The following is a 57,671-nucleotide window of genomic DNA, read 5'->3' as shown; positions in this document are numbered from 1 at the left end:
CCACACCCCTATGCTGGCTGTATGTTGGTGACCAGGATGATGATGGATATGCCCATGCTCAACCCCTGTGGATAACAAAGCAAGAATCTGTTGGATAAAAAAGCCCAATAATATGTACAAGCCCATCTGGGTTGCATTATGAGATTCAACAAATAATTCAGGCAAAATATGGAGCACGGTTATCGCAAACAGATAAGATCCTGCAAATACCAGCACTAATTTAAAATACCTTTCTTCCCATTTAGGAATAAAATATGCAAGTCCTCCGGCCAACATGGCCGTGATAAAGAGGAGGGTGAAATTTAATATCATTTAATTATTAATTTTTTAACCAGTTACTCCTACTCTTGAACAAATGAAAGAAATGGGATGATCCCTTCACTTGCATAGGATTTTAAATGTCCATTTTCATCATTATAAATTAAAAATATTTCAAAATCAGGGTTTTTCTTTTGCAGTTCAATGGCTTTTTCTGTTCCCATTACCATGATTGCAGTGGCCAGAGCATCTGCCCTCATGCAATCATTGGCAATTACCGTGGCACTTAAAAGCCCATGTCTCACTGGTCTGCCAGTAGCAGGGTCAATGGTATGGGATATTTTCATTCCCCCAGCTTCATAATAATTCCTGTAATTCCCTGAAGTGGCCATGGCCCTATTGCTGAGTGCGATAATGGAATACAATTCATCCGGTTTGGAAATTTCCTCGGGTTTATTTACCCCAACCCGCCACAATTCACCATTCTCATTGGTACCTTTTGCAACCAATTCCCCCCCAATTTCCACTAACATATTATCAATCCCCTTATCTTGAAGGAATCCGGCTACAATGTCCACTCCATAACCCTTTGCAATAGCACTGAAATCCAGGTACATTTTTGGTTTCAGCTTTTTGACTTGAACGCTGTCAAATTCAATGGAATTAAAATCCACCAATGCAAGCATGGTATTGATATTTACACTGTCTTTTAATTGTGGGCCTCCCGGACCAAATCCCCAAAGATTGACCAAAGGACCCACTGTTGGATCAAAGGCCCCCTGCGTTAGCATATGAACTTCTTTACTTGACTTCAATACTGGCAACAAAAAAGGCAATTCAAATTGTAGTGAATCACTTTGATTAAAACGGCTCAGTTCTGAATCAGCAATGTAGGTCGATAGCGATTGATTAAAGACCATTAACAACGAATCCACTGATTCCTGAAAGTCCCGGTTAAGGTCATCCAGATAAACTATCCTATAGGTGGTCCCCATAGTATTACCTGATAAAACCAATTTATTGGTAAAGTCTTGTTTAATTTCCTGAATATTTTGCTTTTGGTTTTGCCGGTACAGGTACACAATAGCCACCATCAGCAAGAGCACAATGGAATAAATAATGTTTTTATTGGCATTACTTCGCATAGAACCTTCTATTTTGGCGAAAGTTACGGCTATTTATCCAATTATTCTTCCAATTCTGAATTAAAACGCAACAAAATTGCAAAATAGACCTGGAGGAATTTATCTGTTTTGCCATGGTCTAAATTCCTATATTTGTAAATGCCGATCTGACAATTATGAGAGAAGATTATTTAAGTGGAGAAAAGGATAAATTGAATTCCTCTGATAAAGAAATTGAAAGGGCATTAAGGCCCCTGAATTTTGATGATTTTACAGGACAATTTAAAATCGTAGAAAACCTTAAAATCTTTGTGCTAGCAGCAAAAAGAAGAAATGAACCTTTGGACCATGTTCTATTACATGGACCTCCCGGATTAGGAAAAACCACACTAAGCCATATCATTGCCAATGAGCTGGAAGCAGGAATTAAAATAACTTCCGGGCCTGTATTGGATAAACCTTCTGACCTGGCCGGTTTGTTGACAAACCTGGAAGAGGGAGATGTGCTATTCATTGATGAAATTCACAGATTAAATCCGGTGGTCGAGGAATATCTTTATTCAGCCATGGAAGATTTTAGGATAGATATCATGTTGGACTCCGGTCCTAATGCCCGCTCAGTTCAAATTTCCCTGAATCCTTTTACATTGATTGGTGCAACCACAAGGTCAGGTTTATTGACCTCGCCCTTAAGAGCTAGATTTGGGATCAATTCCAGGCTAGAATATTACGACGCCAAATTGCTCACCGATATTGTCGGCAGATCTGCGGGGATATTGCAGACCCCCATAGATGAAGTCGCTGCCTATGAAATTGCCAGAAGAAGCAGGGGGACACCAAGAATTGCCAATATGCTTTTAAGGAGAACAAGGGATTTTGCAGAAATCAAAGGCACTGGTAAAATAACCTTAGATATTGCAAAAATTGCCCTCAATTCACTTGATGTAGATGAAAATGGATTGGATGAAATGGACAACCGCATCTTGATGACAATTATTGAAAAATATAAGGGTGGGCCAGTTGGATTAAGCACTATTGCCACCGCATGTGGGGAAGAAGCTGAAACGATAGAGGAAGTATACGAACCTTTTTTAATCCAGGAAGGATATCTCAAAAGGACAGCAAGGGGCCGAATGGCGACAGATCTTGCTTATAAACATCTGAAAATAAAACCTAATCTTAAGGGTGAAACAGGGAACCTATTCGGCTAGGTTTTTCCCATCCCTGAATAAATATGTCGAAAACCCCCATAAAATATGCTCAGATCATCAAAACTGAGGCAAAAAAACTCGGATTTGATTTCTGCGGTATAGCCAAAGCGGAATTTCTTGAAGAAGAAGCCCCCAAACTTGAGGCATGGCTCAACAAACATTTCCATGGACAGATGTCCTATATGTCCAACCATTTTGACAAGAGATTAGATCCCACAAAATTGGTGGAAGGAGCTAAATCAGTAATTAGTTTAATTTATAATTATTACCCCCCAAAAAAGCTATCCGAAAAACCTGAGGATTTTAAAATCGCAAAATATGCTTATGGCCAAGATTATCATTTTGTTATAAAAGATAAACTGAAAACATTACTATTATTACTTCAGGAGCAAATCGGGGATTTTGAAGGCAGGGCCTTTGTAGACTCTGCCCCTATCATGGAAAGACAATGGGCCAGAAAATCAGGTTTGGGATGGCTGGGCAAAAATAGTCTATTATTAAACAGACAGATGGGAAGTTTTTTCTTTTTGGCAGAATTGATAGTTGATCTGGAAGTAGCCCCTGATCCTCCAATTGTTAAAGATTATTGTGGAACATGCACCCGATGCATTGAAGCATGTCCTACTGATGCCATAATTCAGCCAGGTGTAGTGGACGGATCAAAATGCATTTCTTATTTTACAATTGAACTCAAAGAACAAATTCCTACAGAAGTAAAGGGTAAATTTGAAAATTGGATTTTTGGCTGCGACATCTGTCAGGACGTCTGTCCCTGGAACCGATTTTCAAAAGCGCATCAGGAACCTGCATTCCATCCTCATCCTGACCTTGAAGAAATGAACAAAAAAGATTGGGAAGAAATTACAGAGGAAACATTCAATAAGGTATTTAAAAAATCCGCCATCAAAAGGACCAAATTATCCGGTCTAAAAAGGAACATATTTTTCCAGAGTCAATAGTTCCAATTAATTTTTTATTAATTTTAATTTAAACCCAGCAAAATTATGAGTCTTTTAATGGTCACTTCAAAACAGGATGAAGCAGATTTCCTAAAGGTCCATCTAAACATTAACCAGTCTAATCCCAACTGGATCAGGCCCTTGGACCAGGATGTGCTGGCAGTTTTTGATCCGAAAAAAAATAAATTTTTAAAACAGGGAGAAATTGTCAGATGGGTGTTGAAAGACACAGAGCAAAAACCCATTGGAAGGATCGCTGCCTTTGTGAATAGGAAATACAAAAACAAAGGAGATAAATTTCCAGTAGGGGGAATTGGATTTTTTGACTGTATTGATGATCAAATTTCTGCTAACACCTTGTTTGACACAGCCAAAGAATGGCTTTCGGAAAAAGGCATGGAGGCCATGGACGGACCGATAAATTTTGGAGACCGGGATAAATGGTGGGGACTATTGGTAGAGGGGTTTCACCAGCCCATATATAATATGAATTACAATCCTCCTTACTACCAAAAGCTTTTCGAAACATACGGGTTTGAACCTTTCTATAATCAGATTTGCTTTTACCTTGAAGTGGCATCAGAATCTAAACAGCTTGATCCCAAATTTTATATCAGTCACGAGAAGTATTCCCAACTCCCTGAATTTAAGGTCAGTCATTTAAGAAAAAATGACCTTACAAAATTTGCGAATGACTTCAGTACTGTTTACAATAAAGCATGGGCGACCCATGATGGGAACAAAGAGATAGCTCCGGCACATGCTTTGAAATTATTCAATTCGATAAAGCCCGTCATGGATGAGAAACTGATCTGGTTTACCTATTATAAAGACGAACCTATTGCCATGTGGGTCAATTTACCGGATATCAACCAAATCATTAAGAATTTTAACGGTAAGCTTGGCCTTTGGGAAAAATTGAAATTTTTCTTCCTGAAGACTTTTGGGAAAAACAGCAATTTCGTAGGCTTAGTATTTGGAATTGTCCCTGAATTCCAAGGAAAAGGGATTGATTATTTCATGATTGTCGAAGCAGAAAAAGTAATTAAAAAATCCACAGCTTATAAGACATTAGAGCTCTTTTGGCAAGGGGATTTTAATCCAAAAATTTTAAATATTTCAAAAAACCTTGGAGGAAAACAAAGTAGAAGATTAATAACCTACAGGTATTTATTTGACAGATCCAGAAAATTTGAAAGGCATCCTATCCTATAAAAAAAGCTCCTTTCGGAGCTTTTTTCTTTATCCTGCAAAACTTACAAAGTATTTATTTAGGACAGGTTCATAACTGTTTGAAAATTTCCGGTAACACCAATCTTTGAATTCCTGAATCTCTGATGGCAATAAAAGATTGAGGGCCTTCCTTAACTCTTTCTCGAAGAGCCTTCTGTCAAAACTGACCTTCATCAGCACGGTTTTAACGTATTCTAACATATCTCAAAGAATTTATGGGTTAAACAAAACAACAATACCTGTTCATACGATACAAAGAAAGGTTTGTTGCGTTTAAAATATAAAGTTAATTTGCGGGCATTAAGCAAGAACACCAACATGAATAAAACGAAAATCACTTTCTTATTTGTATATTTTATTCTGGGATTTTTTTCATTAAGTGCATCTGCTCAAGATGTGGTCATTGAGTTAGGGCCTGACGAGATTGGATTGAACGAAACGTTTAGCATTAAAGTGACTTTATCCAACGACAAAATAAAGTCATATGATGAATTTCCTGATATTCTCGGCTTCCAAAAGCAAGGCATTTCCCAATCTACATCCATGAATATCATCAATGGACAGGTAAGTAGTACAAACAGTATCATTCAATATTATAAACCTTCAAGAAAAGGGGATTTTAACCTTGGGGAATTTTCTGTCAAAATCAACGGAACCATGTATTCCTCTCCCGGTAAAAAAATCAGTGTCATTGACTCACGCCCTACTCAAAGGCAATCCAATATTTATGATCCCTTTGATGACTTATTTGGCAGTAGGGACCGACAGGAACCGGAATTTATCGAGGTGGAAGATGATGCTTTTTTTGCCTCTTCCATAGATAAGGATGAAGTTTTTGTAGGAGAAGGTTTTAACGTGAGTTTGGCTTTTTTCATGTCTGAAACGAATCAGGCTCCTTTTCAGTTTTATGAACCTGGAAGACAATTGGATGAAATCCTTAAAAAAATGAAACCGAGTAATGCTTGGGAAGAGAATTTCAATATTACCAATATCCAACCCGAGCGTGTGACCATCAACGGGAAAAACTGGATCAAATACAAGGTTTATGAAGCTACATTTTTCCCTTTTTCTGAAGGGGAAATCACCATCCCATCAATTTCCTGGGAAATGATAAAATATAGGGTCGCAAAAAATCCGACTTTTTTTGGTAGCAACCGCCTGGAGGATTTTAAAACTTTCTATTCTTCAGAGAAAAAACTCAAAGTTAAACCACTTCCGCAGCACCCCCTTAGGAATGAAGTCAGTGTTGGGGTATTTCAATTGAGAGAAAACATTACCTCTTTTGAAGCAAAGACCGGCGAAGGGTTTTCCTATAATTTCGGAATCACAGGTGAAGGAAATATCAATGCTGTCTCAGCACCAAGGACCAAACAGATCCATAAACTCAATACATTTGACCCAAATGTCCGACAACAGATCAACAAGGGCATAGGTAAAATCCGTGGAATAAAAGAATTTAATTATTACCTGACCATTAATGAACCGGGTCAAGTAAAGCTAACAGATCACTTTGAATGGATATATTTTAATCCGGTATTGGCAAAATATGATACTTTAAGGCCTTCGGCTATCATTAATGTAACCGGAGAATCCAAGGTCAATCAGGCTATTTCAAACCAGCGTTTGGGAGGAATTTATGATTTAATAGAGGTTGAAAGTAATAAACTTTCATACCAGAGATATAAATATTATTTTTCAATCTTTATCAACTTACTATTGGTCGGCTCTGTGATTTTATTGGCCGTCCTTATTATGAAAAAAGACAATGGGTAATTCATTTGGAAAGATATTCAGAATAAGCACTTTTGGTGAATCTCACGGCCTTGGTTTGGGCGTGGTCATTGAGGGCTGTCCAGCAGGCCTCCCTATTGATGAGGATTTTATTAGGACTGAAATGCAAAGGCGGAAACCTGGCCAGTCCAAAATAACCACCCAAAGAAAAGAAGAAGATGAATTCCAGATTCTTTCCGGAGTGTTTGAAGGAAAAAGTACTGGAACACCCATTGGTTTGGTTATCATGAATACCGACCAAAAAAGTAAAGATTATGGTCATATAGCCGATAAATTCAGACCTTCACATGCGGATTACACCTATTTTGAAAAATATGGTATCAGGGATTACAGAGGGGGAGGAAGAAGCAGCGCAAGGGAAACTGCAGCAAGAGTAGCTGCAGGAGCAATTGCAAAATTATTTCTAAGACATTTTGGAATCTCTGTGCAGGCATATGTCTCTCAGGTTGGAGAACTGAAATTGGAAAAATCCTATTTGGATTTAAATCTGGAAAATACGGAAAATAATATTGTACGCTGCCCGGATAAGGACATGGCCGAAAAAATGATCCAGCTTATTGAAGAGGTGAGAAAAAGCAGGGATACAATAGGGGGAGTTGTAAGTTGTGTGGCTAAAGGAGTTCCTCCTGGTTTGGGAGAACCTGTATTTGACAGGCTTCATGCAGAATTAGGAAAGGCCATGCTCAGTATCAATGCAGTCAAAGGATTTGAATATGGAAGTGGTTTTGAAGGTGTAAAAATGAAGGGGTCGGTACATAATGATGCCTTTTATCAGGAAAAGGGAAGGATCAGGACCAAAACCAACTTTTCTGGAGGGATTCAGGGAGGGATTTCCAATGGTGAAGATATTTATTTCAATATTGCCTTTAAGCCGGTAGCCACAATCATGCAGGATCAGGATTCAATTAATGAAGCCGGAGAAACTGTAACCGTTTCAGGAAAAGGAAGGCACGACCCTTGTGTGGTTCCAAGAGCAGTTCCTATTGTAGAAGCTATGGCCGCCCTGGTTTTGGCAGATTATTTATTGATCAGTAGGACGAATAAGTTATAAGAACAAAAACAGTCGATATGTTTAAAAAAATACCTTTGCACACCCAGATAATAGGGGGATTGATACTTGGCCTTATAGTAGGTTTGGTAATTATTCAATTCAGGTTATCTCCTGAATTTACAATCAATTATATCAAACCCATTGGTACAATTTTCATCAATGCCCTAAAAATGATTGCCGTGCCATTGGTATTTGCTTCCTTGGTAATTGGGGTAGCAAACCTTGGAGATATATCAAAACTGTCAAGAATAGGGGGAAAGACGATTTTGGCCTATTTGATTACGACTGTAATCGCTATTACTATTGGATTGATCCTGGTCAATGTTATCCAACCTGGAGAAAGCCTCCCGCAGGAAACCAGGGACAACCTGATGTCATTATATGATGATGCAGTAGGTAGTAAAAAAGATATGGCGGCTGAAGTAACCAGCCAAGGTCCACTGCAACCCCTTATTGAAATTGTTCCGGAAAATATCGTTAAAGCAGCCGGAGACAACGGCAGTATGCTTCAAGTTGTATTTTTCGCCATTATCGTAGGCATTGCTTTGCTACAGATTCCCAAAGAAAAGGCCAAAAACTTTACTTCCTTTTTTGATGCATTCAATGATGTGATTATCAAAATCGTGGAATACATAATGCTTATCGCCCCTTATGGCGTATTTGCATTGATGGCTTCCTTGATTGTAGAAATTGCAGGTGAAAATCCGGATTCAGCAGTTGAATTATTGTTGGCTCTTCTGAAATATACCTTGGTTGTCATTGGAGGCCTGATATTGGTTATTGGAGGTATTTATTCTTTGATTCTAAAATCGTTTACTAAAATCAAATTCATAGACTTTTTCAAAGCTATGAGACCAGCTATGTTATTGGGATTTTCCACCTCCTCCAGTTCCGCCACTTTACCTGTCACTATGAAACTGGTTGAAGATGAGCTCGGTGTTTCAGAAGAAGTCAGTAGTTTTGTTTTACCTCTGGGCGCTACCATCAATATGAATGGCACCAGCTTATATCAGGCAGTTGCAGCAGTGTTCATCGCTCAGGCTTTAGGAATGGATTTAACCATCTCCCAACAATTGACCATAGTCCTTACTGCCACTTTAGCTGCCATTGGTTCTGCCGGAGTACCGGGTGCAGGATTGATTATGTTGATTATCGTTTTGGAAGCTATAGGGGTTCCTGGTGCTGGAGTTGCCTTGATCATTGCGCCCGATAGGATTTTGGATATGTTCAGAACTGTAGTAAATATCACTGGAGATGCCACAGTCTGCGTGGCTGTAGCTTCAACTGAAGGGGAATTACCGGATGGGCTGATCCGACAGTCCAACCCCTTTACTGCTGATGTCCAAACAGAAAGTAAATAATAAAATCAACTTTCAACAAAAGGTAAGGATTGGGGCAGCCCAATCCTTACCTTTTGTTGTATTTCCCCCAAAAATACCCTGGGAAAATCAAAGCTTTTAATTTCCAGTCATTCTTTTCCCTTATAGTCAAAGAGGGATCCTGATGGACTTTTTTATACATTTTCGCAGCCATAAGAGTATGCCCGATAAGCATCAGAAAAAGGATGGCATAAATTATCAATTCATTCATGGTTTCTTCATGACTAAAGCAGCCCAATTATCTTTGGATTTTTCATCTACCAATTCCATCCCATATGCATTTGCTTTTTTTAGTATATCGGCTATGTCATGTACATAAAATCCACTAAGTAGCAGGTGGCCACCTTTTTTTACTAAAGCGCTGTAAACTTCCATCTCATCTAAAAGTACATTTTTATTGATGTTTGCTAGAACAATATCAAACTCCCCTTTGGGATTGACCTCTCTCACTGTCCCTTTTCCCATTCTTACATGAGACATGCCATTGAGGTCAAAATTCTCATCGCCATTCTCCACACACCATTCATCAATGTCAAAGGCTTCGATTTCCTTCGCCCCAAGTTTCTGGGCCATGATGGCAAGAATTCCAGTGCCTGCCCCAATATCCAACACCCTTTTCCCTTGATGATCAAGATTTAACTGATGGGAAATCATCAGATAGGTCGTTGCATGATGACCGGTACCAAAAGACATTTTAGGATTGATCAGGATTTCATATTTAAACTCTGGTCTGGCCTGATGGAAAGATGCCCTTACATATACCCTATCCCCAACAGTAATTGGGTCATAATGTTTTTCCCATTCTTCATTCCAATTTACTTTGGCCATTTTCCCTTCCCTGACTTTGAGAGATGCCGATTCCTGATACCTATCTATAATCTCCTGATAAGAAGCTCGGACCAATTGATCTTCCTGAATATAGGCGTCAATACCCTCATCTGTTTCCAGAAAAGAATCAAAGCCGATTTCCGCGAGTTCTGCAACCATGATTTCCCGATAAGGTTCTTTACATGATATTTTAAATTCAAGGTATTGCATAGTATCTAATTTAAAGTGGGCATGAAAATTAAAATCCGGACTTCAACATTTGATTTCTTCAAACGATGAATTCCGGATTTTTAGAAACTCCATTTTGAGGATACTTTTTTCAATGCTGAAATGTATTCTTTATTCAAAATGATTTAACAATGTCCACAAAATCCCTTGATTTCAATGATGCCCCTCCGATCAAACCTCCATCTACATCAGCTTTGGAAAATAGATCTTTAGCATTAGAAGGGTTACAGCTGCCCCCATAAAGGATAGATATCTCATCCGCCAAATCTTTTCCAAATTTACCGGCCAAATGCGCCCGCAATGCTGCATGCATTTCCTGTGCCTGATCCGAGCTGGCCGTCCTTCCGGTACCAATTGCCCAAATAGGTTCGTAAGCAATGACAATTTTAGACATCTCCTCAGGACTGAATCCAAAAAGACTTTCTGTCAGCTGGTGTTTTACATATTCCTCTTGTGTGCCTGCTTCTCTAATTTCCAAAGGTTCACCGCAACAAAAAATGGGAGTTAGGCCATGTGCTAAAGCCTGTTTGGTCTTAGCTGTCAACAGTTCATTTGATTCCTTGAAATACTCCCTACGCTCGCTATGACCCAAAATCACATAATTGGCCCCGAAGGAAGCCAACATTGCCGCTGAAATTTCCCCGGTATAAGCCCCTGAGGTTTTATCTGAGCAATTTTGAGAACCCAGAAACAGATTTGGCGTATCTCCTATAAGTTTTTTCACCGGATACAAATGAACAAATGGAGGGTTGAGAACGACAGTCACATCCTTTACATTTTCATCTTTCAACATATTTACAATTTCTGAAGTCAACTTTTGTCCTTCTTCAAAATTGAGATTCATTTTCCAGTTTCCAGCTACAATTTTTTTACGCATGATGTTTAATGGTTTGATGAATAGATTTGAAAAAAATAACTGGTAAAGTTACTTTGGGATAAAATTACATAAAATGTCCTACCCACGAAAAGAATATAATCCCGATCAGCCTAAAAAGTATTGGACTATGCAGGAAGCAAAAATAAAAATTGCCGCTTATTGCGCCTATCAGGAAAGATACCAGGAGGAGGTAAGGAACAAATTATCCGAAAAGGGTATATTCGGAAACCCTGCAGAAGAGCTGATTTCTCTGATGATTGAAGAAGATTTTCTGAACGAGGAAAGGTTTGCCCAGGCCTTCGTTAGGGGTAAATATAAACTTAAAAAATGGGGGAAAAACAAAATCTTACAGGAACTGAAATTCCGTCAAATCAGTCCCAATTGTATCAAATCCGGTATGAAAGAAATAGACACTGAAGAATATTGGCAAAACCTATTTCAACTTACCGAAAAAAAATGGTCTTTGATCAAGGATAAAGACCTTCTCAAAAAAAAATATAAAGTACAGCAATACTTAATTAGCCGGGGATATGAAATTGACTTGATTCAAAGAGCTATTGATGAAATGATTTCAGACCAAAATCTTTAATATTTGGAAGTAAAAGCCTAATTTGCAAAAGATTCGTCTTTAATATGATTCAAAAATTATTCCCATTAGACAAAAATTATATTTTGAGGCAAGCCCAATCCCTTATGGAGGAGCACTTGTTGGAATTGATGGTTTTTGAATTAAAAAGATCTTATACCCAGCTTTACAATCCATTGATGTTGATGGATGAGACTTTTGCTAAAATTTTGGATACTTATGAATTTCCCAAAGATAGGATCAGGATGATTTATAGACAGCTTTGCGGGATTTACAGATATCAGAACGGCGATAACCAGTTGGAATTACTTTTTGATGGACGGACCCATTTAGACAAGTTTAAGGAGGAATGGGCCACTCAATTTGTCAGCTGGATCAGGGAATTGGGTATACATGAACCCTATGTGAAAAACATGTTGAGGATGACCTTGCTTTTTGATACGGATTCCAGGGCAGAATGGTCCGAAAACCACTGCAAAGCATTCATCAACCAACATTTCAATCTTAAAATAGTGAAGCGAAACGGAGAATTGAAGTTACTGAGGACCGCCTAATAGAGAGAAAAAAAGTAATATTTAAGCTGGATGTTTAAATCAAAAACATCCAGCTTTTTTTTTCCCCTATTCCTCCTCTAATACCCCCCCAAGTTTATCCTGCCATTCTTTTAATTTTTCACAAAATCAAAGAGCCATTCTTGCTTGTAATGGCCATATACAAATGATAATCTTTACCATTCAAATAGACCTTCATTCATACTTTTCAGGGCCTCATTTTTATATTTAGCGTCCAATAATAAAGAAACATTATGGCGGCTTCCCCCATAGGATACCATCCTGATCGGATAGTCTGAAATACTGCTCATTATTTTTGCCAAGGTACCTTTTGACTCAGCTATCATATTCCCAACCACTGAAATAATTGTCTGGTTTTTATCTACTTCCACCATTCCATATATTTCCAGCTCTTTTACAATCTCATCCAAATGGGACAGATCATCTATGGTGACCGACACTGCAACCTCTGAAGTCGTGATCATGTCAATGGAAGTCTTATATTTCTCAAATACTTCAAAAACTTTTCTAAGGAATCCATAAGCCAACAACATACGGCTGGATTTAATTTTTATAGCGGTAATCCCGTCTTTTGCAGCAAGGGCTTTTACCCCCGAACCTATCTCTTTCGCTGTAATGGTCGTACCCGGAGCATCAGGCTCCATAGTATTCAAAAGCTTTACAGGAATGTTGTATTGCTGTGCCGGCCAAATAGAAGCGGGATGGAGAATTTTTGCGCCAAAATAGGCCAGCTCTGCAGCCTCATCAAAGGACAATTGCGCAATTGGCCTGGTTTTGTCGACCACTCTAGGGTCATTGTTGTGCATTCCATCAATATCCGTCCAAATTTCCACTACATCAGCACTTACAGCTGCACCTATCAATGAGGCAGAATAATCTGATCCTCCTCTCTTTAGATTATCGACCTCATTTCGGTGATTTTTGCAGATATAACCTTGGGTAATGAAAATTTGATCCTCAGGATAATTAGCCAATATCACTTTGACCTTTTCGGCAATTTTTTTCAATTCCGGTTCGGAATTTTCATCAATGCTCATAAAATCCAAGGCGGGCAGAAATACTGCAGGTATATCCAACTCTTGTAAGAGGGTGAAGAACAATTTGGTTGAAAGCAACTCTCCTTGAGCCAAAATATCCCTGTTGATAGCTTCATTGAAGGAAATTTTCAGAATAATATTAAGAAATTCGAAATGTTCTTTTATAATTTTTTCTGCTTTTGACCTTGCTGCTTCAGTTTTGAGCAATTCTTTATAGAATTGCAAATAATGGGAATGAAGACTGTCAATCCTTTCTTTTGCCAGTTCCTTATTGGCTTCAGCAAGTGCTTCACCAATACCAACCAAAGCATTGGTGGTTCCTGAAAGTGCAGAAAGGACAACAATCTTCTTTTGCTTGTCTCTGGTGATTAGGTCTTTTACCTGATGCATTCTTTCGGGTTTGCCTACTGAGGTCCCTCCGAACTTCATTATTTTCATCATGGAAATGGTTTAATGGTTTGTAATCTTATTTATGTTAACTTCAGCATAACAGAAATAGTGCTTTATTAAAATTGGACTGGAACCAATACGACTGGCAGTACCTTCACTCCCAAATCTTAGACTTATTCCCGTTAAAAGCAAAGGTTTAAAAACCCAGCATTTTGATTGCTGTAATAGCGGCTTCATCCCCTTTATTACCATGTTTTCCCCCAGCCCTGTCTAAGGCCTGTTGCATGCTATTCGGCGTTAAAACCCCAAAAATAACTGGCTTGTTATACTTCAAGGCCACATTAGTGATACCATGAGCCACAGCATCACAGATGAAATCGAAATGCCGGGTTTCTCCCTGGATCACACAGCCCAAACAAATAACGGCATCAATTTCATTTAATTCTGCCAACCATTGTGCACCCAAGGTGAGTTCAAATGAACCTGGAACATTTTTCCTAAAAATGTTTTCTTTTTTTGCTCCATGCTTTAAGAGTGTATCCAATGCTCCTGAGAAGAGAGATTCAGTAACCTGGTCATTCCATTCAGAAACCACGATGCCAAATTTTTTATTCGAGATATCCAGTATGTTTTTGTCCGAATACTGGCTTAAGCTTTTCAATGAAGTTGCCATGAGGTATGTATTAAAATTAACAAAAAAGAGTAAGGCTTTTGGCCTTACTCTTCTTTAAATGCTAGTATATAACAAAGCATTACTTAGAGGCAAGGCCTTCCAAGCGTGCTTTATGCTTTCGTGCGTTTGTATATTCAAATGACTCGAAATATTGGTCTTCGATAACTCCATAGGTTTTGATAGCATTGGCAATATCACCTGCTTCTTCATAGGCAATGGCCAATTTATTCAAATACCTTGGAGCGAAGAATTTGTTTTCTTTATGATCTACTGCTTTTTTGTAAGCTGAGATTGCTTCTTTGGTATTTCCCAATTCAAGATAGGCATCTCCCAACAAAGCATATGCTCTGGCCTGTACAAAGTAGTCATCAGCAGAGAATTTTTTCAGGTGGTCCACTGCATCTTGAAATTTACCCTCAGATAAATAAATTGAACCAATATAGAAATGGGCCAAATTGGCTGCGTCCGTTCCACTGTAGCGGTCTACAATTTTTAAAAAGCCAACATTGGAGCCGTCTCCATTCAATGCATAATCCGTACTATCCTGCTCAAAATAATAAACAGCTTGGAACATTTCAGCTTGTGCTTTCTTATTCTTATTCTGCCTGTCTATTTGTACATACAGTAAGCCAGCTATAATCAGAATTACTACAATAAGTATCCCTCCAAAAATTTTGGAATTCTTTTTTACGAAAGCTTCTCCCCTTTCAAGTCTGCTTGCAATTACTTCCGGTTTTTCCAAAAGCTCATATTCTACTTCAGGAGCTTTTTTGGTCTGTTTCTTAGCCATTCTATCAAATTTTTCGCCCGCAAATATAAGGCTTTTAATTAATTCACAAATAGGAATAAAAAAACCAGTCATGGATATTACAACATATATCCATGACTGATTTATTTTATTTGATTTTATTCCATTACAAATGGATAATCTTCCTGCATATAAACATCTTTAAATGCATCCTGCCCGTCAGGCCATGGTGATTCTTCCGCAAATTTGACTGAATCATCCACTTGCTTTTTCACTCTTGCATCAATTTCAGCAATTTCTTCTTCAGAAAGAATTTTATTGTCAAGGATGGTAGCTTTTACCTGCTCAATCGGATCCCTTTGTTTATATTCCTCCACTTCTTCCTTTGTTCTGTATTTTTGAGGATCTGACATAGAGTGCCCCTTATACCTGTAGGTTCTAAATTCTAACAAGGTAGGACCATCACCTCTTCTCGCTCTTGCAGCAGCCTCAGAAACAGCTTCATGAATAGCTTCTACATTCATGCCATCTACCGGGAAAGCAGGCATATCATAGCCTTCTCCTATCTGATACAATTCCGTCACATTGGATGTCCTTGCGACAGAAGTACCCATGGCATATCCATTATTTTCAATTACAAATATAACCGGAACCTTATATAGCATGGCCAAATTGAAAGCCTCATGTACAGCTCCCTGTCTAACAGCTCCATCTCCCATGTAGCAGATACAAAGATTTTTGGTCCCTTTGTATTTCTCGGCAAAGCCTATTCCCAGACCCATAGGTACTTGGGCACCGACAATGCCATGGCCTCCCATAAAGTTTCTTTCTTTATCGAATATGTGCATGGAACCACCCTTACCTTTAGTAGTACCTGTAGCTTTACCATACAACTCTGCCATAACCGCACCTGGATCAGTACCTAAACCTAGCGGATGTGCATGGTCCCGGTATGCTGTAATCCATTTATCATCTTTTTCCAAAGCAGTGATTGCTCCTGAAGCACATGCCTCCTGACCGATATAAAGGTGACAAAATCCGCGGATTTTTTGCTGTCCATAAAGTTGACCTGCTTTCTCTTCAAATCTTCTCATCAACAGCATGCTTTCGTACCAAAATGCATAGGTTTCCTTGGAATATTTTGCCTTTGCCTTGGTAGCAGTACTCTTCTTTGCCATATCGTTTATTATAAAATATGCTAAATTTGGCCTCAAATATAATCAAATGGGCTGAATTTTCAGACCGAATGCAAAAATAGTCAAAAACCCAACAGTTTAATAAGATGTACCTCAAAAATATCCGCCTTCAACAATTTAAGAACTATCCAAAGGCAGAGGTACAATTTTCAAAAGAGATCAATTGCTTTGTCGGACTAAATGGAAGCGGAAAAACCAATCTCCTGGATGCGATTCATTATTTATGTCTGACTAAAAGTGCCATTAATGGCCTTGATAATCTGAACATCCAGCATGAAAAAGATTTTTTTACAATCTTTGGAGATTTTGAAATCAATGGCAAAACCCTTGAAATCCGCTGTATTTTTGAAAGCGGGAAAAAAAAACAGCTGATGCAGAATGGTAAAGCAATAGAAAGAATGAGTGAGCACGTGGGACTTTTACCTGTGGTCATGATCGCACCGGATGATACACAACTCATTACCAACGGAAGCGAAGAAAGAAGGCGGTTTTTTGATAATATGCTTTGCCAGATGTATAAGGAGTATCTGGATCAATTGGTTCGTTTTCAACATTTTCTCAAACAAAGAAATGCCTTGATCAAGCAGTTTGCAGACAATGGAAAATGGAACAGCAATTTTATAGAACCTTATGACAGGGAAATCATTCATTTATCCAAATCTATCTCAGCTAAAAGAAAATCTTTTTTAATAGAGTACGAACCCATTTTAAAAGAATACTACAGGATCATTTCAGGAAATCAGGAAGTTATCAGTATTTCTTATGAAACCCAGTGTCTTAATGAAAATTTCGAAATAGAATTCAAAGCTATTTCCCAAAAAGACTTCCTATTGAAAAGGACCAATATGGGAATCCATAAAGATGATTTTATATTTGAGATCAATGGATATCCAATTAAAAAATTCGGATCCCAGGGACAACAAAAATCATTTGTCATTGCCTTAAAACTTGCCCAATTCCAAATTTTTCAGGCACATAAAATGACAAAACCCGTCCTACTTTTGGATGATATTTTTGACAAACTGGATGATGGAAGAATAGAAAAACTGATGAATTTGGTCGCCACCCAACAATTCGGGCAATTGTTTATTACAGATGCCAGACCCGAAAGATCAAAGGAAATTTTGGGGAAAATTGATGCAGAAACCAAATTTTTCCTAATTGAAAAAGGAAAAATTTCAACCTGAAATCAATAATTCCTGTTTTTCCGTATCTGCGCATCTACTGAATATCGGCCAGGCCCTAAAAAGAACTGAACTACGAAAATCAGCAAAAAAAGTAAGGGTTTTTCCTGGACAGAAAAGGGATCATCAGCATGTACCAAAAAAGAAATTACTGCCATGGTAAAAATTAAGGGAATCAAAGAAAGCCGAGTCAAAAATCCCAATGCCAATAAAATTGCACAGAAAAACTCAGCAAAAATGGCTGCCTGTAAAGAAACCGCAGGTCCAAGACCAATAGGATCCCTGAAAGTTTCTAACCTGGAACTGAACTCCGCAATCTTGGGCCAGCCATGTGTCATAATCATCAATGCGGATCCTAACCTCAAAATCAATAATCCAAGATCAGAAAACAGGGGTGTTGTGGAGAAGAAGAGCTTTTTCATGGACTGGGATAATTTATTTAGAAATGGTCTATGGACAAAAATAATAAGATTTCCATAAGGATTTCCAAAATAGAACGATAATTGCTTTCTTCACGTAAAAACTTTCCAAAGCATTAATTATGATTAAAAAACTTTCTTTGTTCCTCTTTACTTTCATTTCTAGCTTTCAAATTTTTGCTCAAAATGCTTCTCCTGCTTACTTAGAATATATGAAAAGCCTGGAGAATCTTATACAAAATGAATTGTATAGCCAAGTTTCGGAAATATTATATGATGTAGAGGAAGTTCCTGATTATCAGAGCTATATTAACTTCTGTAAAGAGGTAGATGAGAAGTTCAACCAGCATTATGGACAATATGAGAAGGATATGGGAGATAGTGAGAAAAAAAGTGCCACTCAATTTTCCCAAGCCATGATGATACAGTTGGCAGAATTATATCTGGATAGGGCTCAAGAAATGGATTTAGAAGAAAGAAAGTCTTTTTTTAAAGAATACCTTTCTCAATTGGGATTAATTGAAAGCATCACAGAAGTTAATGAAGATATTTCTAGATCCATTAGCATGAATTTACATGCCGTATTGGGTATACCCTTTGGAATGCCCAATACGGAAGTGGGAAATTATGTTCAAACGGAAAGTGAACCTGTCAAAGAACTTTTCCAGGCAGCATACCTCCTCAATGAAATGTCCATGCTGACCCTAAGTTTTGGGGAAATTGAAAAGTTAGCTTCCAATTTTAAAGTTAGCTATCCTAATTCCCAACATCTGACGAAACTTGAAAGCACACTTCTTTCATTAGAAAATCTTAAGGAAGGGGCATTGGTTCAGGATTTTAACTTCGTTGACCTCGAAGGTAATTCTGTCAGTCTCTCCCGATTCAAAGACAAAATCATTTATATTGACCTTTGGGCAAGCTGGTGCGGTCCCTGTATCAACACCTTCAGAACCAAAACGCCTGATTTTGAAAGAAAATTAAGGGATCGCGAAGATGTGGTTCTGATGTACATATCTATTGATGAAAAGCAAGAACCTTGGAAAAACTATTTGGATAAAAACCCCATGAGAGGAGTTCACCTTTTTGCAGGAAAAGGATTCGAAGCTGATATTATGAAGTATTTTAAAGTCTGGGGGATTCCAAGGTACCTGATTATCGGGAAAGACAATAAACTGATCTCCCCAAATGCGCCAAGACCTGGAGATGAGGCATATGAACTACTTATTGCTCTGGATTAATTGAAAATTAAAATATCCCTTAACATACTTGGCTCAAACCCTGATAATCAGAATTTCTTGCTATTCCAACAATATCTCAGGAATTAGAAAAGAAATTAACTGCCATAATTTTTTAGTTTAAAATAATTATGGCAGTTAATTCATCAAAACCAAAGTTTGTTGGGATACTCCCCGGAATCATGCATTTTCTTCAAAGCTTCAATGACTATAGGCTTATCCTCTGTATAGGTAACTCCAAACCAGGTTTTGCCGCCCTCCAATATTTCAAAAGCTGCTTTACCACCTTGGATTAAGTTATTGGCGACTGTAGGAATAAAAAATTCAGATTTAAGATTATTTTTATTTGCCGGGAGGAATTCCTGCCACATATCCATGATATCTGAAAAAACGGCCTGATGGAATCCCCAGAAATTCATAGAAACCGGCGTACCTTCTTTAATCTCCAACTCTTCCCCTTCTCCCCTGGAGATTATTTTTTCTCCTTCCCTGGCAATAGAAGTCCTTTCAATCATTCCAATTAATTGATTGGCCTCATTCATAGTACAGACTCCTCTGCTTACCGTACCATGTTCTGATAAAACATTTTCTATCGCATAGCCCACCATCGCATGTAAATTTGGTTGTACCCCGTCCATTAAAAATTTACCCAAAACTTCAAAGGCTTCCTTACCATAAAAATCATCTGCATTGATTACCGCAAATGGCTCAGCAATAGCATCTTTAGCGCACAATACAGCATGGGCTGTTCCGAAGGGCTTAACCCTTTCCGGATTCTGAAATTCTTTTGGAACGAAGCTGTTCAGGGATTGTAAGACAAATTCAACTTCAATTTTTCCTTCCAGTTTCGGCAAAAACAAATCCTTTGCAAGGTCAAGAATTTCTTCTCTAACTATCAGTACTACTTTTCCAAACCCTGCGCGTATGGCATCATAAATTGAATATTCCAAAATGGTCTCTCCATTCGGTCCAAAACCATCAATCTGTTTATTTCCACCATATCTACTACCCATTCCGGCAGCCAATACCAAAAGCGTTGGTTTTCTTTTCATAAAATTAAATTTCTTTCAAACTGAGCCCAAAATTAGGTTTTTAGACCATTAAAGAAAGAGTGAAAGGTGAATAATTCAAAAAAAATAAAATTTCCATTTATTTTGATAGTATTAGTTAAAATTTAGATCATTTTTTGTTAAAAACTGATTTTTTTTCATTATTAAGGTTTTTATACACCCTATTTTATTAGAATTTTACGCATTTAAACAAAAAACGCGTTATTTTTTTAACCTTTTTTGCTTTTTCTTTAATTTTTGTCTTAGATTAGCGCATATTTCCTATTAAACCCATTGAAAAATTAATTAAAATGAAAAAAATCGAAGCAATTATTAGAACATCCAAATTTGAGGATATACACCAATGCATTGCTGGATTGGGTGTTAAGTTCTTCACCTTTTATGAGGTCAAAGGGATGGGAATGGAGCATGCAAAACCTCAAACTTACCGTGGAGTAGCTTATGAACCTGCCTATATTCCAAGAACCAAAATTGAAATTGTTGCACCTGATGAAAATGTAGAAGAGATTATTTCCTGCATTTTGAATCATGGAAGAACTGGTGAAGTAGGCGATGGAAAAATTTTCATCTACGAAGCACTGGAAGCTTACCGTATAAGAAATAATGATAAAGGAGAAGATGCGCTGTAGATGTACTTATCAATAGCACCATTTAATGCTGCTTTGGATTTTTCCATTGAAAAGTCCAGATCCTTTGTCGATCAAAGTAATTAAGAACCAAAACCTTTCAAACCTATGACTCAAGAATTATTTACCATCAATAACCTTTGGATGATGGTAGCAACAATCCTGGTCTTTATCATGCACCTCGGATTTGCCAGCCTGGAAGCAGGATTGACCCGGGCAAAAAATACTGTCAACATCCTTTTCAAAAATACTATAATCCCTGCTATAGGACTTCTTACATATGCCTTTATAGGCTTCAACCTGATGTATCCTGGTGATGAATTTGCCGGTAGTTTTTTTGGACTTTCCGGAATAGGGATTTCCTTACCGGAAGGCTGGAATACCTTTGCCTATAATGAAGGCTATACTTTCTTCACAGATTTTATATTTCAGGCTATGTTTGCCGCAACGGCAGCTACCATTGTATCCGGTGCTGTTGCTGAAAGAATCAAACTCGGTCCTTTTATTTTCTTCTCCATCCTATATGTAGGAATTTGCTATCCTATTGTAGGAATGTGGAAATGGGGAGGTGGCTTTTTGGACAGCTTGGATGTTCCGTTTTATGATTTTGCAGGATCTACAATTGTACATTCCGTAGGAGGTTGGGGTGCTCTGGTCGGAGCTTTTCTTTTAGGTCCAAGAATTGGAAAATATACTGAATCAGGGATGAGAGCTATTCCGGGACATAATATTCCAATGGCCACTATCGGTGTTTTCTTGTTGTGGTTCGGTTGGTTTGGATTCAATGGAGGTTCTGTTTTAACTGCAGATCCCGGTACAGTATCTCTTGTTTTTGTAACCACTGCCATTGCCGGAGCTTCCGGAGCATTCGGGGCATTATTAACCTCTTATCTGAAATTTAAAACCTACGATATTACCATGGTACTCAATGGGATTTTGGCAGGTTTAGTAGGCATTACTGCTGGAGCAGACCTTATGGGTATAGGAGAAGCGGCAATTATCGGATTTATTGGCGGTGCTATTGTTGTTTTGGCAGTAGTCTTTTTTGATAAAATAAAAATTGACGATCCTGTTGGTGCTATCTCAGTACACCTAGTCGGTGGTATTTGGGGAACATTGGCTGTAGGTCTATTCGGGGATCTGGCCGGATTCCAGCAAGTCATTTCCCAGCTCATCGGTATAGCGGCAGTCGGCGCCTTTTGTTTCTTAACTAGCTGGCTTATTTTCTTCTCCATGAAAAAAAGCATAGGTATACGTGTTCACGAAAAAGAAGAACTGGAAGGATTAGACATCAATGAGCATAGTATGCAGGCATATCCCGATTTTGCTCCAAAAGATTGATTTTTCATGCTGTTCACAAAAAAGCTGTTCTGGAACTCCAGAACAGCTTTTTTTACTATCTTTTCATTATTTCAGATTACATAATTCTTATTCCCCACTTGATCATTGACAATTGGTAATTAGTAATTTCAGAACGCTTTTAAACTGATATCCAGACTTCTGACCTGATGGGTCAAAGCACCGACAGAGATAAAATCCACCCCACATTCGGCAACATTTTTTAAATTATCTTCTGTAATTCCTCCAGATGCTTCCAAGGGATATCTACCTGCTACCATTTTCACCGCCTCTTGCATTGTATCATAATCCATGTTATCCAGCATGATATAATCTATCCCTCCCACATCCAAAACTTCCTGGACTTCCTCCAAGGTTCTCGTCTCTACTTCAATTTTGAGATTGAGACCTTTTTCCTTTAAATATGACTTTGTATTGAGTATCGCATTCATAATTCCTCCTGCAAAATCTATGTGGTTATCTTTTAACATAACCATATCATACAAAGCAAAGCGGTGGTTGAGGCCTCCTCCCAATAAAACAGCCCATTTTTCCATTAATCTAAAATTGGGCGTGGTCTTACGGGTATCCATCAATCTGGCTTTGGTATGTTTTATCAACTCAGTCAACCGGTTGGTTTTCGTCGCAATCCCACTCATCCTTTGCATGCAGTTAAGCACCAATCGCTCAGTGGTCAAAATAGATGCTGCTGAACCCTTAACCAATAAACCAATATCACCTCTGCTGACTATAGCCCCATCCTGTAATAAAAGGTCAACATGTAACGTGGGATCAAATTGTAGAAAAATCATCTTGGCAAGCTCCAAACCTGCTATAATACCATCTTCTTTAATCAATAACTGGGCCTTTCCCAAGCTTCCTTTGGGTATCGAACCTAATGTTGAATGATCTCCATCCCCAACATCTTCAATCAGGGCCTGCCGGATAAATTCCTGAATTTTTTCCTGGCTAAGGTAATTTGGTCTTTTCACAGCCCAAAATTAAAAAAATAAAGCTGCTTTAAACTATTTGATCCCTTTTACAATGTCCAAACTGTAAACTTTAATGGATTGGTCTTCTTTTTTGCCTTTAATAAAAACTCTAAAAACTGTTTCTTCTGATCGGTAATTTCCAATGTAATAAATGATTTGGTCTGTATTGCTGCCTTGCTGTAGAAGCTGAAAATCAACAGGAGGAAATTTCTTGAAAAAATCCCGCATCACCAATTCTGCCTGATTTTTGGAATAATCACCTTGATTTCCATTGATGTTGATATCTATTCCAGAATCAAAATATTTAGCCAATTCCCTACTTGAGCCAGATTGAAAAACAGTAACTATCCCTTCAATAGAATTGAAAGTGGAATCTGTTGATCTTGCTTGGGATAAGGAAAATACCAGAAACAAAAGTACGCCTATGTAAAGCAGTTTTTTCATCGGAAAATTTTTTAACAAATATTAAGCCAAAAAAATTTTCTTATAACACTCCCAAAATTCTAAGTGCTATTTAAGAATTAAAATTCCTCATTTATTGTTGGCTAAATAAAGAATGAGCATTTTTACGCTCCATTACTGAAAATAGGATTTCAAATTCCGGTAAATTAAGAATATGAACAAGAAAGTCATTCTGATGATTTTGGATGGTTGGGGAATAGCCTCGAATCCAGAAGTGTCCGCTATCGATAAAGCCAAGACTCCATTTATAGACAGTTTGTATAAGAAATATCCACATGCCAAGCTAAATGCATCTGGATTGGCTGTGGGCCTTCCAGAAGGTCAAATGGGGAATTCTGAAGTAGGGCATATGAACTTAGGTGCTGGAAGGGTGGTCTACCAGGATCTGGTAAAAATCAATAAGGCGGTGGAGGAAGGAGAACTCAAATCACATCCGGTATTGGTGGAAGCATTCCAATATGCAAAATCGAACCATAAAAATGTCCATTTTATAGGTCTTGTATCGGATGGTGGAGTACATGCCCATATCAAGCACTTAAAAGGGCTTTGTGATGCTGCAAAGAGCAATGGCATAGAAGAAGCTTTTATCCATGCCTTTACAGACGGCAGGGATACCGATCCTAAAAGCGGTGTCCATTTCCTGAATGAACTTAAGGAACACTTGCAACATTCTAAAGGAAAAATTGCATCAGTTATTGGAAGGTATTATTCCATGGACAGGGACAAAAGATGGGAGCGCGTGAAATTAGCGTATGATTGCATGGTACATGGTGAAGGTGAAAAATCAAAAGACATCATCTCAGCAGTAGTGAAATCTTACACTAATGGGGTTACTGACGAATTCATCCGACCTATAGTTCAAGTAAATGAGGACAATAAACCTTTGGCAGTAATTGCAGAAGGAGATGTTGTGGTAAATTTCAATTTCCGAACGGATAGAGGAAGGGAAATTACCCAGGTTCTTACCCAACAGGACTTTGAAGATTTCAATATGAAGAAATTGAACCTTCATTATATTACTTTCACCAGTTATGACGAAACTTTCAAAGGAATAAAAGTTCTTTTTGAAAAAGATAATTTAAATAATACCCTTGGACAGGTTCTGGAGGCCAATGGTAAAAAGCAAATACGGATTGCGGAAACGGAAAAATATCCTCACGTCACTTTCTTTTTTTCAGGAGGCAGGGAAAGGGAATTCGAAGGAGAAAAAAGAATTCTTTGTCCTTCACCAAAAGTGGCTACTTATGATCTACAGCCTGAAATGAGTGCTTTTGAAATTGCAAGTAAAATTAAGCCTGAGCTTAAGGAAAAAGAAGTGGATTTTGTTTGTTTGAATTTCGCCAACGCTGATATGGTAGGGCACACAGGGGTCTTTGAGGCAGCAGTAAAAGCTTGTGAAGCCGTGGATAAATGTGCAGAGGAAGTAATCAACCAAGCTTTACAAAGCGGATACACCACGATTGTAATAGCTGACCACGGAAACAGTGACATGATGATCAACGAGGATGGCACCCCAAATACCGCCCATACTACCAACCCTGTCCCGTTTATTATGGTGGATGACAAGGACAAAATTGAAGTCAAAGACGGTAAATTGGGAGACCTTGCACCGACTATCCTAACTTTAATGGGTTTGGAAATTCCCAAAGAAATGACAGGAGAGATTTTGTTGAAATAGCATAAAATTTCCCTTCCTTAACCTTGTATTCTTTCTCTTGTATAAAACATATTAAAACAATTCTAAAAATATGAAAATGAGATATTATTCCAGTTTACTGTTGATGCTATCTATATTTTGGAGCTGTTCGAATATTTCAAATACCAATGGTACAGAGGAAACTGCCTATTTCCCTTTTAAAGATTTTGTTGAAGTCCAGATCCCAAAACTTGAAGGAAAATCAGTTTACAAAGTCATCAATATCAATGGTAAGAAAGAAACTTCGCAAATTACCCCCACCCAAGAGGAATGGATGAAAGATCTTGATTCATTTCTTCAGGTTGATATCAATAAACCTGCACTGTCAGGGGCTTATGAAACACAGAAAAGTGAAAAATATCTAATTCATGAACTAAAAGAAGGGGAAAAAGGAAAAATCAAAAAAATTGTGGTTCAATATGAAGGAGGAGAAGTAAAACAAATAAGTTTTATTTCCAAAACTGAGAATCCCTTTTACAGTTCACAAAGCAGAGGGGTATTAATGTTCGATGGAGAAACCGGTGAAATTTTTCAATATTCCCTAGAAAATATCCAGGAAATCATTTTTTCAAAACCCAATAAGATGATCGTCAATGCATCAGTTGAATAATAAATTTTACTTGTAAAGAAAGAGGATGAAATAATGTGTCGTTTCATCCTCTTTTATTTTTAGAATTAAATTATATCAAAACCTAAATATGGCACTAAAACCTTAGGCATTTTAATCCCCTCCTCTGTTTGGTTGTTTTCTAAAATTGAGGCAACAATTCTTGGAAGGGCCAAAGCACTGCCATTTAGGGTATGGGCCAATTGTGTTTTCTTATCTTCGCCCCTGAACCTTAATTTTAGCCTATTTGCCTGATAAGACTCAAAGTTGCTCACTGAACTTACTTCCAGCCATCTTTCCTGTGCAGCGGAAAACACTTCCATATCATAGGTAAGGGCAGATGTGAAGCCCATATCTCCCCCACAAAGTCTCAAGACTCTGTAAGGCAATTCAAGCTTCTTCAAAAGTCCCTGTACATACGCGCTCATTTCTTCCAATGCCTCATAGGATTGGTCCGGATGAGATATTTGAACAATTTCAACTTTATCAAATTGATGAAGCCTGTTCAGTCCCCTAACATGGGCACCCCAACTTCCTGCCTCCCTTCTAAAACAAGGCGTATAACCCACATTTTTGATCGGAAATTCCAATTCGTTCAGGATTATATCCCGGTACATATTTGTAATCGGAACCTCTGCAGTAGGAATGAGATACAATTTATCCATGGTGGCCTCGTACATCTGACCTTCTTTATCAGGAAGCTGTCCAGTGCCATACCCTGAATCTTCGTTGACCAAAATGGGGGGCTGTACTTCTACATAACCGGCCTTCATCGCTTCATCCAAAAAGAAATTGATCAGGGCCCTTTGGAGCCTAGCTCCTCTGCCTTTATATACAGGGAACCCAGCTCCGGTAATTTTAACACCTAAATCAAAATCAATGATGTCGTACTTTTTTATTAATTCCCAATGGGGCAACTTATCCTCAGGCAATATGGGAATTTCCCCATATTGAAGCACAATTTCATTATCCTCTGCTGACTTTCCCTTTGGCACAGAAATATGTGGAATATTCGGGATCGTATACAATAATTGCGTCAAATCTTCCTCATAGGTATCATAAGATTCCTCCAGAGTCTTTATGCTTTCTTTTATATCTAAAGTGCGGGATTTTAATTTTTCAGCTTCCACTTTTCTTCCTTCCTTCATCAACAAACCGATCTGTTTGGATATGGAATTGGATTCAGCCTGGAGACTGTCTCTTTGAGCCTGGGTTTCCTTCCTGCTCTTTTCTATTTCTAAAACCTGGTGAAGCACAGCTTCAGCATTGGGAAAGTTTCGTTTTTGTAAGCCTTCCAATACAATCTCAAAATTATCCCTTATAGTATTGACTATTAACATATCCTGTACTTTGAAAATAACGTTCTTTGAAGCAAATATAAGGATGTTCATGGAATCAACGACCCCAAACACCTATTTTCAAATGGAAACTCAATCTAGATAATAAACCCGCTTTACACGACTGCTGATATTGGTCAGCAACTCATAGGGGATAGTACCGATCCTTTCTGCCAGATCCTTCAACGAAATATTTGGACCATAAATAATGACTTCATCCCCTTCCTTCACCTCCAGATTACTGACATCGATCATTGTCATATCCATACAGACATTACCAATAACAGGGGCCATTTTGCCATGGATCAAAACATAGCCCTTCCCATTGCTGAATCTTCTATCATATCCATCAGCATAGCCAATAGCTATGGTAGCAATTTGTCCATTTTCTTTCATTTTCCCTTTTCGGCTATATCCAATAGTTTCTCCTTGTGAAAGTTTTTTTACCTGCGATATAGTAGTCTTCAATGTACTGATAGGCTTTAAGTGCTTATCGTATTTTCCACTGACCTCCACCCCATAAAGACCTATTCCTAACCTGACCATATCCATTTGAAATTCAGGGAAACGGATAATCCCTGCTGAATTTAGTGCATGACGAAGGGGTTTATAGTCTAAATTTTTCTCAATCAGGCCACACATCGCAACAAAAGTCTGCAATTGAAATAAAGTATAATCCTGGTGTTCTTCTTCATCTGCACCTGCAAGGTGGGTATACAAACTTGCAATCTGAAGTTTAGGATACTTTTTAATTAAAGAAATTAATTCATTGATATGCTCTTCCTCAAACCCCAACCGATGCATACCCGTGTCCAAATCCAAATGAATTTTCATTCCAATTCCCTGAACTTCACAGAATCTTGCCAATTGTTGAAAAAAAGAAGGGCTATAAACCACTGGTTCCAAATCATACTCCTGAAGATGAATGAATGATTCCTGTACGGGATTAAGGACCATGATGGGCAATTTAATCCCTTCTTCCCTCAAAGCAACTCCCTCGTCTGTGTAAGCCACTGCAAGATAATCAGCCTTTAACTGCTGTAAATGGTTAGCTATTTCTGAGGCCCCACCACCATAAGCAAAGGCCTTTACCATCACCATTACTTTTGTATGGGGAAGTAATTTGGTCTTGTAGAAATTATAGTTATGAGTGAGGGCATTTAAATTTATTTCCAATGTCGTCCCATGAATCCTCTGCTGTAATCTATTGACGACTGCTTCAAAACCAAATTTCCTTGCTCCTGTAACCAATATGAGATCGTTGTCAAAATCTTCAGGTTGAATATTTTGCAATAAATGAGTAGTATCCTTAAAAAAATTTTGCGCTATGGCTAAGGTCCCTTTTAACACTTTAATTTGTTCTCCTACGCCTATGAGGTAATCAATTGAATAATACTCCAATAATTTTTTTACCTCTTGATAAACCCTTTGGGTGTCCCCAACTTGCAATAAATCCGAAATGATGAGTACTTTCCTTTTTTTAGGCCTTTGCGCTGCCAAAAAATCCAATGCCAGCCTTAATCCCGCAAGGTCATTATTGTAGGTATCGTCAATAATTAGGCTTTGATTGGCACCGGGTTTTAAAGTTAGCCTCATATCCACTGATTTTAGGTGATTGAGGCTTTCCTGTATTTCTTGGGCTTCCAAACCCAAGGTCAAAGATGCCGCTATAACGTGTCTTATATTTTCTAGAGAAGCTTCATCGGTAAATGGTAATAAAAATGTAAATACACTTAAATCTTGCTTGATCAATAGAATCTTAGTCCGGTCAAGCTCTTTTTTTGGGGTGAGGGTAATATCAGCGCCAAGCTTATCAGACCATGAAACTAATTTACTTTCTGGAAATTCCTTTTTAAGAAGCCGGGCAATTTCAATATGCTCTTTTCTAAAAACGATAAATTCACAAGATCTGAAAAGTCTGGCCTTTTCTTCCAGTTTTACCAATAGAGAATCAAAACCCTCTTCATGGGCAGTTCCAATATTTGTGAAAATTCCAAGTTGGGGTTTAAGCATCTCGTAAAGCTTTTCCATTTCATGAGGTCTGGAAATACCTGCCTCCATAATGGCCACCTGATGGGTAGGATCAATGCCAAAAATAGAAAGTGGAACCCCGACTTGGCTGTTATAACTCTTTGGGCTTTTCGCAACCGAATATTTTTGGGCCAATACCTGTCCCAACCACTCTTTGATGATGGTCTTCCCATTACTTCCTGTAATCCCTATTAAAGGTCCTTTAAAAAGTTCCCTTTGATATGCCGCCAAACGCTGAAGGGATTTAAGCGTATCCTCTACCTGAATAAAAGAGGCCTTATTTTCGAGATTTTGTGGAATTTTGAATTCACGATGTACTATAAAACATTTTACTCCCTGATCAAAAACCTCTTGGATAAACTGATGCCCATCGAACTTTGCTCCTTTCAGTGCCACAAAGCCAGTTGCTTCCGGTTGCAAAATATTCCTGGAATCTATGGCAATCTGGGAAATTAAAAAATTGTCCAAGCTCCCAACGTAACCCGCTGAAAGCAATTCCACAAGTTGCTTTGGAGTAAGGCTTTGAATCATTTCCTAAAAGTAATCAATTGCTTTTATTCTTCTTTCTTTTTGAAAAACACTTGCTTAATCCACCTTGGGAGGAAAATAGCTCCTAAAAGCAGATATGGATAATAAGAAAGCAACCTCCACAATATACTGGTAACAAATGTGTATCCATTTAAAAATTGGGCAAAAAACTGGGCGAAGAAGAATTCCGCAGTTCCGCTGCTCCCGGGTGTCGGGGAAATCATCATCACAATCCACATGATCACCTGTCTTGCAAAAACAATGATGTGCTCGTTCAAGGTAAGTGAATCATATGCGCCAATAAGGGCATTTAACATTAAATATCTTGAGCTCCATATAAAGATTGTAGCTACAATAATTGGAATCCAGTATTTATAATTTTTCCCGATTAATTCTTTGGATGCCTCGATAATCTGGTTGCCATATTCATTGGCTGAATGCTTCCATTTTTTTAACCATTTAATGGAATAAATTTTCAGCAAGACCCATTTAAAGACCCTAGGTTTGTAAAATAAAGCCAAAGCCATTACCAAAGAGTAAAAAGCATATAATCCATAACTGGTCCAAAAAAGCAATTCTAAACTCCTTCCCAACTTCATTTCCATAACCCGACTGGTTGGAAAAATATTTCCTTTGGCAAAAAACAAAATAACCGGTGCACCAATCACAAAGAATAAATTATCCAAAATTGCAGTAACCATCACAAAGGCAATGGCCTTACCCAATTTTATACCCTCCTTGTTTAAAATAAAAACAGCAACCGCGGTTCCACCTACCACGGAGGGCGTAACCGCTGATGCAAATTCCCAAAGAATGATCACATAAAGTGCTCTTGTCCAGGTAAGCTGCCTGTCTGTGATTTCCCTTATTCGGTAAATATAGCCTATGTCTCTACCAAGAATTACAAAAATAGCAAGCACAATTCCCCATATAGAAGCATCAAAAACACCTTTAAGGGTTTTTGCATTTACACTTGGGTCCAAATAAAACATAAGGAAGACAATCCCCAGACCAATGAGCACAGGAATCCAAACCTTATTCGGGTTAAGGGTCTCAAAAATCTTTTTGTTATCCAGCTTCATACTTTATTCGGTAGGCACAGTTTCTTTTTTCTCCACCCAAAAATTATTGAATCCTTCTCCTATGGTAATGGAAACCAAAGATAGCTGAAGTAGTTCCAAAATTGCCAAAAATGTATATATCACAAAAATTTTATCGGGTTTGTAGGTAATGAAATCAGTAAATGGTACCCGGTCTTTAAAGCTGATCTTCTCCAGTACAAAATCCTTTTGTTGTTCGATTGTATAAGGATATTGCATTACAGTATGCTTGGTTTCATCAGTTCTGGAAGCATACTTGGACATTACTTTTTGAAATACTTTGAGCAGTTTAAAAAGATCAAGATCCTGCAATTCAGCATCCACATCATCTATTTTGGCCAATTGCTCCAATTCTGCAACAATATTTCCCCTTTTTTCTTTCGAAAGCCGGGTTTCCTCTAGCTGAGCGAGTTCTGATATGACAGACTTGTATTTCTTATATTCCAAAAGATGCCGTATTAATTCTTCCCTAGGATCCACTTCCTCCCCATTTTCATCCAATTCCGGTCTTGGAAGAAGCATTTTAGACTTTATTTTCATTAAAGTAGCAGCAAAAAGGATAAATTCACTGGCCACTTCAATCTCCATTTTTTCGAGATGATGGATGTAATCCAAAAAATCCTGAGTAATTTTGGCAATCGGAATATCATAAATATCCAGCTCATCCCGTTCAATAAAGAAGAGCATCAGATCAAATGGTCCTTCAAATAATGGTAATTTGATTTCGAAACTCACTGGAAACTGTTTATTTATATTATTTTTGCACAGCAATAAGACCCAAAGATATTTAATTAATGGTAAATTAATCGTTGGAACACCAAAAAGACTTGTAGAGTTTTTGGAATTCTAATTGTTTTTAAAAACATTCGAGATCAAATAAATGTTATTTACCTTTATAAATGAAAAACTTCGCTAATGGTAATCCAACCCGGTAAATTACTCTCCCAGATCAACACCCCCGATGATCTAAAAAAGTTTTCGAAAGGCCAATTAGTTCAGATCTGCGATGAACTGAGACACTTTATTATTGATAATGTATCGGTTTATGGTGGGCATTTCGGTGCTAGTTTAGGAGTAGTAGAACTAACCGTTGCACTACATTATGTGATGAATACTCCTGAAGACCAATTGGTCTGGGATGTTGGGCATCAAGCCTATGGCCATAAAATCTTAACCGGTAGAAAAGAAAAATTTCACACCAACAGGATATATGGTGGACTTTCGGGTTTCCCAAAAAGAAAAGAAAGCGAATATGACACTTTTGGAGTAGGTCATTCCAGCACTTCTATTTCTGCCGCTCTCGGTATGGCCATGGCCTCCAAATATAAAGGAGATAAATTTAAACAGCATGTTGCGGTCATTGGAGACGGCTCAATGACAGGAGGCATGGCCTTTGAGGCAATGAACCACGCTGGTGTATCAGATACCAACCTGCTCATAATCCTCAATGACAACTGTATGTCCATAGATCCCAATGTGGGGGCATTGAAGGATTACCTTACTGATATTACAACCTCCCATACTTACAACAAGGTAAAAGACGAAGTCTGGAACCTTTTGGGAAAATTCAGCAAATTCGGCACCTCTGCTCAAGAAGTCATTTCAAAAGTGGAAGGGGCGATCAAATCGGCTGTACTTAAACAAAGCAATTTATTTGAGTCCCTCAACTTGAGATATTTCGGACCAGTAGATGGTCACGACGTCAATCATTTGGTGGAAATACTTGCTGATCTAAGGGATATTCCAGGTCCAAAAATCCTTCACTGTGTGACAGTCAAAGGAAAAGGTTATGAGCCTGCAGAAAAAGGAAATAAAACTACCTGGCATGCCCCGGGTCTTTTCGATAAAGTAACAGGAGAAATTTATAAGAAGGTTACCACTTCTCCACAGGCACCCAAATACCAGGATGTATTTGGTCATACGTTAGTAGAACTGGCCAAAGAAAATGATAAAATTATGGGTATTACCCCGGCTATGCCTTCCGGTTCTTCATTGAATATCATGATGAAGGAAATGCCGGACAGGGCATTCGATGTGGGCATAGCTGAGCAACATGCGGTTACATTCTCTGCAGGTCTTGCTACTCAAGGCTTGATTCCTTTCTGCAATATTTACAGTTCTTTCATGCAAAGGGCCTATGATCAGGTTATCCATGATGTAGCTTTGCAGAATCTTCAGGTTGTTTTCTGCTTGGACAGGGCCGGATTCGCAGGTGCTGATGGACCCACTCACCATGGGGCCTATGATATAGCCTACTTCAGGTGTGTTCCAAATATGGTTGTTTCTGCACCAATGAATGAAGAAGAATTGAGAAACCTGATGTTCACGGCTTCCCAGTATGAGGGACCCTTATCCATCAGATACCCAAGAGGACAAGGAGTGATGCCAGAATGGAGAACACCCATGCGGGAAATCCCTATCGGTCAAGGTAGAATTGTGAAGGAAGGAGAAGAAGTTGCCATTTTGACCATAGGCCATATTGGAAATTATGCAGTGACAGCATGTGAGCAACTTACCAAAGATGGTCTAAATCCAGCGCATTATGACATGCGATTTGTTAAACCATTGGATGGAGAACTATTGCATGAGGTATTTGGTAAATTCAAGAAGGTCATCACGGTCGAGGACGGCTGTCTGATGGGTGGCTTCGGTTCAGCTGTGTTGGAATGGATGGTGGATCATGGTTACCAGGCCCAAGTAAAAAGGTTAGGCATTCCTGATGCCATCATTGAACATGGTGAGCAGATTGAACTGCATAGAGAATGCGGATTTGATCCGGAAGGTATAGCCAATGCTGTAAGGGCATTCGCTGAAATAGAAATTCCAGGAAAATAAAATAATTTAATCTTGATATTTAGATAAAGCCTTGTTGAATATCAGCAAGGCTTTTTCAATTTTTGAATGTTTGTTATACACCAAATACCCATCATCATGATTGCATATACCCAACAAGGCTCAGGTCCAGCACTGATTTTGATCCATGGATTCTGTGAATCAAAAGAAATGTGGAAAACTTTTGCCGCGGACTTATCGACAAACCATACGGTTTACTGTCCTGATCTTCCGGGTTTTGGAGAAAGTCCTTTGGCTGACCATCATATTTCTATGGAAAAAGCAGCCGTATCTCTTCAGGAGTGGATAGAGGAGCAAGGTATTTCAAATCCGATTGTTATTGGACATTCTTTAGGGGGGTATGTTACATTGGCTTTGGCCGAATTGATGGATCATGGATTAAAAGCCATAGGACTTTTCCATTCCACAGCTTTTCCCGATGATGAGGAAAAAAAACATAACCGTAACAAGACCATAGAATTTATCAAAAAGCATGGTGTGGATAAGTTTGTAGAGTCCTTTGTACCTCCATTGTTTTCAGAACAGCATAGAGCCGAACAAAATGGTCAGATAGCTGAATTGATCCAATTCGGTAAAAAGAGCTCCAAAAATGGCATGATTACCTTCACAGCTGCCATGAGAGACCGAAAGGATCGTTTTGAATTGTGGAAAACTTTTCCTTTTCCCAAATTGATGATTGCAGGGGAATTGGATACTGCTGTCAAAATTGAAGCCAGTAGAAAACATCAACCCTATGCCATGCATTACCATGAACTCATAGGAACAGGCCACATGGGGATGTTTGAGGAAACAGACACGACCTTACAAATAATTAAGAATTTTTTAAAGGATGTTGAAAAGTAGAAATAAGGAAGAATTTGAAAGGCGGATTCGGATATGAACTATAGTTCGAAGTTGCCGTTTTGAAGTTCAATTCACATTCTACCAGTTGAATGATATTCTTAACAAATCAATCTAAACTCTAATCAGGTTTATTTATAATTTCATTTATCCTTTTGTTGTCTTGATGATCAAGGAATCGGTTAAACTCTAGAAAGTATTTACCAGGATCCTGGCCTACAAAAGCTTTATAGCGATCCTCTTTACCGGTATACATATCTTGATGTAAGGAAAATGGTTGATGTTGCTGAACATATCCATACCAAGCTTCAAGATCCCTGATGATAAAAGAAACACTGCTTCCCTTTTTTTCAGTAAAAGTATTCATTCCTCTCCTGCCATCTACCAAACCCAGATAACTTGATCCGGAAACCTGATATACTTTTGCCCAGCCCTGATCAACAATCTCCCTGAAACCGATTTTTTCTTTATAGAAGTTTTCTGCGCCCAGCATATCTTCATAATAGAGCCAGGTAACAGCACCATAGAACCCTTCCTTTTTAGACCACTTATCTGTAGCACCGCTGATGGCGTCGTACTTTGGCAATAAAGGCATAAGTTTTTCATTTTCGGGATGTTGCTTGAACATCTCAAATTCGAGCAAATAGCCTTCGGGATCTATAGCCACAAAACCATCATGGGCATTATTTTCTCTGGGTTTATATTCATATTTGATGGGAATGTTCTTCTCTTTTAAGTAGGAATACCACTCGGAAAGATGGTTGGTGAGAAGGGCCAAAGCTACTGATTTGGGTTCACCGGCTTTATGTCTTCCCACTGAAGCATCTACTAAGGTAAGCCATGCATCCTTGGTTATTTTTACTGTTACTGCAAAACCATAATCCGAAAGGATTTCCAAACCCAAGGTTTGATGGTAAAAGTCCTTAGCGCGATCGAGGTCTTTGTAATAGAAAAAAATATTGGTCCCCTGAATTTCAAAATCAACTAACGTCCTGAAATCAGAATTTTTTGCCAATAATTCATTGATAAAGTGTGGTGGATAACCTAATAACCTACCAAATCTTCTCGCTTCTTCCTCTCCATTTTGACCGGATTGAATTGTTTTTTTGAGATCCCGATAGGCCTTAATAGCATCTGGCCGATGAAAGATCAGAACTTCTTTCCCCTCTGCAATATCTGAGGGAAACAATTGTGTTTTAACTAAATCCGTTTCCCGGAAAACCTCTATTCCGTAGTAACTTGAAATAATTTTGGCTTCATCCCAAAGTTTATCCACCTCTTCTTTGACCATGGGTTCACTTAATGCCAAAGGTTTCACATCTGCTGCCACCATTTCTGCAAAGGCCTTCATTTGACCGATTTGTATATTTTTTGCGTTGTCAGTAGTCTGTGAACATCCAATTAAAAAAAAACATAGAAGTAGGATCCAAAGAAAGGCTCTCATATTTAAAGCATTAAAATTTCTATTAAATATAATCAAAATCAAGCAATTCATGCTGGCCTTGACCTTTTCAAAATTGTGTATGATTTAGGTATTTTCCATAACCTAGGACAACTAGGAAAAAATAAGCTCAACCAAGCTATCCATTGTAAATCAAAAAATGATCCTAATAAAATATCAAATCCAAGCTTTGTATTTAACCATTGGATGTGGATAAGTTATACCCAGTGTAACTTCGTATTCTTTTAATTTTGATGTGGATATTTCAAATGGCTGATGGATATCAAAACCAGGGATATTTGCAATTTCATGAATCCAATGGCGGACATATTCCCCTTTTTTATCATAATTCTGTGCTTGTCTCAAAATGTTGAAATAGCGGTTTTCTCTAGGGTCATTACCCACTCCGGCCACGTACAACCAATTCCCCCAATTGCTGCAGACATCATAATCTATCAACATGCTTTCAAAATAAATGGCGCCCCAGCGCCAATCAATATTGAGATCATTGACCAAAAATGAGGCTACATTCTGTCTACCACGGTTGGACATAAAGCCCGTTTCATTGAGTTCCCTCATATTGGCATCCACAAAAGGAATTCCTGTCTCCCCATTTGCCCATTTCCAGAAAAATGTTTCATTTCTGCTCCACTTATCCACAATGTTTTTTATTCCTCCCAATTTAAAGACTTTATTGCCGTGCTTTTTACAAATAAATCTAAAATAATCCCTCCAAATCAACTCAAAAATAAGCCAATAGGTTGATTGGTTCTTCTTCCGTTCTTTTTCATAGCGAAGGATTTCCCCATATATAAACCTTGGACTTAGACATCCTAATGCAAGCCAAGGGGAAAACTTGCTACTGTAGTCTTCACCGAGAAGCCCGTTACGGGTTTCTTTGTAAACTTTTAATTTATCCCTTTCCCAAAAATAAACTTGAAGTCGCTTGATGCCCTCTTCTTCACCACCCTTAAATTCCAATACTGACTTCGCAGACAGGTCAGGATCCTTCAATCCTAATGTGGATAACTCAGGGAAATTTCCAATATTACAGTTTAAATCAGGGAAATTGATAAAATTTGGAATAGGTAAGGTCTTTTGTATTTTGGAGAATTTTTCACATTCTTTCCGAAATTGGGTAAAAACTTCCGGTAATTGACTGATTGGAAAAGGTAAGTCCTGAATGTGGAAAAGTGTACTATGCCAAAAAGATTCAGTCTGGATTCCATGCTTCCAAAGATTTCTCTCTAGCAATTTTTCTACCCTAGTTTCTTCCTCAGTCACCTCTTCAGCGTAAAAAATAGCTTCTACCTGATTATTCAACGCAAATTCAACCAAAGCTTCCTCAGGCTTTCCTTGAAGAATAACCAAGTTCCCACCAAGTTTTTGGAGTGTAGCACTAAGGTTATCCACAGCCTCTTTTAAAAATTTGGCCCTGTAATTCCCAGTCTTGTTCAATCCAAAGGGTAATTTCCCAAATTGACGTGGATCTATACAATATACAGGAATAACTTCTTCAGATTTTTCAGTAGCAGAAAATAGGGGTGCATGGTCATGCACCCTTAAATCATTCCTAAACCAAACTACAACTCTCTTGAATTTCATTATAAATCAAACAGCCTGTTAAATAAAAGTGTTTGATAAAAACCTTTATTTGTGGTTTATTCGGCCTTCTTTTATTTAATCTCCAATTCTTAATTACATGAAAAAATTCCTACTATTTGTTTTTTTACTTGCCAGTTTGCAGATTTCTGCTCAAGAAAAACCTGGAAATCAACAATTTTGGGAAAATTTGAAAAAACATTGTGGAAAGGCCTATGAGGGAGAAAATTTAACTCCATCTGAAAATGACCCTTTCTCAGGAAAAAAATTGGTTATGCATGTAGTGGATTGTGGGGAAGATTTTATCCACATTCCATTTTTTGTTGGGGATGACAAATCCAGAACTTGGGTTTTGACCATGGAAAATGAACTAATTAAACTTAAACATGACCATAGGCATGAAGACGGTTCTGAAGATAAAATAACCCAATACGGAGGTATAGCTTCAAATACAGGGATGGCCGGAATTCAAGTTTTCCCTTCGGACCAGGAAACAGCTGATCTGATTCCATATGCTTCTAATAATGTTTGGTGGATAACGCTGGACGAAACTTCATTTACTTACAACCTTAGGAGAATTGGCTCAGATCGTTTTTTTTCAGTTAAATTTGACCTAACCAAAGAGGTGGAAAGCCCAGGTCCAGCTTGGGGATGGTGATCCATTTGGCCTACACCCATTTACCAATCATCTAGGTACTTAAATCCATGAATGTTTTCCCTTTACATTTTTTCAAAAAAGTTATCCACAGAAATCCTTGATGGAAAAATAGGAAAATAAAGAAATGCAGTGACTTTTATTTCTTTGTTTAAGGAACTGCGTATCTTTAATTAATGGAAGTCATTGCAGAAATAAAAAAAATTTGCTTCTTGATAGTAGTTATACTATTACCAAATCTTGCCCTTGCACAAGATTCGCAACTTTTTGAAAATGATGATGTCTTAGAGATTACACTTTCGGGGGACTTAGATGGACTTTTTAAAAACCGGTCCGGAGAAGCCAAATATTTTGAACTCAATCTTATTTACCAAGACTCTGAAAATCAAAGGATTAATATCCCCTTAAAAGGTAGAACAAGAGGAAAATTCAGAAGAAAAACAGGAATTTGTAAATACCCACCAATTCTACTGAATTTTAACAAAGAAGGTGTAAAAAATACCCTTTTTGAAGGACAGGACAAATTGAAACTGGTAATGCCATGCAAGGGTGACAAGTATGTTTTAAATGAATATTTTACCTATAAAATATATAACCTGCTTACGGATTATAGTTTCCGGGTAAGGCTTCTGAAAGTAAATCTTGAGGATTCAGACCCTAAATCCAAAAAAGAAGAAATTTTTTATGCTTTTGTTTTGGAGGAAGAAGAACAAATGGCTGAACGCAATAACATGGTTGCCTTAGGACAGGACCTAATCAGACCAAACGATCTCTATCCAGCAGAATTTTTAAAAATGACCCTGTTTCAGTTTTTAATAGGAAATACAGATTGGTCAGTGCAGTACAGACAAAATATTAAGCTTCTAAAAAATGAGTCAAATGGCCTAATGATAGGAGTTCCCTATGATTTTGACCATGCCGGAATAGTTTCTGCACCATACGCAAAGCCTGCAGAAGAATTGTTGCTTCGCGACACCAAAGAAAGAAGGTACAGGGGGTATTGTATACCGAACATGGCTTCATTTGACGAAGTTTTTGCATTTTTTAATGATAAAAAAGAAGATATTTATGCTATTTATACAAAAAATTCATTTTTGGAAGAAAGCTACATTAAATCTACCATAAAATTCCTGGATGAATTTTACAAAACCATCAATAATCCGAAATACGCCCAAACAGCAATGCAATATCCTTGTGATCCTGACGGTACAGGAAATGTTGTCATCAAAGGTCTTAGAGAAAATTAGCTTAGAATTAACTTTTAATATTATTCTTATTCAATGAAATAAATACAATAATTCATATAATAGCTAATCGTTTATACTTTAGAAAAACCAAAAAATATTACCTAAAAATAAGATGAGAAAGTTATCCACATTGATCCTTCTGATAATTTGTACAAGCACATTTGCACAAGAAAAAAGCTTGGCAGAAAAACTGGGATACAGTAAAACCGATAAGCTGCTCATAGTCCATGCAGACGATATCGGAATGGCACATTCAGAGAACATTGCAACTATAAGTGCCCTTAAAAATGGGATTGTCAATTCCACCAGTATTATGATGCCATGCGCTTGGTCTACTGAAGTGGGCAAATTGATCAAGGATATGCCGGATTTGGATATTGGGATACATATTACTCTAACAAATGAGTGGCATACCTACAAATATGCACCAATTGCCTCCAAATCAGAAGTTCCAGGATTGGTTGGCCCTGACGGCTTTATGTATAAAGACTGTGCTTCGGTTGCTCAGAATGCAAGCCCTGAAGAAGTGGAAAAAGAAATGAGGGCTCAAATTGAAGCAGCCTTGAAGATCGGAATTAAACCTTCACACCTTGACTCCCACATGGGCTGTGTTTTTTACGGAAGACCGGAATACTTGGCATCCTATATTAAACTCGCCCAGGAATATGGGATTCCTGCAATGTTAAATGGAGAAATAATTGATGGGGTCATAAATCCAAATCCTCAGATATTCAAAGGTATAGATGTGGATAATTTGATTTTGATTGACAGGGTAGCCATTGCCTCTCCCCAACTTTATGATGAATTGGGAATGGAAGCTTTCTATACAGAACTATTGAATGATCTTAAACCGGGAATAACTGTATTATTGAACCACATCGCCTTTGATGATGCAGAAATGCGTGCCATTACTACCGGGTTTACCCATTGGCATGCCAAGTGGAGGCAGGATGATTACAATTTTTTCACCAGTCAAAATGCAAAAGATCTAATTGAAACCAACCAAATTAAATTAATTACGTGGAAAGAAATTGGTAAAGTATCAAAATAAGAATTATTATTATCAAAAATCCAAAATTATGGCTGTTCAACCCAGTTCTTTTAAATTTATTATTATTATCCTAATACTTACGGCTTCTTTTATTTCTTGTAGCAGTCCTAATTGTTCTGACACCTTATATGACGTAACATCTGTGGAACTTACACCTAGAACATGGGATTTAAGTTCAAATGGAAACTCTCCCTGGGATAATTCAGCTGGGTTACCAGTGACTAGGCTATTGGTTAGAATAGATATGGATAAATCTTACAAAAGCATCCCAGATTTGGATTCTGATTGTTTTCCTAAATTTAGAATTGAAAATAAAGCAAAAAGTATTAAAATATTCAGCAATCAAAGCTTCAGCTCCACTTTACCCGCAGGACAGGATTTATCCTCAATCTGTGCATTTACCTTCAATCCCGGAAATTTTATTAGTACTGAAGATTTTCTCAACAGTTATTTTAATGAATCCAACTTTACCACATTTTATTTTGTATTTAACCAAAATCCCCAGCTTGAAGCAACCCACTTAATTAGGATGGTGGTGGATTTTGAAGATGGCTCACAATTAGAAACTTTACCTATAGAAGTTCTGATTAAACCAATTGAGACCGATTGATAAAATAAATTGATAAAAATAGAAACTGACTTGCCACCAACCGGTGAGTCAGTTTTTTTTAAGCTCATAAACTTAACTTGAATCTATTTTGATTTTTAAGCCATTGATCTCTGGGCTTTATTGAAAAAGGAATCTATCTTTAATAATATCAAGATTCCAAACCAAGTATTATGAGAAAAATATATTTCTTAAATCTATTTTTTATCCTTTTGGTAAGCGCTTGTAGAAAAGAAAGTGTTGATTCAGATTTCACATCTTTTATTCAAGATGTAAAGGGTCTTTCAGGAAAACCAGATTACCTATCAAGCCCATTTGTCACAGCGGGAGATAGGGTTTATATGGTAGGCCATCAAGATGGCAGTTTCCCTGACTTGGGATGGCATGTACCTGGTGAAATGGGAGGTATATGGAATCACCCTATCAAATTAATGGATGGCTTTACAGCAGCTTTAATGACGAAAGAAGGTGCATTCTGTCTGGATAAAGCAGATGAATTCATCAATCTCCCTTTCGCCAATTTGCAGGAGTTCAAGAATTCAGTTCCTGGAATCCATATTCAAAGATTCCAATTTGTCCCAGAAGGACAAGAAGGAATGGTCATTGAATTTTTATTTACTAATACGGATAAATCCAAAAAATCATTTGAGTTTGAATTTACAGGCCATACAGAATTGATGCCTGTTTGGCTAGGAGAGGAAGCAGGAATGATAGATCATATTGACCAATTATTTTATGATGATTCAAGAAATGCCTGGAGAGGGGAGGACGATGGAAATGATTGGTATGTTTTGTTCGGATCAGATCAAAAAGCCCAAAAATCTGAAGATACCTCCATTATTTGCAATTATACCCCTCAAGGAAATGGAAAAACAGGTAGGCTTACCTATGAACTTACCCTTCCGGAAAATGGATCTACATCTATTCGCATTTTTATTGCCGGCTCCTATTTGAATCAAAATGAAGTTGAAAAAAACTTCGATTTACTGGTTAATCAAGCAGAAAATTTCCTGCAGGAAAAAAGAAAACATTATGAGCAAATTGCCTCAATGGCAAGATTATCCATTGATGACAAAGAATTACAAACTGCTTTTGAATGGGTAAAATACAATACAGAATGGTTGGTCAGAGAAGTTCCCGAAATAGGTAGAGGCCTTGGGGCGGGCATGCCTGATTACCCTTGGTGGTTTGGTGTAGATAATGAATATACCCTCAAGGGGGCAATTGCAACTGGGAGAAAGGACTTGGTTTATCAAACAATTGAACTTATTCACAATCTTTCCAAAGCCAATAAAAATGGAAGAATCATCCATGAAGTCAGTACAAATGGGATAATTTTCAATCCTGGAAATATTAACGAAACACCCCAATTTGCTTCTCTGATATGGTGGGTTTACCAATGGACTGGGGATAAAGAATTTTTATCAAAGTATTATCCTACCATCATGGAAGGACTAAAATGGCTAATGGAAGAAAATGATAAGGATAACAATTTATTCCCCGATGGTTACGGCATGATGGAAATCCATGGTCTTGAATCAGAAATGATTGATGTGGCAGCTTATACCCAAAAAGCTTTTGAAGATGCTGGAAAAATGGCTTTGGTAATGGGAGATCAAGAACTTTCTGAAAGTTATCAACAAAAGGCAGAATGGCTAAAAGAAAAAATAAATAATGACTTTTGGGTGGAAGAATTCAACTCTTTTGCAGATTTTATTGGAACAACTTCCGAAGCCCTACATTTAATTGATGCTGCCATAATTAGGGCAGACACCCTAAATAAACCCTGGGCAGTTGAGGAATTAAAAACAACTAAAAAAAAGTTATCCACATACCCTGAAAACCAAAAACAAGGCTTTGTTATTTTCCATAATTGGGTGGTGAATACTCCAATGGAAATGAAAATTGCTGACCCTGAAAAAGCCATCAAAGCCTTGGACAAAGCAAATAGATTTGTAAATCCATTTGGTGTTTTTGTAACAGGCATTGACAGGGATCAATCTTCTGAAAATGATGATGGATCCTTTTCCGGAAGCAAGGTTTTCTCTTATACAGGAGCAGTAATGACTTTACCAACAGGTGTACAAGCTATTGCAGAAAACAATTATGGAAGACCGGACGAAGCATTGGAATATCTTAAAAGAATGACCCGCTCGTTTAGCTTTGCTTTACCGGGCTCAATTTATGAGGTTTCACCAGATTATGGTATGATGACCCAAGCATGGAATCTTTATGCCTATGCTGTTCCTATCATCACCCAATTTTTTGGAATTCAGCCGGAGGCTTATAGCAAAGTTATCCACATTCAACCTATGCTACCTAAATCTTGGCAAAATTCTAAATTAGAAAATGTGCATGTTGGAGATAATATAATAGATCTTTCATATGCAAATTCAGAAGCTGGATTTACTGCCCAGATCAACCAGATTAGAGATGATTGGAAAATACATTTTAAAATACCAAAGAAGGGTTTTACTCAGGCTTCTATCAATGGAAACATCGTAGAATTTGGGGAAGATGATTGGATAGAGATTTTTCTTAATGAAAAATCAAATAAGGTTGAATTGATAAAATAATTACAAGAATCTTTATTGTATTGAAAGTTTTGTTTTCGAAACCTTATTTTTGCAAATCTTTGTTCTAAGAAGAGATAACCCTATGAAAGTTCCGAAATTTCCTTTTTTATTTTTCCAAATGCCGTTTTGGGATAGGATTATTGAAATCCTAGGCTTTTCTGCATTGATTATTTTATGGGTAATGACTTATCATTTCCAGCAAGTAGGTGCTGAATTGATGCCTGAAGGTTATGATTTTTTTAAGAATCCAAGCGAATATTGGGCTAGCAAAATGACTTACACCATTCCCATTATTGCCACCATACTTTATGTCGGCATCACTGCATATAACACCAAAAAGAAATATACCGATTATCCTATCAGTGATGACCCTAAAAAAGCAGAAAAATTGTCTCAGATCAATCAGAAGCTTTGGAGGTGGCTTAAATTCATGCTGATTTTAATATTCCTGTTAATTGAGTATTTCTCTTTTCACAGTGGTTCCGGTTTTGGAACAGGGATTCCAAATTGGTTTATGGTAGCCTTTCCTTTGATGCTTTTTGGCCCTGTGATTTATTTTTTTATTGAATTCTCTCAGAACCAGCTGGATTGAACTAAATATTAAACCAATAATTGAGTTTCATGATTAAAGCCCTTTGCTTTGGCATAAAAGTAGAAGGAAAATAGTTGTCTGTATAAACAACAAAAAAGTCTGAAACAGGAGCATAACGCCATTGAAGTCTGGTATTGATATTCAGGTTATCAATTTGATTATTATATTGAATAAATGTGGTCCAGAATAAACTTTTTGTAAAAGTTAAATCAACCCTTGGTCCGATAAGAAACAGATTGGCTGAATTTTGGGGTTCAGGCAAATTGATATTGTTATAGCTGAAATTCATGGAAATATTCGCAAGATATCCCATTCTATAATTCATAGTCCCACCAATTGATTTAATGTTTCCTGTAAAATACTCACCAAAATCGCCCCTAAGGGTAAGATATAGTGTCTTTCTTGCATTGCCCAAATATCTGAATCCAATGAAAGTATTTCTGTAATCTGTACCGCTTTCAAGTGGAATACCACCAGTTCTCGTAGGGTCAAAAGGTGCAAAAAGATAGGTGTACCTGTTGTTTAAATTAATAGTCAATCGGGAAAGGGATTGAAACTGGGCAGTATAATAAGCAGAATGCAATTCATCTGTAATTCCCAAAGTTTCATTCCACAAAACTTCCGTTTCAACCCCTGGTCCATGTCGGTTAATAAACCTTGAACTTGGAAAGAAAAGATATTCGTATTTCCCGGCTATTCTTTGATAATCTCTTCGAGGAGTAAAACCAACTTCCGGATTGAAATTCTCTCCAATATTCGTATACGCAAGACTGGCCGTTATATGGATATCGTTATAATTCAATTGGCCGTGTACTGCCATTGAATTTTCGGGATCTTCATATTCAAAGGTTTGGTGATAGAAGAATTTACCGGTCCATCTGTTGTCTTTAGAAGCCAAATTATAATCCAAACCTATCAATCTATTATACTCAGTGGGATTAAATAAAGGTAGGTTACCTTCCGAATTTAATGTTTCCCGGTCAATAAAAATAAGCCCTACATTGGATCGTGTAAACACTTTTTTTTGCACGGCAGCCACGGTAAAGTTCTTCCCTGTAATACCTCTTGAATCATCTGTGGCTGTTTGCATGTTCATCAGGCCTATTCTCCAATCTTCATTTAACTTCCCACTTAATCTACCCCCAAAAAGAATTTGATTTTGAACATTTTGACCAGTGGTTTCATCCCTATCTACTCCAATTCTTCTTGAAAAAAATGGCCTTACATTTAAAGTTCCAAAATCCGCAAAGAGATCTGCATTTTCTAAAAAAAACTGCCTCCTCTCCGGAAAGAAAATTTCAAAACGGTCCAGGTTGGTCACTTGTTCATCCACTTCTACCTGGGAAAAATCAGGGTTAATGGTCACATCCAAATTTAATGCTGGCCCAACACTTATTTTGGCATCTCCTCCAAATGAGGGTTTAACCGGATTGGAAGTCCCTTCGATGAAGTTTTTATCTGTGGCAATAGCAGCATAAGGAATTAAGGAAAGATTTGCTCCTTCTTTCCTAAGAGGCTCAGTAAAAATCAGCTTTCTGGAAAAAGCCAAAGCAATTACAGAAAAATTTCGGGGAATAGGCGTCCAAGTACTACGCTCATTGTATTTACTGTCTATTCTATAAAAATTGACATTCCAATTGGAGGCACCGTCATTATACCTCAAGGTGGAAAATGGAATAGCAGCTTCAACTATCCAATGGTCTTCATATATTTTTGCCGAGGAATACCACTTATTGTCCCAAGCAAGATTAAGATCTGTCTGAAGCATACCTCCGTTGGCAATCAATGATTCACGCTGTACTCCATAAGGATTGACACCAAATTGAAAGGCATTGGTATTGTCATTGAAGGTATCAAAAACGAAGCTGATCCCATCATTCTGTTCACCCCTATAATCTCTTCTTAAAGAGGTACTGATGTATTTATCCCTTGGCCCGAGATTATACATAACTGCTGCTATGTAGATAAACTTATCATCATAAACAATCCTGACTTTTGATTGTACATTGGCACGGGAAGTATCTGATGGGAAAAATTGATGAAAATCTGTTGCCCAATTTCCTTCCTCCCAGACAGATTCATCCAACACACCATCTAAGGTGATGGGAATGTTTATTTTGTCGGCTATCAATGCAGGATATTTAAAGGCAATATCTTCCTGTTGTGCAGATACAGACCAATAAAATAGAAGTAAGATGATCGAAAATAAGGGCTTCATTCAGGAAATGAAATATTCCCTAAATTAGCCACTTAGCAATGGCTGTTTGCCTTGGAATTATATCAATGGTAAAAATCTCGTTTAATGGTTTCAATTATTATAATGCCACTGAGGTAAACTATACGCCTAAAACCGTAAGTACTAAATTTCTCGGTCCGCCATAATTTCTGAATTCACATAAATAAACACCTTGCCAGGTACCAAGCATTAATTTGCCCCGAGAAATGGGTAGTTGTACACTACTTCCGAAAAAACTGCTTTTGATATGGGCAGGCATATCATCAGGCCCTTCATAATTATGTATAAACTTGGAATATGCATCAGGAATTAAATCATTAATAAAAGTTTCAAAATCTTTCCTTACCGTAGGGTCTGCGTTTTCATTTATGGTAAGGGCAGCAGATGTATGCTGAATAAAAATATGTAAGGTTCCAATCTCAATTTCCTTCAATTCAGGTAACTCCCTTAAAATCGATTCAGTAATTAAATGAAATCCCCTTGGGTAAGATTTCAACAGGATTGATTTTTGAAAACTCTTCATATCAGATTGAAAATAAAACCTGGTACATTTCATCAAGTTTTGTTACAGGGAGAATTTTTATCTTATACTTATCTAAATCCAAACCTTTTACAGCGTATTTTGACACCATAATCCTTTTAAACCCTAATTTTTCAGCCTCAGCAATACGGTTTTCCACTCGGTGAACAGCTCTGATTTCTCCACCCAATCCCACTTCCCCTGCAAAACACAGATCATTTGGAACGGGATTGTCCTCATATGATGAAATCAAGGAAGCGCAAACCGCCAGATCCAAAGCAGGATCATCTACCCTAAGACCACCGGCAACGTTCAGAAAGACGTCTTGTTGACCCAACCTCATGCCTCCCCTTTTTTCCAAAACTGCCAATAACATGTTCAATCTTTTGGCATCAAAACCTGTGCTGCTTCTTTGCGGTGTTCCATAAGTTGCGGGACTGACCAAGGATTGGATTTCAATCAACAAAGGCCTGTTTCCTTCCATCATAGCCCCGATAGCTACCCCATTCAGAATTTCCTCTCTTTGGGTCAACAAAATTTCTGAGGGATTGGAAACTTGTCTTAGCCCTTCAGATCTCATTTCATAAATTCCAAGTTCATTGGTAGACCCAAACCTATTTTTGGAAGTACGCAGGATCCTATAGGACAAATGTCTGTCCCCTTCAAACTGCAATACCGTGTCAACCATATGTTCCAGCACCTTTGGCCCTGCAATAGACCCGTCTTTTGTAATATGACCTATCAAAAATACAGGTGTACCTGTTTCCTTAGCAAAACGCATAAGTTCAGCTGTACATTCCCTAACCTGGGAGACTGAACCTGCTGCAGACTCGACGTATTTGCTATGTAAGGTTTGAATGGAATCGATGACTAAGATCTCTGGGCTCAGAAGATTGATCTGCTCAAAAATATTTTGGGTATTTGTCTCAGAAAGTACATAACAATTATCAGAATGAACATCCATTCTTTCTGCTCTCATTTTGATCTGGGATTCGCTTTCTTCACCTGAAACGTAAAGCACCTTCAATGCAGATAAAGTAAGGGCTATCTGAAGCATCAAGGTAGACTTTCCTATCCCCGGTTCTCCCCCGATCAATACCAACGAACCCTGCACTATTCCTCCTCCCAAAACACGGTCCAGTTCTACATCATTTGTGATGATTCTGGGTTGCTGCTCAAAATCGATTTCTTTTAGTTTTTTTGGCGAAACAACTCTCTTAACTTTTGATAAACCCTCTTTCCAGCCTCCACGACCACTTTCTTCTTTGTGGATAAGCTCCTCTACATAAGTATTCCACTCCCCACAAGAAGGGCATTTACCTATCCATTTTGCACTTTCAGCCCCACAATTTTGACAGAAAAATGAACTTTTTATTTTCGCCATCATCCAATACTTATTACCAAAATTAATGAGCTTCCAACCAATTTTCCCCTACACCTGTCTCTACAACCAAAGGAACTTCTATTTTCACCGCATTTGCCATGAGCTTGGGGATTTCCTTCTTCAAAAGTTCTACCTCTTCTTTATGAGCATCAAAAACAAGTTCATCATGAACCTGAAGAATCATCCTTGATCGAAGATTTTCCTTTTTCATCCAATGATGTACATTGATCATGGCTACTTTTATCAAATCAGCTGCAGAGCCCTGTATAGGAGCATTGATGGCATTTCGTTCAGCAAAACCCCTCATTGTCATATTCCTACTATTGATATCTCTTAAATACCTTCTCCTACCAAGTATTGTTTCTACATATTCATTTTTCCTTGCTTTCTCGATACAGTCATCCATATATGCCTTCACAGCAGGAAACTCTTTGAAATAAGCATCAATTATTTCTTTAGCTTCAGTCCGTGAAATATTCAATCTTTGGGCAAGACCAAATGCTGAAATCCCGTATATGATCCCAAAATTGGCTGTTTTTGCCTTCCGTCTCATATCTGAAGTTACTCCCTCCAAGGGAACCTGGAAAATCTTGGCTGCTGTAGTAGCATGGATATCCCTTCCATTCTTAAAGGCCTCTATCATGGATGCATCCTGTGAAAAAGCCGCCATTATCCTCAGTTCAATCTGTGAATAATCTGCTGCCAAAAGCACATAATCCTTATCCCTGGGAACGAAAGCTTTTCTGATCTCCCGGCCCCGATCAGTTCTTATGGGAATATTCTGAAGATTAGGGTTGATAGAGGAAAGACGGCCTGTTGCGGCTACAAATTGGTTGTAGGTTGTATGGACCCTTCCAGTTTTGGGGTTGATCATTGTAGGCAAAGCATCCACATAAGTTGACTTCAGTTTGACCATCTGTCGGTAATCCAAAATTGCCTGTGCTATTTCATGCTCCCCTGCAAGTCTGCTCAAAACTTCCTCTCCAGTAGCATACTGACCTGTTTTGGTTTTTTTTGCTTTGGGATCCAATTTAAGTTTTAAAAACAAAACATCCCCTAACTGCTTGGGCGATGCAAGGTTAAATTTGACCCCTGCCAACTCATAAACCTGCTTTTCGATTTCCTTGCTTTCCTCATCCAAAATTGTGGATAACTCTGATAAACTATTTGTATCAATCTTTACCCCTTCAAATTCCATTTCTGCAAGAACCTCAATAAGGGGGTTTTCCACCTCATTCAGCAATTTTTCCAAGCCATTGTTCTTGATCAAAGGATCAAATTTTTGCTTGAGTTTCAAGGTAATATCAGCATCCTCAGCAGCATAAGCTACAACCTCATCTACATCCACATCTCTCATGTTACCTTGGTTTTTCCCCTTTTTCCCAATAAGGGACTCGATGGACACCGGTTTATAGTTCAGGTATTGCTGTGCCAACCAATCCATGGAATGTTTTCCTTCAGGTTCAATCAGATAATGGGCAAGCATGGTATCATAAAGCTTACCTTTTACTTCTAATCCATAATTTTTCAACACCAGAATGTCATACTTTACATTCTGTCCAATTTTTGAAATGGATTCATTTCCAAAAACTTTTCGGAATAATTCCAGTTTTTCTTTCGCTTTCATTTGATCACTAGGAAAAGGAATATAAAAAGCTTCTCCAGGTACATATGAAAAAGACAGACCGACCAATTCCGCCTCGTTAGGATTCAACGAGGTGGTTTCAGTGTCAAAACAAAATTCACGCTGCAATTCCAAAAATGAAATCAATTCCCTGATGGCTTCTTCTCCATCCACTTTCTGGTAATCATGGGCAGTGGTTAATATACTGTCGTGCATGACAGGTTCGGGCACGGGACTTTCTTCTATTGCAATTTCTTCCTTTTCCTGGTCAATTCCTGCAAACAATCCCAATTGCTCAGAAACCTTTGCCTGTGGCTTTTTCATCTTTTCCCCAAACACCCTTTGGGTGAGTGTCCGAAATTCCAATTCAGCAAAAATTGCCTTTAATTTTTCCTCATCAGGCCCATCGTACCTCAATGCCACTTCATCAAATTCAACTGGAACATCTGTTTTTATGGTAGCCAACTCTTTGGAAAGCAAACCTTGTTGGGCAAAGTTTTCCACATTTTCTTTCTGCTTACCTTTAAGTTTGTCTGTATTCTTGATCAATTCCTCAACAGTTCCAAACTCTTTAAGTAATTTAACAGCTGTTTTTTCCCCTATTCCAGGAATTCCTGGAATATTATCCACAGCATCCCCCATCAGTCCAAGAATATCCCTTACCTGGTCCACATGTTCAATATCCCATTTTTCACAAACCTCTTTTGGCCCCATGATATCCACACCATTTCCCATAAAAGCGGGTTTATAAAGAAATATATGATCTTCCACAATCTGACCATAATCTTTGTCAGGCGTCATCATGTACACCTCAAAACTGGTTCTTTCTGCTTTTTTTGCAATTGTGCCAATGATATCATCTGCCTCAAATCCGTCCATTTCCAGCACAGGAATATTGAAAGCCTGAACAATTTGCTTAACCCAAGGAGTCCCGAATTCAATATCTTCAGGTTGTTCCTGTCTGTTTGCTTTATATGCCTCAAATTGGGTATGCCGAAATGTCGGGGCTTTTGTATCAAAGGCAACCGCGATATGGGTAGGTTTTTCTTTTTCCAAAACCTCAAGCAAGGTATTGGTAAAGCCGAGCATGATGCCTGTATTTAGACCTTTCGAGTTGATACGCGGGTTTTTACTGAACGCAAAATGGGCCCTGTATATCAAAGCCATTGCATCCAGCAGAAAGAGTTTCTTATCTCCTTTTGAAGACATATGATTCAGTAGTTAATTGGATTTAAACTTAATGGAAATACTTTTTCCGAAGGAGGGCTAAATTACAAATAATAATCAAAAGGAGCGCCTTTAATAAAATTTGTAGTAATCCACAAAAAGCCTCCTGATCAATATGGTAATTTTTGTTTCTTTACGTCATAAAAATTAAATGACTTATCCACATGAAAATCTGCTTCGCCACCAATAACTTAAAAAAAATTGAAGAAGTAAAGGCAGCACTTGGTCAAAATTTTACTATCGTATCCCTGCAGGAAATCGGATGTTTTGAGGAACTACCCGAAACCGGAGATACCCTAATCCACAATGCCTTTGAAAAGGCAAGGTTTGTACATGACAATTATGGAGTTGACTGTTTTGCGGATGACACCGGCCTGGAAGTTGATGCATTAAACGGTGCTCCTGGAGTTTATTCAGGCAGATATGCCGGTGAACCGAGAAGTGATGAAAGGAATATTGGACTTCTATTAAAAAATCTTCAAAATGTGGATAACCGTAAGGCCAGATTCAAAACGGTCATCGCATTGATTTTAAACGGCAAGGAATATGCATTTGAAGGAGTGGCTGAAGGAGAGATTTTAAAAGAAAAAACAGGTTCGGGAGGTTTTGGTTATGATCCGGTTTTTAAACCTTTAGGTTTTGACAGAACATTTGCAGAACTCAGCTTGGAGGAAAAAAATAAAGTCAGCCACCGGGGAAAGGCTGTCAGGGCTTTGGCAAGGTTTCTAAAATAATTTTTTATTTTTGTCACCCATGAAAAAACCGTTATTCGTTGGGATTACAGGAGGCAGTGCTTCAGGAAAAACACTCTTCCTGGACAAATTGCTGCACTCATTTGAACCCGGTCAAGTCTGTTTGATTTCACAGGACAATTACTATAAACCCAGGCACCTACAACCAATAGATGACAAAGGCGTCCACAATTTTGACACCCCTAATTCCATAGATTTCGAACAATATGCAGAAGATATTAGAAAAATAGGTGAAGGAGAAACCGTCTATCGTCAAGAATATACATTCAACAACCCCAATAAGAAACCAAAAATTCTGGAATTTTCACCTTCCCCTGTAGTAGTTGTGGAAGGTATATTTGTACTGTATTATCCTGAATTGGCCAATCTCTTGGATTTAAAGATCTTCATTGATGCCAAAGAATATATCAAGCTAAAAAGAAGGATTGTCAGGGATAAGGTAGAACGTGGATATGACCTGGACGATGTACTTTACCGGTATGAAATGCACGTAATGCCCACTTATGAAAAATATATAGAACCATTTAAACACGATGCAGATTTGATCATACCAAACAATAGAAATTTTGACAGAGCTTTAGAAGTGATAAGAACCTATCTAAAGATCAAAACCGGGTAACTAATTGATTATTAAATCTTTGATTAACCTTAATGGAAACATATATTTTTTAATCATAAAGTGTTTGTATTTATAAAACTTCCTATATTTGCTCCCCGTGAGAAAAAAGGGTAACCATATCGAAATCTGGAAACAACGCGCCTCTTTATTATTGGTCCTGTTTTTTTGTATGCTTATTTCAGGTATTGAGTACCTTCCTCAAGAGATCTCTGATTCAAAAAATCCCAAAAAGGAACTGAACCAAGATGCATCAGATCAAACTGAAAACCAGACTTATTTAAATATTGCGGTAGATGCTGTGGTTCCTTTTGTTGTAGTACTTGGACAACAGGTATTCCATTTAATTTTTGAAAGTATCAAATTTGAAAAACCAAATGAAATTGGACCAGATGTATCTTTACCTTTAAATTTACCTTATTGGGAAATCCTTTTTGAGCAGATCATTTCGACCAATGCTCCCTGATTTTTTTCTTTTTCCGCAAGCTAATCATTAGCATTTATCCATTAATTAAAAATCAATCAAACTTTAAATATCATGCGTAACCAAGGTGTCGTAGTGTTTTTGACTGTGATAATTACAGCATTGTGCCTGTATTATCTGTCATTCACTTTTGTATCAAACAACATCCAAAATAAGGCCATAGAATATGCCACTGATGAGGCAGGAAATGTGGATTTTGGAAAACAACAATCTTATCTGGATTCTATTTACAGAGAACCGGTTTACAATTTCTTAGGGGCAAAATTCACCTATAAGGAAATCAAAGAAACTGAATTAGGGCTTGGACTTGACCTTCAAGGTGGTATGCACGTCACTTTAGAAGTTTCTCCAGTAGAAATTGTAAAAGGCCTTTCCGGAAACAGTAAAGATGTGGCATTCAACACTTCTTTAGATCAGGCAACAGAAGCGAACAAGACCAGCAATGAAAAATTTGTGAATCTATTCTTTTCAGCTTGGCAGCAAAATGCGCCTGGTAGAAAGCTAAGTGAGGTTTTTGCTACCGCCGCAAACAGGGGAAGAATCTCATTGGAATCCTCAGATTCTGATATTTTAGCAATTCTGGATACTGAAGTTGAAAATGCAATTGAACGTTCATTCAATATTCTGAGAACAAGGGTGGACCGTTTCGGAACTTCACAGCCAAACATTCAAAGAATCCAGGGTTCGGGTAGAATTCAAATTGAATTACCAGGTGTCAGCAATGCGGAAAGGGTAAGAAATCTATTGCAGGGAGTTGCAAAACTACAGTTTTGGGAAGTTGCAGAAGTTAACGAATATTTAGCTGAATTAGAGACTGTAAACAATCTTTTGGTAGCTGAAGCCCAGGCTTCTAAAACTGTTGCCTCTACCGAAGAGGAAGTAAAGGAAGAAGATCTGGCTTCCGAATTGGAAAAGCAATTGGCAGAGGGAACCGATTCCTTGGATCTTTCCAGCCAAGTATCTCCCCTATTTTCTTTATTGAAATCAAACCAAGGTTTGGTTTATGAAATCAGAGATACCGTTGCCATTAACAGGATTTTGGCAAGGGAAGATGTAAAATCCCTTCTCCCCAGAAACGTCAAATTCCTATGGGCAGTTAAACCACAGATTATGGACAACATGGAGCTTTTGGAGTTGTTCGGAATCAAATACAGCAGAACAAGTGATCAAGCTCCATTGGAAGGTGATGTTATTACCGATGCAAGACAGACCCTGGATCAGACATCAAGACCAGCTGTGAGCATGCAGATGAATGCTGATGGCGCCAGAAGATGGAGAAAAATCACCTCCGAAAGTATAGGAAGAAGAATTGCAGTTGTATTAGATGATTATGTATACACTGCTCCAGTGGTACAGAGTGAAATTCCATCTGGTCAGTCTGAAATCACAGGAAACTTCACTTTAGAAGAAGCAAAAGACCTAGCCAATATTCTAAAATCAGGGTCTTTGCCAGCTCCAACCAAAATTGTTGAAGAGGCAATTATCGGGCCTACATTGGGTAAGGAAGCACAGCAGCAGGGAATTATTTCTATGGTTGCAGGTTTGGTTTTAGTGGTGTTATTTATGGTGGCATACTATTCTAAAGGTGGTTTTGTGGCCATCGCAGCCTTGGTATTTAACATCTTCTTTATCTTGGGAATTCTTGCCCAATTAGGAGCTGCTTTGACCTTACCAGGTATTGCAGGTATCGTACTTACAATTGGTATGTCCATTGACGCCAATGTCCTGATATTCGAAAGGATCAAAGAGGAGTTGAAAAATGGTGCTGGAATAATAGCAGCTATCAATGAGGGTTATAATAAAGCATTTTCAGCAATTCTTGACTCAAACGTCACCACATTCCTAACCGGCGCCATTCTTTATGCATTAGGCCAAGGTCCGGTCAAAGGTTTTGCCATTGTATTGATGATCGGTATCGCTTCTTCTTTTTTCTCTGCCGTATTTATTACAAGAGTGATCGTCCACTGGATGTCCAAAAAAGGAGATAAGAGTAAAATTTCATTCTCCACACCATTTGCAGGAAACGTATTGAGCAATCTCAACATTGACTTCCTAGGAAAGAGAAAAATTGCATACCTTATTTCCTCATCCATCATAGTAATCGGTCTTGCTATTGCTGCTATCAATGGATTGAAATTTGGCGTAGACTTTACCGGTGGCAGATCTTACATCGTGGAATTTGCAGAACCTGTAACAGCAACTGACTTAAAAGTAGGATTAGATGGTGAATTTGAGGGTTCTGTGGAGGTCAAGACTTATGGTGCCAACAACATCATGAAAGTAACCACCTCCTATCTGATCAATGAAGATGATGATGCTTCTAATGCTGAGGTAGAACAAAAAGTAAAAGAAGGAATAGCTACAATTACTGGTTGGACCTTCACATCAGATGCTGCCAATTTAAAAGATGGACAATTTGCAATTACCGGTTCTTCAAAAGTTGGGGCAACTGTTGCAGATGATATCAAAAAATCATCAGCGGAAGCAATGTTCTTCGCTTTGGTTGCTATATTCTTATATATCTTGTTAAGATTCCGTAAATGGCAGTTCTCTTTGGGTTCCATCATAGCATTGGTCCATGACGTTTTCTTCGTCATTGCAGCCTTTGCCATTGCATCTGCACTCGGGGCAACTTTTGAAATAGACCAGGTATTCATTGCAGCTGTCCTTACAGTAGTCGGTTACTCTATCAATGATACAGTGATTGTATTCGACCGTATCAGGGAAAATATAGAAAATAGAGGGACTTCCAAACTGGTAAAAATGTTTAACGATGCCATTAACCAAACCATGGCCAGAACATTGATTACTTCCTTTACTACTTTAATCGTAGTCTTGGTTCTCTTAATCTTCGGTGGTGAAGTATTGAGAGGATTCTCATTTGCATTACTGATTGGTATTGTGGTTGGAACCTACTCTTCTATTTATATCGCTACTCCTGTAGTGGTTGACCTCATGAAAAAAGAAATCGCCTCTGAAAATCAAAAGGAAATTTCAGGTAAAAAAACAGCCTGATGATATCATAAATTGAAGAAAAAAGGGCCACTTTTTGAATAAGTGGCCCTTTTTTTTGTAGTATTTCTTGAAAAATCCCCTCTACAGGGTATTTTTTGGTTTTTTATTGCTTCCTACCTTTGTATTGGTTAATTAAGGTTCATGTTCGGGAGTATTTATCTTTTAATTATTGCAATCGGTTTGCTTTTTTCTTTATTCCCTTTTCCTAAAAGTAAAGGAATAGAAACCACCGCCCAAAATTGTATTATCGTTATCTTATTTCTCGCTTTAGTAATGGAGTTAGCCGGGGCATATACTGCCTCAAAAGGTATCAATAATTCCCTGCTATATAATTTTGGATGGGTATATGCGGAATCACTCTCATTAATTTTTTATCTATGCCTTCTTGAAGTCAATCGTGCATTCAGAAGAAGAATCGGTTGGATTAGTTTGGGCATAGTATGCTGGGGCTTAGTCAATTCTTTGTTTTTTCAGCCCATTGACTCTGTTTTTCAATATTTCACCTTTTTACCTTTTGCCTTATTGATTGTTTTTTTAGTGTTTAGGTTTATGATCCAGCTGATTCAAATGAAAACTTATGCAGACAGTGATTTGATTCAATTGCCCCATTTTTGGATTTCTTGGGCCATATTGCTGTTTTATATTGAAGCCATTTTGTTGTTTGGGACCTATCAGTTCCATCCAGTTTTTGTCTTGGATCATTTACATTTATTATTTACCATCAACCAGTTGGTTGCAGGCTTGATGTACCTGGTGTTCGGTTTGGCCTTTATGTTGCCCTGGCTATACAGGAAAAGTGTAGCTTTTATTAAATAGCCCTATTTAAGGTTAATAAAACCTTTGACCCAGCCAAAAAAAAACTTTTTGATTACCAGGTATTTTTCATGTATTATTATCCAAGGCAAAAAGATAAAATACTTTGAACTGGGAATTACCTTGGACATTTTACAATTACGTCATTCTATTGTCTTTCGGAATTGGGATAATCCCTTTTTTTATTGACCAAGAAAATAAAAAGGCACACAGGATTTTGTTTTCTGTGATTTTTTTGGGCATGATAACTGAGGCTGTAGGAAGGTATTATGGAAGTAGGGGAATAAATAATTCCTGGATTTTTAACTTGGGCTTTTTGTACTTGGAAACCATTGTGATTTGGTTTTACTTCTTGGCCTTATTCCGGAAGCGGCATTATCAAAAGATTTTCATTTTGGGTATTGTTTTATTTTCTATTTGGTTTGTATTCAACTCCTTCTTCTTACAGGGTTTTTGGGAAACTTTTCAAACCTATACTGTGATTATTTCATCCCTGTCCATCATTTTGTGCTGCCTTTGGTTTTTTTATTCTATTGTAGTAAAGAATTGGTTAAGTGAAAAAAGCTTGCTATGGTTTCCAGCTTTTTGGGTGGTATGCTTTGTGTTATTCTTTTATACTGCCTCCTTCATGTATTTTACCTCTTTCCTGACTTCGACAGTCGTCAGTCCCATTTGATTATAAGTAATTGATATTTAATATTTTGTAATTTTCGGGTTGCTGATTTGGGTGTCCCAGATATGTTTTTTATTATTTTTAGACATGTTTGTAC

At 37.9% G+C, this 57,671-nt stretch carries 51 protein-coding genes (1 of these 51 running past the window's edge); 27 read left to right on the top strand and 24 right to left on the bottom strand.

The genetic code is table 11. The annotated features are described in order from the left end of the window. A protein-coding gene (locus ACFSKV_RS02805) for a ZIP family metal transporter (protein WP_380800198.1) crosses the window boundary here: on the bottom strand, positions 1-312 show its beginning. 465 nt of this gene lie to the left of the window's left edge; the window shows 312 of its 777 coding nt (coding positions 1-312); the start codon lies at positions 310-312; its stop codon lies off the left edge, out of view. Between the two features lie 29 nt (positions 313-341). Further along, positions 342-1,403: an FAD:protein FMN transferase gene (locus tag ACFSKV_RS02800; RefSeq protein ID WP_380800197.1), complete on the bottom strand. Its 1,062-nt coding sequence runs from the start codon at positions 1,401-1,403 to the stop codon at positions 342-344. A 155-nt stretch (positions 1,404-1,558) separates the two neighbouring features. Here ACFSKV_RS02800 and ruvB point away from each other — a divergent pair, with 155 nt between their 5' ends. The 3 genes from ruvB to ACFSKV_RS02785 are packed head-to-tail and all read left to right on the top strand — an operon-like array spanning position 1,559 to position 4,767. Next, positions 1,559-2,593: a Holliday junction branch migration DNA helicase RuvB gene (gene ruvB / locus ACFSKV_RS02795; protein WP_380800196.1), complete on the top strand. Its 1,035-nt coding sequence runs from the start codon at positions 1,559-1,561 to the stop codon at positions 2,591-2,593. 23 nt (positions 2,594-2,616) lie between these two features. Continuing rightward, a complete protein-coding gene (gene queG, locus ACFSKV_RS02790) occupies positions 2,617-3,552 on the top strand; it encodes a tRNA epoxyqueuosine(34) reductase QueG (RefSeq protein ID WP_380800195.1) in 936 nt (311 codons plus the stop codon). 45 nt (positions 3,553-3,597) lie between these two features. Continuing rightward, entirely contained in the window at positions 3,598-4,767 is a 1,170-nt protein-coding gene (locus tag ACFSKV_RS02785) for a hypothetical protein (protein WP_380800194.1), read from the top strand. Between the two features lie 27 nt (positions 4,768-4,794). On the opposite strand, the gene ACFSKV_RS02780 is transcribed toward ACFSKV_RS02785, so the two are convergent. Beyond that, positions 4,795-4,986: a hypothetical protein gene (locus ACFSKV_RS02780; protein WP_380800192.1), complete on the bottom strand. Its 192-nt coding sequence runs from the start codon at positions 4,984-4,986 to the stop codon at positions 4,795-4,797. Positions 4,987-5,103: 117 nt separating this feature from the next. On the opposite strand from ACFSKV_RS02780, the gene ACFSKV_RS02775 reads away from it, so the two are divergent. The 3 genes from ACFSKV_RS02775 to ACFSKV_RS02765 are packed head-to-tail and all read left to right on the top strand — an operon-like array spanning position 5,104 to position 8,988. Beyond that, positions 5,104-6,558, top strand: coding sequence for a BatD family protein (locus ACFSKV_RS02775; RefSeq protein ID WP_380800190.1), 1,455 nt, complete (start codon positions 5,104-5,106; stop codon positions 6,556-6,558). Further along, positions 6,551-7,627: a chorismate synthase gene (gene aroC, locus ACFSKV_RS02770; RefSeq protein WP_380800189.1), complete on the top strand. Its 1,077-nt coding sequence runs from the start codon at positions 6,551-6,553 to the stop codon at positions 7,625-7,627. The genes ACFSKV_RS02775 and aroC overlap by 8 nt, the downstream gene beginning before the upstream one ends. Before the next feature lie 17 nt (positions 7,628-7,644). Then, a complete protein-coding gene (locus ACFSKV_RS02765; RefSeq protein WP_380800188.1) occupies positions 7,645-8,988 on the top strand; it encodes a dicarboxylate/amino acid:cation symporter in 1,344 nt (447 codons plus the stop codon). A gap of 46 nt (positions 8,989-9,034) precedes the next feature. Here the strand turns inward: ACFSKV_RS02765 and ACFSKV_RS02760 are convergent, their stop codons facing one another. The 3 genes from ACFSKV_RS02760 to tpiA form a co-directional block, all read right to left on the bottom strand. Continuing rightward, the gene (locus ACFSKV_RS02760; RefSeq protein WP_380800187.1) at positions 9,035-9,217 is read right to left on the bottom strand and encodes a hypothetical protein; all 183 of its coding nucleotides are present in this window, start codon (positions 9,215-9,217) and stop codon (positions 9,035-9,037) included. Continuing rightward, on the bottom strand, positions 9,214-10,044 hold the full coding sequence (gene prmA, locus ACFSKV_RS02755; protein ID WP_380800185.1) for a 50S ribosomal protein L11 methyltransferase: 831 nt from the start codon (positions 10,042-10,044) through the stop codon (positions 9,214-9,216). The genes ACFSKV_RS02760 and prmA overlap by 4 nt, the downstream gene beginning before the upstream one ends. A 133-nt stretch (positions 10,045-10,177) precedes the next feature. Further along, entirely contained in the window at positions 10,178-10,939 is a 762-nt protein-coding gene (gene tpiA, locus ACFSKV_RS02750) for a triose-phosphate isomerase (RefSeq protein ID WP_380800183.1), read from the bottom strand. 73 nt (positions 10,940-11,012) lie between these two features. Between tpiA and ACFSKV_RS02745 the strand changes: the two genes are divergently transcribed. Both ACFSKV_RS02745 and ACFSKV_RS02740 read left to right on the top strand, forming a co-directional pair. Beyond that, positions 11,013-11,528 carry a regulatory protein RecX gene (locus tag ACFSKV_RS02745; protein ID WP_380800181.1) on the top strand — a complete coding sequence of 172 codons (516 nt, stop codon included), beginning with the start codon at positions 11,013-11,015 and terminating at the stop codon, positions 11,526-11,528. 44 nt (positions 11,529-11,572) lie between these two features. Then, positions 11,573-12,079 carry a hypothetical protein gene (locus ACFSKV_RS02740; protein ID WP_380800179.1) on the top strand — a complete coding sequence of 169 codons (507 nt, stop codon included), beginning with the start codon at positions 11,573-11,575 and terminating at the stop codon, positions 12,077-12,079. 173 nt (positions 12,080-12,252) lie between these two features. Here ACFSKV_RS02740 and ACFSKV_RS02735 read toward each other — a convergent pair whose 3' ends face one another. From ACFSKV_RS02735 to pdhA, 4 genes are all read right to left on the bottom strand, one after another. Beyond that, entirely contained in the window at positions 12,253-13,572 is a 1,320-nt protein-coding gene (locus ACFSKV_RS02735; protein WP_380800287.1) for an aspartate kinase, read from the bottom strand. Between the two features lie 148 nt (positions 13,573-13,720). Next, positions 13,721-14,197, bottom strand: a complete 477-nt coding sequence (gene ribH / locus ACFSKV_RS02730; protein WP_380800177.1) for a 6,7-dimethyl-8-ribityllumazine synthase — start codon at positions 14,195-14,197, stop codon at positions 13,721-13,723. 79 nt (positions 14,198-14,276) lie between these two features. After that, positions 14,277-14,987 carry a tetratricopeptide repeat protein gene (locus tag ACFSKV_RS02725; RefSeq protein WP_380800176.1) on the bottom strand — a complete coding sequence of 237 codons (711 nt, stop codon included), beginning with the start codon at positions 14,985-14,987 and terminating at the stop codon, positions 14,277-14,279. A gap of 116 nt (positions 14,988-15,103) precedes the next feature. Then, a complete protein-coding gene (pdhA, locus tag ACFSKV_RS02720; protein WP_380800175.1) occupies positions 15,104-16,123 on the bottom strand; it encodes a pyruvate dehydrogenase (acetyl-transferring) E1 component subunit alpha in 1,020 nt (339 codons plus the stop codon). A gap of 104 nt (positions 16,124-16,227) precedes the next feature. On the opposite strand from pdhA, the gene recF reads away from it, so the two are divergent. Continuing rightward, positions 16,228-17,328, top strand: coding sequence for a DNA replication/repair protein RecF (gene recF, locus ACFSKV_RS02715; RefSeq protein WP_380800173.1), 1,101 nt, complete (start codon positions 16,228-16,230; stop codon positions 17,326-17,328). Between the two features lie 2 nt (positions 17,329-17,330). On the opposite strand, the gene ACFSKV_RS02710 is transcribed toward recF, so the two are convergent. Next, positions 17,331-17,747, bottom strand: a complete 417-nt coding sequence (locus ACFSKV_RS02710) for a DoxX family protein (protein ID WP_380800172.1) — start codon at positions 17,745-17,747, stop codon at positions 17,331-17,333. 119 nt (positions 17,748-17,866) lie between these two features. Here ACFSKV_RS02710 and ACFSKV_RS02705 point away from each other — a divergent pair, with 119 nt between their 5' ends. Next, the gene (locus ACFSKV_RS02705) at positions 17,867-18,982 is read left to right on the top strand and encodes a TlpA family protein disulfide reductase (protein ID WP_380800170.1); all 1,116 of its coding nucleotides are present in this window, start codon (positions 17,867-17,869) and stop codon (positions 18,980-18,982) included. A 143-nt stretch (positions 18,983-19,125) separates the two neighbouring features. Here the strand turns inward: ACFSKV_RS02705 and ACFSKV_RS02700 are convergent, their stop codons facing one another. After that, positions 19,126-20,031: a nucleotidyltransferase family protein gene (locus ACFSKV_RS02700; RefSeq protein ID WP_380800169.1), complete on the bottom strand. Its 906-nt coding sequence runs from the start codon at positions 20,029-20,031 to the stop codon at positions 19,126-19,128. 308 nt (positions 20,032-20,339) lie between these two features. On the opposite strand from ACFSKV_RS02700, the gene ACFSKV_RS02695 reads away from it, so the two are divergent. Beyond that, positions 20,340-20,678 carry a P-II family nitrogen regulator gene (locus ACFSKV_RS02695; protein ID WP_380800166.1) on the top strand — a complete coding sequence of 113 codons (339 nt, stop codon included), beginning with the start codon at positions 20,340-20,342 and terminating at the stop codon, positions 20,676-20,678. 105 nt (positions 20,679-20,783) lie between these two features. After that, positions 20,784-22,016, top strand: coding sequence for an ammonium transporter (locus tag ACFSKV_RS02690; RefSeq protein ID WP_380800165.1), 1,233 nt, complete (start codon positions 20,784-20,786; stop codon positions 22,014-22,016). Positions 22,017-22,144: 128 nt separating this feature from the next. On the opposite strand, the gene nadC is transcribed toward ACFSKV_RS02690, so the two are convergent. Continuing rightward, complete coding sequence (gene nadC, locus ACFSKV_RS02685; protein ID WP_380800164.1) at positions 22,145-23,005, bottom strand: carboxylating nicotinate-nucleotide diphosphorylase; 861 nt, start codon at positions 23,003-23,005, stop codon at positions 22,145-22,147. A 33-nt stretch (positions 23,006-23,038) separates the two neighbouring features. Further along, the gene (locus tag ACFSKV_RS02680) at positions 23,039-23,449 is read right to left on the bottom strand and encodes a DUF4783 domain-containing protein (protein WP_380800163.1); all 411 of its coding nucleotides are present in this window, start codon (positions 23,447-23,449) and stop codon (positions 23,039-23,041) included. Positions 23,450-23,621: 172 nt separating this feature from the next. Between ACFSKV_RS02680 and gpmI the strand changes: the two genes are divergently transcribed. Both gpmI and ACFSKV_RS02670 read left to right on the top strand, forming a co-directional pair. Next, positions 23,622-25,145, top strand: coding sequence for a 2,3-bisphosphoglycerate-independent phosphoglycerate mutase (gene gpmI, locus ACFSKV_RS02675; RefSeq protein ID WP_380800161.1), 1,524 nt, complete (start codon positions 23,622-23,624; stop codon positions 25,143-25,145). 70 nt (positions 25,146-25,215) lie between these two features. After that, on the top strand, positions 25,216-25,773 hold the full coding sequence (locus tag ACFSKV_RS02670; protein WP_380800159.1) for a hypothetical protein: 558 nt from the start codon (positions 25,216-25,218) through the stop codon (positions 25,771-25,773). Positions 25,774-25,838: 65 nt separating this feature from the next. Here ACFSKV_RS02670 and serS read toward each other — a convergent pair whose 3' ends face one another. The 4 genes from serS to ACFSKV_RS02650 form a co-directional block, all read right to left on the bottom strand. Then, on the bottom strand, positions 25,839-27,110 hold the full coding sequence (serS, locus tag ACFSKV_RS02665; RefSeq protein WP_380800286.1) for a serine--tRNA ligase: 1,272 nt from the start codon (positions 27,108-27,110) through the stop codon (positions 25,839-25,841). 90 nt (positions 27,111-27,200) lie between these two features. Next, positions 27,201-29,669, bottom strand: coding sequence for a bifunctional UDP-N-acetylmuramoyl-tripeptide:D-alanyl-D-alanine ligase/alanine racemase (locus ACFSKV_RS02660; RefSeq protein ID WP_380800158.1), 2,469 nt, complete (start codon positions 29,667-29,669; stop codon positions 27,201-27,203). 23 nt (positions 29,670-29,692) lie between these two features. Then, a complete protein-coding gene (locus tag ACFSKV_RS02655; RefSeq protein ID WP_380800157.1) occupies positions 29,693-30,748 on the bottom strand; it encodes a lysylphosphatidylglycerol synthase transmembrane domain-containing protein in 1,056 nt (351 codons plus the stop codon). A 3-nt stretch (positions 30,749-30,751) separates the two neighbouring features. Further along, the gene (locus tag ACFSKV_RS02650; RefSeq protein WP_380800156.1) at positions 30,752-31,501 is read right to left on the bottom strand and encodes a segregation and condensation protein A; all 750 of its coding nucleotides are present in this window, start codon (positions 31,499-31,501) and stop codon (positions 30,752-30,754) included. 180 nt (positions 31,502-31,681) lie between these two features. Here ACFSKV_RS02650 and dxs point away from each other — a divergent pair, with 180 nt between their 5' ends. Continuing rightward, positions 31,682-33,601 (top strand): 1-deoxy-D-xylulose-5-phosphate synthase, encoded by a 1,920-nt coding sequence (gene dxs, locus ACFSKV_RS02645; protein ID WP_380800155.1) that lies wholly within the window; start codon positions 31,682-31,684, stop codon positions 33,599-33,601. Positions 33,602-33,697: 96 nt separating this feature from the next. Next, positions 33,698-34,462: an alpha/beta fold hydrolase gene (locus tag ACFSKV_RS02640; protein ID WP_380800153.1), complete on the top strand. Its 765-nt coding sequence runs from the start codon at positions 33,698-33,700 to the stop codon at positions 34,460-34,462. Between the two features lie 118 nt (positions 34,463-34,580). Here the strand turns inward: ACFSKV_RS02640 and ACFSKV_RS02635 are convergent, their stop codons facing one another. Both ACFSKV_RS02635 and ACFSKV_RS02630 read right to left on the bottom strand, forming a co-directional pair. Further along, the gene (locus tag ACFSKV_RS02635; protein ID WP_380800152.1) at positions 34,581-35,810 is read right to left on the bottom strand and encodes a VOC family protein; all 1,230 of its coding nucleotides are present in this window, start codon (positions 35,808-35,810) and stop codon (positions 34,581-34,583) included. Between the two features lie 267 nt (positions 35,811-36,077). Further along, positions 36,078-37,505: a DASH family cryptochrome gene (locus tag ACFSKV_RS02630; protein ID WP_380800151.1), complete on the bottom strand. Its 1,428-nt coding sequence runs from the start codon at positions 37,503-37,505 to the stop codon at positions 36,078-36,080. A gap of 97 nt (positions 37,506-37,602) precedes the next feature. Between ACFSKV_RS02630 and ACFSKV_RS02625 the strand changes: the two genes are divergently transcribed. From ACFSKV_RS02625 to ACFSKV_RS02600, 6 genes are all read left to right on the top strand, one after another. Next, complete coding sequence (locus tag ACFSKV_RS02625) at positions 37,603-38,160, top strand: hypothetical protein (RefSeq protein WP_380800149.1); 558 nt, start codon at positions 37,603-37,605, stop codon at positions 38,158-38,160. 209 nt (positions 38,161-38,369) lie between these two features. Beyond that, positions 38,370-39,404, top strand: coding sequence for a hypothetical protein (locus ACFSKV_RS02620; RefSeq protein WP_380800148.1), 1,035 nt, complete (start codon positions 38,370-38,372; stop codon positions 39,402-39,404). A 112-nt stretch (positions 39,405-39,516) separates the two neighbouring features. Further along, positions 39,517-40,455, top strand: a complete 939-nt coding sequence (locus ACFSKV_RS02615; RefSeq protein WP_380800147.1) for a polysaccharide deacetylase family protein — start codon at positions 39,517-39,519, stop codon at positions 40,453-40,455. 28 nt (positions 40,456-40,483) lie between these two features. Continuing rightward, a complete protein-coding gene (locus ACFSKV_RS02610; protein ID WP_380800146.1) occupies positions 40,484-41,065 on the top strand; it encodes a hypothetical protein in 582 nt (193 codons plus the stop codon). A gap of 170 nt (positions 41,066-41,235) precedes the next feature. Beyond that, a complete protein-coding gene (locus ACFSKV_RS02605; protein ID WP_380800145.1) occupies positions 41,236-43,638 on the top strand; it encodes an alpha-L-rhamnosidase-related protein in 2,403 nt (800 codons plus the stop codon). An 82-nt stretch (positions 43,639-43,720) separates the two neighbouring features. Further along, complete coding sequence (locus ACFSKV_RS02600; protein ID WP_380800143.1) at positions 43,721-44,230, top strand: hypothetical protein; 510 nt, start codon at positions 43,721-43,723, stop codon at positions 44,228-44,230. 1 nt (position 44,231) lies between these two features. On the opposite strand, the gene ACFSKV_RS02595 is transcribed toward ACFSKV_RS02600, so the two are convergent. The 4 genes from ACFSKV_RS02595 to polA form a co-directional block, all read right to left on the bottom strand. Beyond that, positions 44,232-46,448, bottom strand: coding sequence for a DUF5916 domain-containing protein (locus ACFSKV_RS02595; RefSeq protein WP_380800142.1), 2,217 nt, complete (start codon positions 46,446-46,448; stop codon positions 44,232-44,234). 118 nt (positions 46,449-46,566) lie between these two features. After that, positions 46,567-46,989: a secondary thiamine-phosphate synthase enzyme YjbQ gene (locus ACFSKV_RS02590; protein WP_380800141.1), complete on the bottom strand. Its 423-nt coding sequence runs from the start codon at positions 46,987-46,989 to the stop codon at positions 46,567-46,569. A 1-nt stretch (position 46,990) separates the two neighbouring features. After that, a complete protein-coding gene (radA, locus tag ACFSKV_RS02585; protein WP_380800285.1) occupies positions 46,991-48,370 on the bottom strand; it encodes a DNA repair protein RadA in 1,380 nt (459 codons plus the stop codon). Positions 48,371-48,392: 22 nt separating this feature from the next. Then, positions 48,393-51,203: a DNA polymerase I gene (polA, locus tag ACFSKV_RS02580; RefSeq protein ID WP_380800139.1), complete on the bottom strand. Its 2,811-nt coding sequence runs from the start codon at positions 51,201-51,203 to the stop codon at positions 48,393-48,395. A 182-nt stretch (positions 51,204-51,385) separates the two neighbouring features. Between polA and ACFSKV_RS02575 the strand changes: the two genes are divergently transcribed. The 5 genes from ACFSKV_RS02575 to ACFSKV_RS02555 all read left to right on the top strand — a co-directional run bounded on the left by ACFSKV_RS02575 (position 51,386) and on the right by ACFSKV_RS02555 (position 56,904). After that, the gene (locus tag ACFSKV_RS02575; protein ID WP_380800137.1) at positions 51,386-51,955 is read left to right on the top strand and encodes a non-canonical purine NTP diphosphatase; all 570 of its coding nucleotides are present in this window, start codon (positions 51,386-51,388) and stop codon (positions 51,953-51,955) included. A gap of 19 nt (positions 51,956-51,974) precedes the next feature. After that, positions 51,975-52,592, top strand: coding sequence for a uridine kinase family protein (locus ACFSKV_RS02570; protein ID WP_380800136.1), 618 nt, complete (start codon positions 51,975-51,977; stop codon positions 52,590-52,592). 97 nt (positions 52,593-52,689) lie between these two features. After that, positions 52,690-53,055: a hypothetical protein gene (locus ACFSKV_RS02565; protein ID WP_380800135.1), complete on the top strand. Its 366-nt coding sequence runs from the start codon at positions 52,690-52,692 to the stop codon at positions 53,053-53,055. A 72-nt stretch (positions 53,056-53,127) separates the two neighbouring features. Then, the gene (gene secDF / locus ACFSKV_RS02560; RefSeq protein ID WP_380800133.1) at positions 53,128-56,088 is read left to right on the top strand and encodes a protein translocase subunit SecDF; all 2,961 of its coding nucleotides are present in this window, start codon (positions 53,128-53,130) and stop codon (positions 56,086-56,088) included. 141 nt (positions 56,089-56,229) lie between these two features. Then, positions 56,230-56,904: a hypothetical protein gene (locus ACFSKV_RS02555; RefSeq protein WP_380800132.1), complete on the top strand. Its 675-nt coding sequence runs from the start codon at positions 56,230-56,232 to the stop codon at positions 56,902-56,904. Positions 56,905-57,671 lie beyond the last annotated feature (767 nt).

This window comes from Shivajiella indica (assembly GCF_042683085.1).
Classification (GTDB): Bacteria; Bacteroidota; Bacteroidia; order Cytophagales; family Cyclobacteriaceae; genus Shivajiella; species Shivajiella indica.
Note: the sequence above shows the minus strand (reverse complement) of the source record. Positions and strands in the feature narration are given on the sequence as shown.

What these genes read in the sequence shown, in the direction of transcription:
- ACFSKV_RS02800 (WP_380800197.1), bottom strand. Translation starts at nt 1,403, where the DNA reads ATGCGAAGTAATGCCAATAAAAACATTATTTATTCCATTGTGCTCTTG.
- ruvB (WP_380800196.1), top strand. Translation starts at nt 1,559, where the DNA reads ATGAGAGAAGATTATTTAAGTGGAGAAAAGGATAAATTGAATTCCTCT.
- queG (WP_380800195.1), top strand. Translation starts at nt 2,617, where the DNA reads ATGTCGAAAACCCCCATAAAATATGCTCAGATCATCAAAACTGAGGCA.
- ACFSKV_RS02785 (WP_380800194.1), top strand. Translation starts at nt 3,598, where the DNA reads ATGAGTCTTTTAATGGTCACTTCAAAACAGGATGAAGCAGATTTCCTA.
- ACFSKV_RS02780 (WP_380800192.1), bottom strand. Translation starts at nt 4,986, where the DNA reads ATGTTAGAATACGTTAAAACCGTGCTGATGAAGGTCAGTTTTGACAGA.
- ACFSKV_RS02775 (WP_380800190.1), top strand. Translation starts at nt 5,104, where the DNA reads ATGAATAAAACGAAAATCACTTTCTTATTTGTATATTTTATTCTGGGA.
- aroC (WP_380800189.1), top strand. Translation starts at nt 6,551, where the DNA reads ATGGGTAATTCATTTGGAAAGATATTCAGAATAAGCACTTTTGGTGAA.
- ACFSKV_RS02765 (WP_380800188.1), top strand. Translation starts at nt 7,645, where the DNA reads ATGTTTAAAAAAATACCTTTGCACACCCAGATAATAGGGGGATTGATA.
- ACFSKV_RS02760 (WP_380800187.1), bottom strand. Translation starts at nt 9,217, where the DNA reads ATGAATGAATTGATAATTTATGCCATCCTTTTTCTGATGCTTATCGGG.
- prmA (WP_380800185.1), bottom strand. Translation starts at nt 10,044, where the DNA reads ATGCAATACCTTGAATTTAAAATATCATGTAAAGAACCTTATCGGGAA.
- tpiA (WP_380800183.1), bottom strand. Translation starts at nt 10,939, where the DNA reads ATGCGTAAAAAAATTGTAGCTGGAAACTGGAAAATGAATCTCAATTTT.
- ACFSKV_RS02745 (WP_380800181.1), top strand. Translation starts at nt 11,013, where the DNA reads ATGTCCTACCCACGAAAAGAATATAATCCCGATCAGCCTAAAAAGTAT.
- ACFSKV_RS02740 (WP_380800179.1), top strand. Translation starts at nt 11,573, where the DNA reads ATGATTCAAAAATTATTCCCATTAGACAAAAATTATATTTTGAGGCAA.
- ACFSKV_RS02735 (WP_380800287.1), bottom strand. Translation starts at nt 13,572, where the DNA reads ATGAAAATAATGAAGTTCGGAGGGACCTCAGTAGGCAAACCCGAAAGA.
- ribH (WP_380800177.1), bottom strand. Translation starts at nt 14,197, where the DNA reads ATGGCAACTTCATTGAAAAGCTTAAGCCAGTATTCGGACAAAAACATA.
- ACFSKV_RS02725 (WP_380800176.1), bottom strand. Translation starts at nt 14,987, where the DNA reads ATGGCTAAGAAACAGACCAAAAAAGCTCCTGAAGTAGAATATGAGCTT.
- pdhA (WP_380800175.1), bottom strand. Translation starts at nt 16,123, where the DNA reads ATGGCAAAGAAGAGTACTGCTACCAAGGCAAAGGCAAAATATTCCAAG.
- recF (WP_380800173.1), top strand. Translation starts at nt 16,228, where the DNA reads ATGTACCTCAAAAATATCCGCCTTCAACAATTTAAGAACTATCCAAAG.
- ACFSKV_RS02710 (WP_380800172.1), bottom strand. Translation starts at nt 17,747, where the DNA reads ATGAAAAAGCTCTTCTTCTCCACAACACCCCTGTTTTCTGATCTTGGA.
- ACFSKV_RS02705 (WP_380800170.1), top strand. Translation starts at nt 17,867, where the DNA reads ATGATTAAAAAACTTTCTTTGTTCCTCTTTACTTTCATTTCTAGCTTT.
- ACFSKV_RS02700 (WP_380800169.1), bottom strand. Translation starts at nt 20,031, where the DNA reads ATGAAAAGAAAACCAACGCTTTTGGTATTGGCTGCCGGAATGGGTAGT.
- ACFSKV_RS02695 (WP_380800166.1), top strand. Translation starts at nt 20,340, where the DNA reads ATGAAAAAAATCGAAGCAATTATTAGAACATCCAAATTTGAGGATATA.
- ACFSKV_RS02690 (WP_380800165.1), top strand. Translation starts at nt 20,784, where the DNA reads ATGACTCAAGAATTATTTACCATCAATAACCTTTGGATGATGGTAGCA.
- ACFSKV_RS02680 (WP_380800163.1), bottom strand. Translation starts at nt 23,449, where the DNA reads ATGAAAAAACTGCTTTACATAGGCGTACTTTTGTTTCTGGTATTTTCC.
- gpmI (WP_380800161.1), top strand. Translation starts at nt 23,622, where the DNA reads ATGAACAAGAAAGTCATTCTGATGATTTTGGATGGTTGGGGAATAGCC.
- ACFSKV_RS02670 (WP_380800159.1), top strand. Translation starts at nt 25,216, where the DNA reads ATGAAAATGAGATATTATTCCAGTTTACTGTTGATGCTATCTATATTT.
- serS (WP_380800286.1), bottom strand. Translation starts at nt 27,110, where the DNA reads ATGTTAATAGTCAATACTATAAGGGATAATTTTGAGATTGTATTGGAA.
- ACFSKV_RS02660 (WP_380800158.1), bottom strand. Translation starts at nt 29,669, where the DNA reads ATGATTCAAAGCCTTACTCCAAAGCAACTTGTGGAATTGCTTTCAGCG.
- ACFSKV_RS02655 (WP_380800157.1), bottom strand. Translation starts at nt 30,748, where the DNA reads ATGAAGCTGGATAACAAAAAGATTTTTGAGACCCTTAACCCGAATAAG.
- dxs (WP_380800155.1), top strand. Translation starts at nt 31,682, where the DNA reads ATGGTAATCCAACCCGGTAAATTACTCTCCCAGATCAACACCCCCGAT.
- ACFSKV_RS02640 (WP_380800153.1), top strand. Translation starts at nt 33,698, where the DNA reads ATGATTGCATATACCCAACAAGGCTCAGGTCCAGCACTGATTTTGATC.
- ACFSKV_RS02635 (WP_380800152.1), bottom strand. Translation starts at nt 35,810, where the DNA reads ATGAAGGCCTTTGCAGAAATGGTGGCAGCAGATGTGAAACCTTTGGCA.
- ACFSKV_RS02630 (WP_380800151.1), bottom strand. Translation starts at nt 37,505, where the DNA reads ATGAAATTCAAGAGAGTTGTAGTTTGGTTTAGGAATGATTTAAGGGTG.
- ACFSKV_RS02625 (WP_380800149.1), top strand. Translation starts at nt 37,603, where the DNA reads ATGAAAAAATTCCTACTATTTGTTTTTTTACTTGCCAGTTTGCAGATT.
- ACFSKV_RS02615 (WP_380800147.1), top strand. Translation starts at nt 39,517, where the DNA reads ATGAGAAAGTTATCCACATTGATCCTTCTGATAATTTGTACAAGCACA.
- ACFSKV_RS02610 (WP_380800146.1), top strand. Translation starts at nt 40,484, where the DNA reads ATGGCTGTTCAACCCAGTTCTTTTAAATTTATTATTATTATCCTAATA.
- ACFSKV_RS02605 (WP_380800145.1), top strand. Translation starts at nt 41,236, where the DNA reads ATGAGAAAAATATATTTCTTAAATCTATTTTTTATCCTTTTGGTAAGC.
- ACFSKV_RS02600 (WP_380800143.1), top strand. Translation starts at nt 43,721, where the DNA reads ATGAAAGTTCCGAAATTTCCTTTTTTATTTTTCCAAATGCCGTTTTGG.
- ACFSKV_RS02595 (WP_380800142.1), bottom strand. Translation starts at nt 46,448, where the DNA reads ATGAAGCCCTTATTTTCGATCATCTTACTTCTATTTTATTGGTCTGTA.
- ACFSKV_RS02590 (WP_380800141.1), bottom strand. Translation starts at nt 46,989, where the DNA reads ATGAAGAGTTTTCAAAAATCAATCCTGTTGAAATCTTACCCAAGGGGA.
- radA (WP_380800285.1), bottom strand. Translation starts at nt 48,370, where the DNA reads ATGGCGAAAATAAAAAGTTCATTTTTCTGTCAAAATTGTGGGGCTGAA.
- polA (WP_380800139.1), bottom strand. Translation starts at nt 51,203, where the DNA reads ATGTCTTCAAAAGGAGATAAGAAACTCTTTCTGCTGGATGCAATGGCT.
- ACFSKV_RS02575 (WP_380800137.1), top strand. Translation starts at nt 51,386, where the DNA reads ATGAAAATCTGCTTCGCCACCAATAACTTAAAAAAAATTGAAGAAGTA.
- ACFSKV_RS02570 (WP_380800136.1), top strand. Translation starts at nt 51,975, where the DNA reads ATGAAAAAACCGTTATTCGTTGGGATTACAGGAGGCAGTGCTTCAGGA.
- secDF (WP_380800133.1), top strand. Translation starts at nt 53,128, where the DNA reads ATGCGTAACCAAGGTGTCGTAGTGTTTTTGACTGTGATAATTACAGCA.
- ACFSKV_RS02555 (WP_380800132.1), top strand. Translation starts at nt 56,230, where the DNA reads ATGTTCGGGAGTATTTATCTTTTAATTATTGCAATCGGTTTGCTTTTT.